Origin of the sequence: Streptomyces sp. NPDC059092 (genome assembly GCF_042756365.1) — a bacterium.
Taxonomy (GTDB): domain Bacteria; phylum Actinomycetota; class Actinomycetes; order Streptomycetales; family Streptomycetaceae; genus Streptomyces.
In genome coordinates this window covers 1-49,172 of sequence record NZ_JBHZEJ010000067.1, presented here as the reverse complement: position 1 = coordinate 49,172, position 49,172 = coordinate 1, and the positions used below count along the sequence as shown (strand labels likewise).

General features: G+C 72.6%; 44 protein-coding genes. 28 read left to right on the top strand and 16 right to left on the bottom strand.

Annotated features, from left to right (window positions below; translation table 11 throughout):
• Positions 1 to 80: 80 nt before the first annotated feature.
• Positions 81 to 1,055, bottom strand: a complete 975-nt coding sequence (locus tag ACFXPL_RS29755) for an MIP/aquaporin family protein (RefSeq protein WP_384925376.1) — start codon at positions 1,053 to 1,055, stop codon at positions 81 to 83.
• A gap of 423 nt (positions 1,056 to 1,478) precedes the next feature.
• Between ACFXPL_RS29755 and ACFXPL_RS29750 the strand changes: the two genes are divergently transcribed.
• Both ACFXPL_RS29750 and ACFXPL_RS29745 read left to right on the top strand, forming a co-directional pair.
• Positions 1,479 to 1,829 carry a GNAT family N-acetyltransferase gene (locus ACFXPL_RS29750; RefSeq protein ID WP_384925374.1) on the top strand — a complete coding sequence of 117 codons (351 nt, stop codon included), beginning with the start codon at positions 1,479 to 1,481 and terminating at the stop codon, positions 1,827 to 1,829.
• A 309-nt stretch (positions 1,830 to 2,138) separates the two neighbouring features.
• Positions 2,139 to 2,783: an aspartate/glutamate racemase family protein gene (locus ACFXPL_RS29745; protein ID WP_384925372.1), complete on the top strand. Its 645-nt coding sequence runs from the start codon at positions 2,139 to 2,141 to the stop codon at positions 2,781 to 2,783.
• A gap of 434 nt (positions 2,784 to 3,217) precedes the next feature.
• Here the strand turns inward: ACFXPL_RS29745 and gndA are convergent, their stop codons facing one another.
• Positions 3,218 to 4,660: an NADP-dependent phosphogluconate dehydrogenase gene (gene gndA / locus ACFXPL_RS29740; protein WP_384925370.1), complete on the bottom strand. Its 1,443-nt coding sequence runs from the start codon at positions 4,658 to 4,660 to the stop codon at positions 3,218 to 3,220.
• A 480-nt stretch (positions 4,661 to 5,140) separates the two neighbouring features.
• Here gndA and ACFXPL_RS29735 point away from each other — a divergent pair, with 480 nt between their 5' ends.
• The 7 genes from ACFXPL_RS29735 (at position 5,141) to ACFXPL_RS29705 (ending at position 12,756) form a co-directional block, all read left to right on the top strand.
• A complete protein-coding gene (locus ACFXPL_RS29735; protein ID WP_384925368.1) occupies positions 5,141 to 5,902 on the top strand; it encodes a DeoR/GlpR family DNA-binding transcription regulator in 762 nt (253 codons plus the stop codon).
• Between the two features lie 154 nt (positions 5,903 to 6,056).
• On the top strand, positions 6,057 to 7,418 hold the full coding sequence (locus ACFXPL_RS29730) for an ABC transporter substrate-binding protein (protein ID WP_384925366.1): 1,362 nt from the start codon (positions 6,057 to 6,059) through the stop codon (positions 7,416 to 7,418).
• On the top strand, positions 7,415 to 8,392 hold the full coding sequence (locus ACFXPL_RS29725) for a carbohydrate ABC transporter permease (RefSeq protein WP_384925364.1): 978 nt from the start codon (positions 7,415 to 7,417) through the stop codon (positions 8,390 to 8,392). The genes ACFXPL_RS29730 and ACFXPL_RS29725 overlap by 4 nt, the downstream gene beginning before the upstream one ends.
• The gene (locus ACFXPL_RS29720; protein WP_384925362.1) at positions 8,389 to 9,294 is read left to right on the top strand and encodes a carbohydrate ABC transporter permease; all 906 of its coding nucleotides are present in this window, start codon (positions 8,389 to 8,391) and stop codon (positions 9,292 to 9,294) included. Before ACFXPL_RS29725 ends, ACFXPL_RS29720 begins: the two co-directional genes overlap by 4 nt.
• Entirely contained in the window at positions 9,294 to 10,283 is a 990-nt protein-coding gene (locus ACFXPL_RS29715) for a zinc-dependent alcohol dehydrogenase family protein (protein WP_384925360.1), read from the top strand. The genes ACFXPL_RS29720 and ACFXPL_RS29715 overlap by 1 nt, the downstream gene beginning before the upstream one ends.
• Positions 10,280 to 11,209, top strand: coding sequence for a PfkB family carbohydrate kinase (locus ACFXPL_RS29710; RefSeq protein ID WP_384925358.1), 930 nt, complete (start codon positions 10,280 to 10,282; stop codon positions 11,207 to 11,209). Before ACFXPL_RS29715 ends, ACFXPL_RS29710 begins: the two co-directional genes overlap by 4 nt.
• A 248-nt stretch (positions 11,210 to 11,457) precedes the next feature.
• Positions 11,458 to 12,756 carry a transglycosylase family protein gene (locus tag ACFXPL_RS29705; protein ID WP_384925356.1) on the top strand — a complete coding sequence of 433 codons (1,299 nt, stop codon included), beginning with the start codon at positions 11,458 to 11,460 and terminating at the stop codon, positions 12,754 to 12,756.
• Here the strand turns inward: ACFXPL_RS29705 and ACFXPL_RS29700 are convergent.
• From ACFXPL_RS29700 to ACFXPL_RS29675, 6 genes are all read right to left on the bottom strand, one after another.
• Entirely contained in the window at positions 12,637 to 13,665 is a 1,029-nt protein-coding gene (locus tag ACFXPL_RS29700; protein ID WP_384925354.1) for a DMT family transporter, read from the bottom strand. The genes ACFXPL_RS29705 and ACFXPL_RS29700 overlap by 120 nt on opposite strands.
• A gap of 232 nt (positions 13,666 to 13,897) precedes the next feature.
• Entirely contained in the window at positions 13,898 to 14,908 is a 1,011-nt protein-coding gene (locus ACFXPL_RS29695; RefSeq protein ID WP_384925384.1) for an ABC transporter permease, read from the bottom strand.
• Positions 14,909 to 14,913: 5 nt separating this feature from the next.
• Positions 14,914 to 15,879, bottom strand: coding sequence for an ABC transporter permease (locus ACFXPL_RS29690; RefSeq protein WP_384925352.1), 966 nt, complete (start codon positions 15,877 to 15,879; stop codon positions 14,914 to 14,916).
• Complete coding sequence (locus ACFXPL_RS29685) at positions 15,872 to 17,401, bottom strand: sugar ABC transporter ATP-binding protein (RefSeq protein ID WP_384925382.1); 1,530 nt, start codon at positions 17,399 to 17,401, stop codon at positions 15,872 to 15,874. Before ACFXPL_RS29685 ends, ACFXPL_RS29690 begins: the two co-directional genes overlap by 8 nt.
• Before the next feature lie 40 nt (positions 17,402 to 17,441).
• The gene (locus ACFXPL_RS29680) at positions 17,442 to 18,527 is read right to left on the bottom strand and encodes an ABC transporter substrate-binding protein (RefSeq protein ID WP_384925350.1); all 1,086 of its coding nucleotides are present in this window, start codon (positions 18,525 to 18,527) and stop codon (positions 17,442 to 17,444) included.
• A 188-nt stretch (positions 18,528 to 18,715) separates the two neighbouring features.
• Positions 18,716 to 19,756, bottom strand: a complete 1,041-nt coding sequence (locus ACFXPL_RS29675; RefSeq protein WP_384925348.1) for a LacI family DNA-binding transcriptional regulator — start codon at positions 19,754 to 19,756, stop codon at positions 18,716 to 18,718.
• 124 nt (positions 19,757 to 19,880) lie between these two features.
• Between ACFXPL_RS29675 and ACFXPL_RS29670 the strand changes: the two genes are divergently transcribed.
• From ACFXPL_RS29670 to ACFXPL_RS29655, 4 genes are all read left to right on the top strand, one after another.
• Positions 19,881 to 22,466: a PA14 domain-containing protein gene (locus tag ACFXPL_RS29670; RefSeq protein ID WP_384925346.1), complete on the top strand. Its 2,586-nt coding sequence runs from the start codon at positions 19,881 to 19,883 to the stop codon at positions 22,464 to 22,466.
• A 316-nt stretch (positions 22,467 to 22,782) separates the two neighbouring features.
• Positions 22,783 to 23,496, top strand: coding sequence for a GNAT family N-acetyltransferase (locus ACFXPL_RS29665; protein WP_384925344.1), 714 nt, complete (start codon positions 22,783 to 22,785; stop codon positions 23,494 to 23,496).
• A 120-nt stretch (positions 23,497 to 23,616) separates the two neighbouring features.
• Entirely contained in the window at positions 23,617 to 25,146 is a 1,530-nt protein-coding gene (locus tag ACFXPL_RS29660; protein WP_384925342.1) for an SDR family NAD(P)-dependent oxidoreductase, read from the top strand.
• Between the two features lie 288 nt (positions 25,147 to 25,434).
• Positions 25,435 to 25,605 carry a hypothetical protein gene (locus ACFXPL_RS29655; protein WP_384925340.1) on the top strand — a complete coding sequence of 57 codons (171 nt, stop codon included), beginning with the start codon at positions 25,435 to 25,437 and terminating at the stop codon, positions 25,603 to 25,605.
• A 57-nt stretch (positions 25,606 to 25,662) separates the two neighbouring features.
• On the opposite strand, the gene ACFXPL_RS29650 is transcribed toward ACFXPL_RS29655, so the two are convergent.
• Entirely contained in the window at positions 25,663 to 26,178 is a 516-nt protein-coding gene (locus ACFXPL_RS29650) for a DUF1990 family protein (protein ID WP_384925338.1), read from the bottom strand.
• Entirely contained in the window at positions 26,175 to 27,017 is an 843-nt protein-coding gene (locus ACFXPL_RS29645) for a YndJ family protein (protein WP_384925336.1), read from the bottom strand. Before ACFXPL_RS29645 ends, ACFXPL_RS29650 begins: the two co-directional genes overlap by 4 nt.
• A 166-nt stretch (positions 27,018 to 27,183) precedes the next feature.
• Between ACFXPL_RS29645 and ACFXPL_RS29640 the strand changes: the two genes are divergently transcribed.
• The 5 genes from ACFXPL_RS29640 to ACFXPL_RS29620 all read left to right on the top strand — a co-directional run bounded on the left by ACFXPL_RS29640 (position 27,184) and on the right by ACFXPL_RS29620 (position 32,980).
• The gene (locus ACFXPL_RS29640; RefSeq protein ID WP_384925334.1) at positions 27,184 to 28,404 is read left to right on the top strand and encodes a DUF6777 domain-containing protein; all 1,221 of its coding nucleotides are present in this window, start codon (positions 27,184 to 27,186) and stop codon (positions 28,402 to 28,404) included.
• Between the two features lie 81 nt (positions 28,405 to 28,485).
• Positions 28,486 to 30,660 (top strand): SpoIIE family protein phosphatase, encoded by a 2,175-nt coding sequence (locus tag ACFXPL_RS29635; RefSeq protein WP_384925332.1) that lies wholly within the window; start codon positions 28,486 to 28,488, stop codon positions 30,658 to 30,660.
• Positions 30,661 to 30,813: 153 nt separating this feature from the next.
• Entirely contained in the window at positions 30,814 to 31,815 is a 1,002-nt protein-coding gene (locus ACFXPL_RS29630; protein ID WP_384925330.1) for an aldo/keto reductase, read from the top strand.
• On the top strand, positions 31,812 to 32,123 hold the full coding sequence (locus tag ACFXPL_RS29625) for an L-rhamnose mutarotase (protein WP_384925328.1): 312 nt from the start codon (positions 31,812 to 31,814) through the stop codon (positions 32,121 to 32,123). Before ACFXPL_RS29630 ends, ACFXPL_RS29625 begins: the two co-directional genes overlap by 4 nt.
• A gap of 5 nt (positions 32,124 to 32,128) precedes the next feature.
• Positions 32,129 to 32,980, top strand: coding sequence for an amidohydrolase family protein (locus tag ACFXPL_RS29620; protein ID WP_384925380.1), 852 nt, complete (start codon positions 32,129 to 32,131; stop codon positions 32,978 to 32,980).
• On the opposite strand, the gene ACFXPL_RS29615 is transcribed toward ACFXPL_RS29620, so the two are convergent.
• The gene (locus ACFXPL_RS29615; RefSeq protein ID WP_384925326.1) at positions 32,968 to 33,690 is read right to left on the bottom strand and encodes an alpha/beta fold hydrolase; all 723 of its coding nucleotides are present in this window, start codon (positions 33,688 to 33,690) and stop codon (positions 32,968 to 32,970) included. The genes ACFXPL_RS29620 and ACFXPL_RS29615 overlap by 13 nt on opposite strands.
• Positions 33,691 to 33,866: 176 nt before the next feature.
• On the opposite strand from ACFXPL_RS29615, the gene ACFXPL_RS29610 reads away from it, so the two are divergent.
• Positions 33,867 to 34,772 (top strand): Fpg/Nei family DNA glycosylase, encoded by a 906-nt coding sequence (locus ACFXPL_RS29610; RefSeq protein ID WP_384925324.1) that lies wholly within the window; start codon positions 33,867 to 33,869, stop codon positions 34,770 to 34,772.
• A gap of 40 nt (positions 34,773 to 34,812) precedes the next feature.
• On the opposite strand, the gene ACFXPL_RS29605 is transcribed toward ACFXPL_RS29610, so the two are convergent.
• A complete protein-coding gene (locus tag ACFXPL_RS29605; protein ID WP_384925322.1) occupies positions 34,813 to 35,478 on the bottom strand; it encodes a zf-HC2 domain-containing protein in 666 nt (221 codons plus the stop codon).
• Between the two features lie 84 nt (positions 35,479 to 35,562).
• Between ACFXPL_RS29605 and ACFXPL_RS29600 the strand changes: the two genes are divergently transcribed.
• From ACFXPL_RS29600 to ACFXPL_RS29585, 4 genes are all read left to right on the top strand, one after another.
• On the top strand, positions 35,563 to 36,312 hold the full coding sequence (locus ACFXPL_RS29600) for a LytR/AlgR family response regulator transcription factor (protein WP_384925320.1): 750 nt from the start codon (positions 35,563 to 35,565) through the stop codon (positions 36,310 to 36,312).
• 118 nt (positions 36,313 to 36,430) lie between these two features.
• Positions 36,431 to 36,796, top strand: coding sequence for a hypothetical protein (locus ACFXPL_RS29595; protein WP_384925318.1), 366 nt, complete (start codon positions 36,431 to 36,433; stop codon positions 36,794 to 36,796).
• Complete coding sequence (locus tag ACFXPL_RS29590) at positions 36,793 to 38,292, top strand: cation acetate symporter (RefSeq protein ID WP_384925316.1); 1,500 nt, start codon at positions 36,793 to 36,795, stop codon at positions 38,290 to 38,292. Before ACFXPL_RS29595 ends, ACFXPL_RS29590 begins: the two co-directional genes overlap by 4 nt.
• 48 nt (positions 38,293 to 38,340) lie before the next feature.
• On the top strand, positions 38,341 to 39,537 hold the full coding sequence (locus ACFXPL_RS29585) for a sensor histidine kinase (protein WP_384925314.1): 1,197 nt from the start codon (positions 38,341 to 38,343) through the stop codon (positions 39,535 to 39,537).
• 68 nt (positions 39,538 to 39,605) lie between these two features.
• On the opposite strand, the gene ACFXPL_RS29580 is transcribed toward ACFXPL_RS29585, so the two are convergent.
• Entirely contained in the window at positions 39,606 to 40,166 is a 561-nt protein-coding gene (locus ACFXPL_RS29580) for a hypothetical protein (RefSeq protein WP_384925312.1), read from the bottom strand.
• A gap of 113 nt (positions 40,167 to 40,279) precedes the next feature.
• Here ACFXPL_RS29580 and ACFXPL_RS29575 point away from each other — a divergent pair, with 113 nt between their 5' ends.
• The gene (locus ACFXPL_RS29575; RefSeq protein WP_384925378.1) at positions 40,280 to 40,522 is read left to right on the top strand and encodes a zf-HC2 domain-containing protein; all 243 of its coding nucleotides are present in this window, start codon (positions 40,280 to 40,282) and stop codon (positions 40,520 to 40,522) included.
• On the opposite strand, the gene ACFXPL_RS29570 is transcribed toward ACFXPL_RS29575, so the two are convergent.
• Entirely contained in the window at positions 40,441 to 41,031 is a 591-nt protein-coding gene (locus ACFXPL_RS29570) for a sigma-70 family RNA polymerase sigma factor (protein ID WP_384925310.1), read from the bottom strand. The two genes, ACFXPL_RS29575 and ACFXPL_RS29570, sit on opposite strands and share 82 nt — an antisense overlap.
• A gap of 281 nt (positions 41,032 to 41,312) precedes the next feature.
• Here ACFXPL_RS29570 and ACFXPL_RS29565 point away from each other — a divergent pair, with 281 nt between their 5' ends.
• The gene (locus ACFXPL_RS29565) at positions 41,313 to 42,488 is read left to right on the top strand and encodes a CapA family protein (protein WP_384925308.1); all 1,176 of its coding nucleotides are present in this window, start codon (positions 41,313 to 41,315) and stop codon (positions 42,486 to 42,488) included.
• A gap of 119 nt (positions 42,489 to 42,607) precedes the next feature.
• Here ACFXPL_RS29565 and ACFXPL_RS29560 read toward each other — a convergent pair whose 3' ends face one another.
• Complete coding sequence (locus ACFXPL_RS29560) at positions 42,608 to 43,066, bottom strand: universal stress protein (RefSeq protein WP_384925306.1); 459 nt, start codon at positions 43,064 to 43,066, stop codon at positions 42,608 to 42,610.
• A 61-nt stretch (positions 43,067 to 43,127) separates the two neighbouring features.
• Between ACFXPL_RS29560 and lysX the strand changes: the two genes are divergently transcribed.
• Both lysX and ACFXPL_RS29550 read left to right on the top strand, forming a co-directional pair.
• Complete coding sequence (lysX, locus tag ACFXPL_RS29555; RefSeq protein WP_384925304.1) at positions 43,128 to 46,493, top strand: bifunctional lysylphosphatidylglycerol synthetase/lysine--tRNA ligase LysX; 3,366 nt, start codon at positions 43,128 to 43,130, stop codon at positions 46,491 to 46,493.
• A 94-nt stretch (positions 46,494 to 46,587) separates the two neighbouring features.
• Positions 46,588 to 47,472, top strand: a complete 885-nt coding sequence (locus tag ACFXPL_RS29550) for a polysaccharide deacetylase family protein (protein WP_384925302.1) — start codon at positions 46,588 to 46,590, stop codon at positions 47,470 to 47,472.
• A gap of 110 nt (positions 47,473 to 47,582) precedes the next feature.
• Here the strand turns inward: ACFXPL_RS29550 and ACFXPL_RS29545 are convergent, their stop codons facing one another.
• On the bottom strand, positions 47,583 to 48,245 hold the full coding sequence (locus tag ACFXPL_RS29545) for a class F sortase (protein WP_384925300.1): 663 nt from the start codon (positions 48,243 to 48,245) through the stop codon (positions 47,583 to 47,585).
• Between the two features lie 333 nt (positions 48,246 to 48,578).
• Between ACFXPL_RS29545 and ACFXPL_RS29540 the strand changes: the two genes are divergently transcribed.
• Positions 48,579 to 49,064: a hypothetical protein gene (locus tag ACFXPL_RS29540; protein WP_384925298.1), complete on the top strand. Its 486-nt coding sequence runs from the start codon at positions 48,579 to 48,581 to the stop codon at positions 49,062 to 49,064.
• Positions 49,065 to 49,172: the final 108 nt, after the last annotated feature.

Sequence of the window (49,172 nt, the reverse complement as noted above, 5' to 3'; positions counted from 1 at the left end):
TTTTTTTTATCTCAGACTGGGGGGGGGGTGGGCCACCGTCCGTGGTGGCCCACCCCTCGTACGCGTACCGGCGCTACGCCTTACGCCGGCGGCCTGTTGCCGGGCGGCTCGTCGACGGGCGGCCCGTCGGCCGCGGGCCTGCCGGCGGAAGGCCCCGACGGTACGGGGGCGTCCTTGGCCGGGACCCGGCCCTCCTCGGTGGGGCCGCCGCGCGCCCTGATGACCGGTGCGATCAGCCGCTCGTAGAGCTGCGATCCGATGATGCCCCCGATGAGCGGGCCGACGATGGGGATCCACCAGTAGTGGCTGAACCACTGGAAGCTGCCGGGCAGTGCGATGGAGCCCCAGCCCTCGAAGAAGGTGAAGAGGCGGGGGCCGAAGTCCCTGGCGGGGTTGATCGCGTACCCGGCGTTCGTGCCGAAGGTCAGACCGATGGCGAAGACGACCAGACCGGTCAGGAACGGGCCGAGGTTGGAGCCCGGCGCCAGATTCTTCGTGTCGATGAGCGCGCAGATCAGCAGGAGGAGGACCGCGGTTCCCACGATCTGGTCGAGCAGCGGCCCCCACCAGGAATTGCCGAAATACTCGGCGGGGAACGTGGCGAAGATCGAGTAGGTGGAAAGGGATTGTTCCCGCCCGATACCCGCTTTGGTGTTGGTCGCGTCGATCGCCCACCGATAGGTGGCGTAGACGAGCGCGGCTCCGCAGAAAGCGCCCAGCAATTGGGCGCCCCAGTAGGGAAGGACCTTCCGCCAGGGAAAGGTCCGCCGGACCGCGAACGCGAGGGTTACCGCCGGGTTGATGTGCGCGCCGCTGATACCGCCGGCGACGTACACGCCGAAGACCACGGCAAGGCCCCAGCCCCACGAGATGATGAGCCAGTTGGCGGGCCCGAAAGCCGCGACCTGACGGCCCGAACCCGGCAGGCCGACCACGGCGACGGCCACCGATCCGCAGCCCAGCAGGAGCAGGACGAGCGTGCCCAGGAACTCGGCGACGAGTTCGCCGCCGATACCCTCCGGATAACCTCTGCGGCGTGGACTGCGTACGGCCATGTGCTCTCCTTTTCCCGGGCGGTTCCGCACCGCGCATCACACCTGCCTGACATTAGGTGCGGCGCCCGGCCGCCGCGTCCGGGTGGCCGGACGGGAAAGCCGTCCGTTACGTCCGACGGCGTACGGCAGACCGGTGATTCCGCGCGCCGCGCGGGGGCCGGGAATTCCGGAAAGGGAATCAGAACGGCCCTCGGAGGGCAGGGAACGCACGGACACCGGCGCGCGCTCCGCCCCGGGCCGGGGAATGCGGCGGGGTGTTCCGGGAACGCGTGGGTTTTCCTCGCGGAACCGTCGGCCGTCCGGGCGATCCCGCCGCGCATCCGGCCGGACCGGCGCCCGTAACGTACGGGGTCCGGCCCCCACCGGTGCCGAGCCGAGCCGAGACCGGGTCGGACCCGACCGACCAGCAGGGAGACAGGTTCCATGGCAGACCTGAACATCCGTGACAACCGGCCCCAGGGCCGCTTCGAGGCGTACGAGGACGGTCAGGCCGTCGGCGCCATCGCGTACGTCGCCCTGGTGGCCACCCCGGAGACGCCCGCCGTGCCCGCCGCGCTGGTCGCGGTGCACACCGTGGTGGAGGAGGGGTACGAGGGCAAGGGCATCGCGGGCACCCTGGTCCGCGAGTTCTACGCGATGGCGGCGCGCGAGGGCGCCTTCGTCGTCCCGCTCTGCCCGTACGCGGCCCGCTGGGCGCAGCGTCACCCCGAGGCGGCGCCGGAGGCACCGCCGGAGGTGGTCGAGGCCGCGAAGGCGCAGGTGAGGAGCGCGTGACGGCACAGCGCGGCGCGGCCGGACCACGGGCCTAGTACTGCAACGGTCTTTGCAGTACTAGGCCCTGTCTGGCAAATCCCGCCTGGCTCGCGACGCCCGGCACGCACACTCGCTGCGTTGTCGGAGTCGCCCGGGTACGTCCGGGCCGTCGAGGGTGCCGATCCTCCGCCTTGCGATCGCGCTCGGCATCCGAAGGGCAATTCAGTGCGCAGAGACGGAGCGAGCGGAGCGAGTGCAGTGCGCCAGACACCGCGAGCCCCGCCCTGCGGGCGGACGGCGCTATTTCAGACAGGGCCTAGCATCGTGGCCATGCTCGTCCTGCTGCACACCTCCCCGGTCCATGTCCCGGTCTTCGACGCCCTGCGGGACGCCGGCCACCCCGGTGTGCCGCTGCGTCACCTCGTGGCCGAGGAACTGCTCGCGCGGGCCAGGGCCGAGGGGCCCGAGGCCGTGGCGGCGGAGATCCGGGCCGTGCTCGCCCCGGCCGTGGCCGGGGGTGCGAGCGCGGTGCTGTGCACCTGTTCGACCATCGGGGACGTGGCGGAGAAGGCCGGGCCCGCGCTCGGGGTGCCCGTGCTGCGGGTCGACCGGCCGATGGCCGAGGCAGCGGCGGCGGCGGGCCGGGTCGTGGTGGTCGCGGCGCTGGAGTCCACGCTGGAGCCGACGGTCGCGCTGATCCGGGAAGCGGCCGCCGGGCGGCCCCTGGAGCTGCGTACGGTGCTGGTCGAAGGCGCCTGGGAGCGCTTCGAGGCGGGGGACAGGGACGGCTATCTGGACGCGGTCGCCGCCGCCGTCGACGCGGTCACGGAGGCCGGCGGGGCCGGGGTGATCGTGCTGGCCCAGGTGTCGATGGCCGAGGCGGCCGGGCGGGTCCGCGGTGCCGTTCCCGTGCTCGCGGGCCCGGCGACCGGGCTGGCCGCGGCGGTGGCGGTGATGGCGGCGGCCGGCCGCTGACCGCCGACCCGGTGGCCTCCGCCGTACGGCCTCCCGCCGGGTGATCCGTCCGGCGGGATCACGCGTGGACCCGGCGCGCGTGGGCACGCGCAGCGGGAGACATTGGGAAGGCACGACTCCCGCACTTCTGGAGGACAGGCATGACCAGTCCGTACCCCGACCCGGTTCCGCCGTCGCCCACCCCGCCGCCCGGTCCGCCCGGCCCGGGGCCGACGCCGGATCCCGTACCCCCGGGCCCGCCGTCCCCCGTGCCCACGCCGCCGGGTCCGGCGCCCATCCCGGGCCCCGACCCGGTCCCGGGCCCGCCGGACCCCGGCCCCGTACCGCAGCCCGAGCCGGAGCCGCAGCCGGGGCCGCTCGGCTGAGCCGGCGTCAGCCGGACGTCAGCCGGGCGTCGGCCGGACCGTAACCGGTCCGGCCGGCCGGGTGCCGGATCAGCCCGTCCGCACCTCGGAGCGGTCGCCGCCCCACAGGGTGTGGAACGAGCCCTCGCGGTCCGTGCGCCGGTAGGTGTGCGCCCCGAAGTAGTCGCGCTGGCCCTGGGTCAGCGCGGCGGGCAGCCGCTCGGCGCGCAGCGCGTCGTAGTACGCGAGCGCCGCGGCGAAGCCCGGGGTCGGCACGCCCTGGTGCACGGCGGAGGCGACCACCGCGCGCCAGTCCTCCTGAGCGGCGCCGATCTCCTCGGCGAACTGCTTGTCGGAGAGCAGGCTCGGCAGGTCGCGCTGCGCGTCGTACGCCTCACGGATCCGGTCGAGGAACGCGGCGCGGATGATGCACCCCGCCCGCCAGATCGCGGCGATCGAACCGAGGTCGAGGTCCCAGCCGTACTCCGCGCCGCCCGCCTGGAGCTGGTGGAAGCCCTGCGTGTACGACACGATCTTCGACGCGTACAGCGCCTGCTCGACCTGGTCCGCGAAGCGGGCCGCCTCGGCCTCGCTCAGCGGCGTCGCCGTCGGGCCCGGCAGCGTACGCGAGGCCTCCCGCAGCCCGGCGTGGCCGGAGAGCGAACGGGCGAAGACCGCCTCGGCGATACCGGAGACCGGGACGCCCAGGTCGAGGGCGATCTGCACGGTCCAGCGGCCGGTGCCCTTCTGCTCGGCCTGGTCGGTCACGACGTCCACGAACGGCGTGCCGGTCGCCTCATCCGTATGGGCCAGCACCTCGGCCGTGATCTCGATCAGATACGAGTCGAGGCGGCCGGTGTTCCACGACTTGAAGGTCTCCGCGATCTTCGCGGGGGAGTAGCCGGCGACGGAGCGCAGCAGGTGGTACGCCTCGGCGATGAGCTGCATGTCGGCGTACTCGATGCCGTTGTGCACCATCTTGACGAAGTGACCCGCGCCGTCCGGCCCGATGTGGGTGCAGCAGGGCGTGCCGTCCTTCGCCTTGCCGGAGATCTTCTCCAGCATCGGGCCGAGCGAGGCGTACGACTCGGTGGAGCCGCCGGGCATGATGCTCGGTCCGTGCAGCGCGCCCTCCTCGCCGCCGGAGATGCCGACGCCGACGAAGTGGATGCCGCGCTCGCGCAGGGCCTTCTCGCGCCGCCGGGTGTCCGCGAAGTGGGCGTTGCCGCCGTCGATGATGACGTCGCCCTCCTCCAGCAGCGGGGCGAACTCGTCGATCACGGCGTCCGTCGGGTCGCCGGCCTTCACCATGATGACCAGCCGGCGGGGCCGCTCCAGCGCCGCCACGAACTCCTCGGCCGACTCGGCGGCGACGAACGTGCCCTCGTCGCCGAACTCGTCCACCAGAGCACGGGTCTTCGACGCGGTGCGGTTGTGCAGAGCCACGGTGAAACCGTTGCGGGCGAAGTTCCGGGCGAGATTGCGGCCCATCACCGCGAGCCCCGTGACACCGATCTGGGCTGTACCACTCATGCGTGTGCTCCTGGATATCCGTCGAATTGTGCCGTGCACGGCCAGTAAAGACCCCCGTGCCCGGGCGCGCCAAGACAAACCCGCGGGCAGGGGGCCGACCGGGCCGGGCCGCCGGGGAGGGATACGTACCTCCGCGCACGGCTGTTCACCGCGCCCCTCCCGGACGCGCCCGCCGCCGGACGCGTCCCGCCGGCCGCCCGCGGCTGCCCGCTCCTGCCCGAATACGGGCTCCGTTTTCGGACACGGGCTGGACCGCACCGGGCGCCGATCGGGCACCGTGTGCCGCCATTCGGGCAGTGATCCGCGTAACACCGACCCCGTCAGAGGGTGTGACCAGCGCATACGTACTTGGTCAAACGGGCAGACTCGGACTCACTCAATGCTGTGAAGAGCCTGGTCGCAGCGGGTTCTCTGCTTGTACAAACGACGCATGAGCCCGAACGGGTGCTGAGCCGCAGCAAAGCAGGGAAGTGTGTGGTCGTGGACACCGACGAGCGTCGACGAGAAATCCTGGAGATCGCCCGGAGCGACGGGTCGGTGGAAGTCACCGCGCTGGCCGGGAGGCTTCAGGTCGCCAAGGAGACCGTACGGCGGGACCTGCACGCCCTGGAGGGACACGGGCTGGTACGGCGCACCCACGGCGGCGCCTATCCCGTGGAGAGCGCCGGATTCGAGACGACCCTGGCGGTGAGGACCACCCGGCTCGTCCCCCAGAAGTCCCGGATCGCGGCGGCGGCCGCCGATCTGCTCGGTGACGCCGAGACGGTCTTCGTCGACGAGGGGTTCACCCCCCAGCTCGTCGCCGAGGCGCTGCCCCGCGACCGGCCGCTGACCGTGGTCACCGCGTCCCTCGCCGTGGCCACCGCCCTCGCCGACGCCGAGAAGATCGCCGTACTGCTGCTCGGCGGCCGGGTGCGTGGCTCCACGATGGCCACCGTCGACCACTGGACCACCCGGATGCTCTCCGAATTCGTCATCGACCTCGCGTACGTCGGGGCGAACGGCATCTCGCGCGAGTACGGACTCACCACCCCCGACCCCGCCGTCAGCGAGGTGAAGGCACAGGCGATGCGCAGCGCCCGCCGCCGGGTCTTCACCGGGATCCACACCAAGTTCGGCGCGGTGAGCTTCTGCCGCTTCGCCGAGGTCGGTGACTTCGAGTCCATCGTCACGGACTCGGGGCTGCCCTCGGCGGAGGCCCAGCGGTACTCGCTGCTCGGGCCACAGGTCATACGCGTCTGACGCCGGATCCGTGCCCGGCTCCGCACCGCACCACCCCTCTGACCTCTTGCTTCTGACATCGCGTCACCCCCTCGCGGCACACCGGGTACCCCGGCGCACCGCCCCTCCCTCTCACCATCCCCCACTTCCCACCCGAACAATCAGGAGATTTCTCATGCACTTCCAACAACGACGTCGTGGAGTCCGCATGCGTGTGGGCGCGAGTGTGGCCTTGACGGCGCTTCTCGCGGGGTGCAGCGGCGCGGGTGGCGGCTCCTCGGCAGGAGGGGGTGACACGCTCAACGTGCTCATGGTGAACAACCCGCAGATGGTCGACCTGCAGAAGCTGACCGCGGACAACTTCACCAAGGAAACCGGCATCAAGGTGAACTTCACCGTCCTGCCGGAGAACGACGTCCGGGACAAGATCACCCAGGACTTCTCGAACCAGGCCGGCCAGTACGACGTCGCCACGATCAGCAACTTCGAGGTGCCGTTCTTCGCGAAGAACGGCTGGCTGCACGCGCTCGACGACTACACCGAGAAGGACAAGAAGTTCGACCAGGGCGACATACTCAAGCCCCTCTCCGACTCCCTCACCGCGGAGGACGGCAAGCTCTACGGCCAGCCCTTCTACGGCGAGTCGTCCTTCCTGATGTACCGCAAGGACGTCTTCGAGGCGAAGAAGCTGACGATGCCCGACAAGCCGACCTGGCAGCAGGTCGCCGATCTCGCCGCCAAGGCGGACGGCGCCGAGAAGGGCATGAAGGGCATCTGTCTGCGCGGTCTGCCCGGCTGGGGCGAGGTCATCGCCCCGCTGACGACCGTGGTCAACACCATGGGCGGCACCTGGTTCACCAAGGACTGGGAGGCGCAGCTCACCTCCCCCGAGTTCACCAAGGCCACCAAGTTCTACGTCGACCTCGTGCGCGACCACGGCGAGGCGGGCGCCCCGCAGGCCGGTTACGCCGAGTGCCTCAACAACATGACGCAGGGCAAGTCGGCCATGTGGTACGACGCCACCGCCGGCGCCGGCTCGCTGGAGGCCAAGGGCTCCCCGGTCAAGGGCAAGATCGGCTACGTGCCGGCCCCGGTCGACAAGACGGACAGCTCCGGCTGGCTCTACACCTGGGCCTGGGGCATGCAGAAGGCGTCCAGCAAGACGGAGAGCGCCTGGAAGTTCATCTCCTGGGCGTCCAGCAAGGAGTACGAGGCCCTCGCCGGTGAGAAGGCCGGCTGGTCGAACGTCCCGGCCGGCAAGCGCGCCTCGACGTACGAGAACCCGGACTACCTGAAGGAAGCCGCCGCGTTCGCCGAGGTGACCAAGAACGCCATCGCCAACGCCAACCCGACCGACCCGGGCACCCAGCCCCGTCCCACCGTCGGCATCCAGTTCGTCGACATCCCCGAGTTCACCGACCTCGGCACGAAGGTCTCGCAGGAGATCAGTGCCGCCATCGCCGGGAAGAAGTCCGTCGAGGAAGCGCTGAAGAACTCGCAGGCGCTGGCCGAAAAGGTGGGCAAGGACCAGAAGTGAGTACCTCCGTCAGCACACCCCCACGCTCCCCGGCCGGGGCGCCGCGCCCCTCCGCGTCGCATCAGGCCGGCCGGGGATCCAGGGCCCGAGCATGGGCCACCCGCGCCCCCCTGCTGCCCGCCCTGATCTTCCTGGTCGCGGTCACCCAACTGCCCTTCGTGGCCACCCTGGTGATCTCGCTCTTCGACTGGAACTCCCTCGCCCCCGACAACCGCAGCTTCGCCGGGCTCAGCAACTACGGCTCGGTGTTCACCGACGCGGCCCTGCGTGAATCGGTCATCACCACCGTGCTGCTCACGGCGACCGTCGTGATCGTCAGCGTGGTGCTCGGACTGCTGCTCGCGCTGCTGCTCGACCGTAAGTTCATCGGCCGCGGACTCGTCCGTACGCTGCTGATCACACCGTTCCTGCTGGTCCCGGTCTCGGCCGCGCTCATGTGGAAGCACGTCCTCTACAACCCCGAGTACGGGCTCCTCAACGGTGGCTGGGCCTGGTTCACCGGGCTCTTCGGGGTGGAGAACCCCACCCAGCCCGACTGGATCTCCGACATGCCGCTGCTCGCGGTCGAGGCCTCGCTGATCTGGCAGTGGACGCCGTTCATGATGCTCATCCTGCTCGCCGGACTCCAGAGCAGGCCCGCCGAGATCATGGAGGCGGCCAAGCTGGACGGCGCGACCGGGTGGCAGATGTTCGGCTACCTGACCCTGCCCCACTTGCGGCGCTACCTCGAACTGGGCATTCTGCTCGGCTCGATCTACATCGTGCAGAACTTCGACGCCGTGTTCACCCTCACCTCCGGGGGCCTCGGCACCGCGAACCTGCCGTACACCATCTACCAGACCTTCTACCAGGCTCACGAGTACGGACTGGCCTCCGCAGCCGGAGTCGTCGTCGTGATCGGAACGATCGTGATCGCGACCTTCGCCCTGCGCGTCGTCTCGTCCCTCTTCAGTGAGGAGGCGAACCGCGCGTGAGTGCTCTCTCCGTCAACAGCGGTGCGGCCACCCGGCCGCACGCCAGCACGTACGACAAGTACGCCCCCGCCGCCCGGCGGGCCAGGCGGCGCTCCGCCGGACTGGGCCTGCTGGCCTGGATCGTCGGCATCGTCTTCTGCCTGCCGGCGCTCTGGATGCTGCTCACCTCCTTCCACACGGAGGCCGACGCGGCGACCAACCCGCCGTCGCTCACCGCCGGACTCACCCTCGACAGCTACCGGGTGTTCTTCGGCGAGGGCGGCGGTGCGAGCCCCTGGCCGCCGCTGATCAACTCCCTGACCGCGTCGTTCTTCTCCACGCTCTTCGTGCTCCTGCTGGCCCTGCCCGCGGCGTACGCGCTCTCCATCAAGCGCGTGGAGAAGTGGACGGACGTCATGTTCTTCTTCCTCTCCACGAAGATGCTGCCGGTGGTCGCCGGGCTGCTGCCCATCTACCTCTTCGCGAAGAACGTCGGCATGCTGGACAACATCTGGCTGCTGGTCATCCTCTACACCTCGATGAACCTGCCGATCGCGGTGTGGATGATGCAGTCCTTCCTCGCGGACGTGCCGGTCTCCATCATCGAGGCCGCGCAGGTGGACGGGGCCCGACTGCCCACCGTCCTGCTGCGGGTGGTCGCGCCGGTCGCCGCGCCCGGTATCGCGGCGACGTCGCTGATCTGCTTCATCTTCAGCTGGAACGAGCTGCTCTTCGCCCGGGTCCTCACCGGGGTGACGGCGCAGACCGCCCCCGTGTTCCTGACGGGCTTCGTCACCAGCCAGGGGCTCTTCCTCGCCCAACTGTGCGCGGCCTCCGTCGTTGTGTCCCTGCCGGTGCTCGCCGCAGGTTTCGCCGCCCAGGACAAGCTGGTCCAGGGCCTTTCTCTTGGAGCTGTGAAGTAATGAGGGCTGCGATCGTCGAAGCCGTCGGCAAGGTCTCCGTCACGACGGTTCCCGACCCCACCCCTGGCCCTCGGGACGTGGTTGTCTCCGTTGCCGCGTGCGGACTGTGCGGCACCGATCTGCACATTCTCCAGGGCGAGTTCGCGCCCACCCTGCCGATCATCCCGGGGCACGAGTTCGCCGGTGAGATCGTCGGGATCGGCGCCGACGTCACCGAACTGGCGATCGGCGACAAGGTCGCCGTCGACCCGTCCCTGTACTGCCACGAATGCCGCTACTGCCGTACCGGACGGGGCAACCTGTGCGACCGGTGGAACGCGATCGGGGTCAGCAAGCCGGGCGGGGCCGCCGAGTTCGCCGTCGCGCCGGTCGCCAACTGCGTCAAGCTGCCCGACCACATCGACGTGAAGGACGCGGCGCTCATCGAGCCGCTCTCCTGCGCCGTACGCGGATACGACGTGCTCAGGTCGACCCTCGGCGCCGAGGTGCTGATCTACGGATCCGGCACCATGGGCCTGATGATGCTGGAGCTGGCCAAGCGCACCGGCGCCGCCTCCGTGGACATGCTCGACATCAACCCTGAGCGGCTGGCGACCGCCGGCAAGCTCGGCTGCTCGCGCTCCGGCTCCTCGGCGGACGAGTTCGACCGGCCCACCGGCTGGGACGTCGTCATCGACGCCACCGGCAACGCGGGCGCCATCCAGGACGGCCTCGGCCGGGTCGCCAAGGGCGGTACCTTCCTCCAGTTCGGCGTCGCCGACTACGCGACGACCGCCGTCATCGAGCCGTACCGGATCTACAACCAGGAGATCACGATCACCGGCTCCATGGCGGTGCTGCACAGCTACGAGCGGGCCGCCGCGCTCTTCGCCTCCGGCGTGCTCGACCCGGCGGTCTTCATCAGCGACCGGCTGCCGCTGGAGCAGTACCCGCAGGCCATCGACAAGTTCAAGGCGGGCCAGGGACGCAAGATCGTGGTCCAGCCGTGACCGAGGTCCCACCCGGCGCGGTGCTCGTGATGGGCGAGGCGCTCATCGACCTCGTCCCCGTGCCGGACGACCCGGAGACGTACCGGGCCCAGCCCGGCGGCGCGCCCGCCAACGTCGCGGCCGGGCTGGCCAGGCTCGGTACGCCGAGCTGGTTCGCCGGGGCGCTCGGCGGCGACGGCTTCGCCCGCATGATCGAAGCGCGGCTGGCCGACGCCGGTACGGAACTCGGCCTCTGCGCGCGCTCGGGGCTGCCCACGACGCTCGCGGTCGCCGACCCGGGCCCCGACGGCACCGGCTACCACTTCCACGTCGGCGAGACGGCGACCTTCCGGCTGCCGGACCACGCGGCGCGGGCGGACCGGTTCGCCGCCGTGTACGTGGGCGGTGTCGCCGCCGTCGTCGAGCCGGCGGCCGAGGCCGTCGCGGCCACCGCCCGCGCGGGCGCCGCGGGTTCGCTGCTGGTGGTGGACCCCAATGTGCGCGAGGACCGGACGATCGACCCGGACTCCGCCTTGCGGCTGCTGCGCGAACTCTGCTCACTGGCCCATGTCGTCAAGGCGAGCGACGAGGACCTGGCCCGGCTCTGGCCGGACACGGACCCCGACGAGAGCTGCCGGCGGCTGGCCGGGGAGGGGCGCCTCGTGGTGCTCACCCGCGGCGCCAAGGGTGCCACGGCGTTCGCGGGCGACGCGGAGCCGGTCTCCGTGCCCGCGGTGCCCGTCGAGGTGGTCAACACCATCGGCGCCGGTGACGCCTTCATGGCCGGCGTCATCAACTGGCTGACCGCGCACGGCGTGGACGGGCCCGGCACCGTCGCCGGGCTGCCCCGCGAAGGGGTGACGGAGATGCTGGACTTCGCGTCCAGGGTGGCCGCCTCGGTCTGCGCCCAGACCGGTACGGAGCCGACGAGACCGCCGGGCACCTGACCCCTCCCGTACGGCGGTCGCCGTACCCGGCCCACGGCGCGTGCGGGCCTCCCCGTAACCGACCGGTGGGATACCGGCGGCGAATTTCGCACAACCGGGGACGCCACGTGTTCCGGGATGGCACGCTGTGTGCCGATACGCGGCCGTGCGGTGACCGGGACGCGGCCGGTGAGGCCTTGTCACGGTCGTCGCGGAGCCTTTACGTTGGCCGCTGCGACGTGTCCTACAGCCAGTGGGGGAGCCACATCATGGCCGCAACCGGTCGGCATCGCCGATACCAGCCGAGCCGTATCAACCGTGCGTCGCTCACCGTCACGGCGGGCGGGGCGGGCATGGCGCTGCCGCTCCTCGCCGCCGCGACCGCGCACGCGGCGCCGGTCGACGTGTGGGAGAAGGTCGCTGCCTGCGAGTCGACCAGCAACTGGCAGATCAACACCGGCAACGGCTATTACGGCGGGCTCCAGTTCACCCAGTCCACCTGGGAGGCGTACGGCGGCACCCGCTACGCGCCGCGCGCCGATCTCGCCAGCAGGGACCAGCAGATCGCCGTCGCCGAGAAGGTGCTCAAGGGCCAGGGCCCCGGCGCCTGGCCCGCCTGCTCGGTGCGGGCCGGGCTGGACCGGGGCGGCGACGCACCCGAGATCACCCCGGCGAAGGCCCGCGACACCGGGACCGCGGTCCAGGCCGAGGTCCGCGCGAAGAGCGCCCCCGCGAAGGCCGGACCGAAGCGGACCGGGACGAAGCGGGCCGCCTCGCCCACCTCCGTACCGACCCAGCGCGAGGGGTACACCGTCGCCCGGGGCGACTCCCTCTCGGGGATCGCCGTCGAGGAGTCCGTCAAGGGCGGCTGGCAGCGGCTGTACGAGGAGAACCGCCGCGTCATCGGCAGCGACCCCGACCTGATCTTCCCCGGGCAGAAGCTGGTGCTCCAGGCACCCGCCAAGGGCACCGCCACCCGCCCCGAGGAGAAGGCCGCGCCCGTCCCCGCCGAGAAGCGGACCGAGGCGCCGAAGCGGACCGCCGAGCCCCAGGAGAAGGCGAAGCCGAAACAGCAGGCGAAGCCGGAGCCGAAGCAGGAACAGAAGCCCAAGCAGGAGGAGAAGCGGCAGGTCAAGGCGGAAGCCCCGGCCGCGAAGCCGAGGACGAGCGGCATGACCGCCCCGGTCTCCGCCTCCACCGGCACCCAGTACCGCCAGGCCGGCTCCTGGGCCAGCGGCTACCACACGGGCGTCGACTTTCCCGTCCCCACCGGCACCTCGGTGAAGGCCGTCGCCGCCGGCCGCGTGGTCTCGGCGGGCTGGGCCGGGGCGTACGGCTACCAGGTCGTCATCCGGCACACGGACGGCAAGTACAGCCAGTACGCGCACCTCTCCGCGCTCACCGTGCGCGAGGGCCAGAGCGTCGGCGGCGGCCAGCGGATCGCCCGGTCAGGATCCACCGGCAACAGCACGGGACCGCACCTCCACTTCGAGATGCGTACGGGGCCCGGGTACGGCTCCGACATCGACCCGCTCGCCTACCTGCGCGCGGGCGGCGTCCGCCTCTGAGCCCCGCTCCCGCGGCCGTGGCGCCCGCGGCGGCCGGGCTGCCGGGGCCGATGACCCCGAGCCGCCCTGCCGCGCCGCACGGGACGCGGCCAGCCGCTCCGTGGTGAGCAGGATCAGCCCGCCCGCGGCGACGACACCGGAGGCCAGCGCCAGCGCCGTACCCGCCGTCCCGTACCGGAACTCCTCACCGAACAGCGTCAGCCCCACGGCCGCCGCCACCACCGGGTTCACCACCGTGACCGTGGCCAGCGGTCCGGCCAGCCCCGCGCCCCGGTACGACGCCTGCGAGAGCAGCAGCCCGCCCGCCGCGAGGACCGCGATCACCGCCAGGCTCGGCACCTGAACGGTCGGCCGGTCCGAGGTCCAGTCCACCGCGACGGTCTTGGTGAAGACCGAGGCGATGCCGAACGCGACCCCGGCCGAGGCCGCCAGCAGCATGCTCCGCACGGCGGGCCGCCCCACGAGCTGCGCCACCAGGAAGAGCGCCCCCACCGCGCCGAACGTGCCGACGGCCAGCACCAGCCGCTCGCCGCCGTCCAGCGAGTGCGTGTCCGTCCCCTCGGTGAGGGCGAGCAGCCCCGCCAGCCCCACGGACGCCATGAGCGCGCCCCGCCACGCGGTGCGCCCGGCCCTGCGCCCCACGAAGAGCGCCGCCATGGGCAGCGCGAAGACGATGGTGAGCGCGCCGAGCGGCTGGACGACGCTGAGCGGCCCGTACGCCAGCGCGACGACGTGCAGCGCCGCCCCGAGCCCGTTGAGGGCCACGGCGGCCCACCACACCCCGTGGTGCAGCGGTGCGTACGGGCGGGCGGGGGTGTCCGTGGCGACGTGCTCCTGGAGGATCGCCCCGGACGCGTAGGCGACCGCGGAGACCAGCGACAGGAGAACGGACAGGGCGAGTGCACTCATGCCTTCCACGATCTCTCGCCCGGACGGTTCGCGCGTCGTCCTGGAGAGGGCGATCCGGCGTAATGCCGTAGGAGGACGCGCCGGGTCCGATGTCCACCCGTGGGCGGTGTCCCAGGTCAGCGCGATCCCCATGGGGCCGGGACGGGGAGATCCCGGAAGGGGCGAATCGGACGCGCCGCCACTGCGCGCCGACCGGTCATGGCGCAACGTGACCGGCCGGCGCGGTCGGGTCTCAGAGCATCCGGCGCCGCCGTCCCAGCCAGGTCTGGGCGATCACCACGACCGCCAGGAAGGCGCCACTGACGACCTGTTGGTAGGCGGAGTCCAGCGAGCCGATCTGGTTGATGACGTTCTGGATGACCTTCAGCAGCAGCACCCCGACGAGCGATCCGCTGATGAAGCCGAAGCCGCCCGTGAGCAGGGTGCCCCCGATGACGACGGCGGAGATCGCCTCCAGCTCCATCCCCGTACCGAGAATGGTCACCCCGGAGACCAGCCAGGCCGCGTTGAGCGCCCCGGCGAGCCCCGCGCAGAGCCCCGAGAGGGTGTAGACGGCGATCTTCGTACGGGCCACCGGGGCGCCCATCAGCGCCGCCGCGTCCTCGTTGCCGCCGACCGCGTACACGTACTGGCCGAAACGGCTGCGGCGCAGCACGACCGCGCCCAGCACGAAGAGCGCCGCCGTGATCCACACCGGCAGGCCGATCCCGAACAGGGTGTCCTGGCCGAGCCGGGCGAAGAAGGACGTCCCGTCCACCAGATAGGTGTTCGCGCCCTCGTCGGTGACCGACAGCAGCACCCCGCGCGCGAGCAGCATCGCGGCCAGCGTGACGATGAAAGGCGCCAGCCGCGCCCGGGCGATCAGCAGACCGTTGACCAGGCCGATCAGCCCGCAGACCGCGAGCGGCAGCAGCAGCGCCACCGCCGTGCCGTACCGCGAACCCCAGGCGGCGAGCACCCCGCCGAGCGCGAAGAGCGAACCCACCGAGAGATCGATCCCGCCGGTGATGATCACGAAGGTCATGCCGAGGGCGACGACGGCGAGGAACGCCGAGGAGACCGCCATGTTCGCCAGGTTGTCGCCGGTCGCGAAGGTGTCGAAGCCGACGGAGGCGGCGACGGCCACCACCACCAGGGTGAAGAGCGCGCCGTGCTGCTGGGCGAGCGCGCTCAGCCGTTCGGCCCGGCTCGCGCCGAACGTGTCCCCTTCGTCGTTCAGGGAGTTGGCCTCCCGGGTCTCCACCGTGGTCACCGCTTCCCCCGTTCCCGTGCCGCGTACACCGCGAGCACGATCACCACGGCCTGGGCGATCTGGGTCCAGGACGGCGGCAGGTCGTGTTTGATGAGCGTGGCGGTCAGCAGCTGGATGAGCACGGCGCCCGCCACGGTTCCGCCGATCCTGATCCGGCCGCCGCTCAGCGGCGTACCGCCCACCACCACGGCGGTGATGGCCGACAGCTCCATCAGGGTGCCGAGCGAGGTCGGGTCGCTCGCCTGGAGCCTGGTGGTGGCCAGCACCCCGGCGACGGCGGCCAGGACGCCCGAGCAGACGTAGACGAGGATCAGCACCCGGCGCACCGGCAGTCCCGCGAGCCGGGCCGCAGGTCTGCTGTCACCGATCGCGAGGAGCTGCCGGCCGAAGGTCGTGCGCCGTACGGTGAAGCCCACCGCGAGCGCCAGCGCGGCGGCGATCAGCACCAGGTACGGGACGCCCAGCAGATCGCCCGAGCCCAGCGCGGCCAGACCCGGGTCCCTGACGTCCTTGAGCTGGGGGAGCAGGACCAGGGCGAGACCGCGCCCGGCGACCATCAGCGCGAGCGTCGCCACGATGGGCTGCACCCCGATGAACGCGACCAGCGAACCGTTGGCGAGCCCGACGGCGGCCCCGCCCACCACCGCCACCAGCAGCGCGATCCACGGTCCGTACCCGAGGTAGAGGGAGAGCAGCGAGGTGGAGAGCGCCATCACCGCGCCCACGGAGAGGTCCACGCCCTCGCTGCCGATGGCCAGCGCCATCCCGAGCGCCACGATGATGACCGGGGCGACCTGCACGGCCTGGGTGCGGAAGTTCTCCGCGGACAGGAAGTGCGGGGTGAGCAGGACATTGGCGAGCAGCAGGGCGGCCACGCCCGCGTAGACGCCGTACTCCTGGAGGAGCGTGAGCAGCCGCGCCCGGTCCACGGGTACGCGCCGGGGCGCCGCGAGATCAGTCATGACGGGCCTCGTCCTCCTCGGGTACGCCCCCTGCCGCGATGGCGTGCAGCAGCCGGTCCTCCGTCACCTCGGAACCGGTCAACTCCGCCACCACCGCACCGTCCTTGAGCACCACGACCCGGTCGGAGCCCTCGATCAGCTCCTCCATGTCGGAGGAGATCAGCACCACCCCGAGCCCCTCGCCCGCGAGTTCGTCGATCAGCCCCTGCACCTCCGCCTTCGCGCCGACGTCGATGCCGCGCGTGGGCTCGTCCAGGAGCAGCACCTTGGGCCGCATCGCCAGCCACCGGGCGAGCAGCACCTTCTGCTGGTTGCCGCCGGACAATTCACCGACCTTCTGGTGCGGCCCCGACGCCTTGATGCGCAGCCGCTTCATGAAGGTGTCCACCAGCCGGTCGATCCTGGCGTCGTCGACCAGCCCGAAACGGGCCAGCTCCGGCAGGGCGGCCAGTGCGATGTTCTCCCGTACGGAGAGCCCTGGAACGATGCCCTCCGCCTTGCGGTCCTCGGGCAGCAGGCTGATGCCGGCCCTGATCGCGGCGGGCGTGGACCCGGTCCTCACGGGCGCCCCCGCCACCACCACGCGGCCGGAGTCGGGCGGCAGCGCGCCCGCGATGGCCTTCGCGGTCTCGCTGCGCCCCGAACCGAGCAGCCCGCCGAGCCCCACGACCTCGCCGGGCCGTACCCGGACCGACACTCCGCGCAGTACCTGACGTATCGTCAAATTCTCTGCTTCCAGGACGGGTTCCTCGGCCGTGTCGTGTCCGCCGGAGAACTTGGTGAGCCCTTCGCCGCGCACCTCGCCCATCTCACGCCCCAGCATCAGCGAGACCAGCCGCAGCCGGTCCAGTCCGGCGATCGGGCCGGTGTGGACCCGGCGGCCGTCGCGCAGCACGGTGACGGTGTCGCAGATCTCGTACAGCTCGTCCAGCCGGTGGCTGACGTAGATCACCGCGATCCCGCGCTCCCTGAGCATCCTGATCACCCCGAACAGGGTGCGGACCTCGCGCGGTTCGAGCGACGACGTGGGCTCGTCCATGACGACGACGCGCGCGTCGACCGAGACCGCCCGCGCCAGGGCGACCATCTGCTGGGCGCCGACCCCGAGCGAACGCAGCGGCCGGCGGACGTCCACCCGCAGCCCGAGACCGCGCAGCGCCTCGTCCGCGGCGCGGTGCATCCGCCCGAAGTCGATCAGCCCGAGCCGGCCGCGGGGCTCGCGCCCCAGGAAGAGGTTGCGGGCCACACTCATCAGGGGGACGAGGTTGACCTCCTGGTAGATGGTGGAGATTCCGGCGTGCTGCGCCTCCAGCGGGGTGGCGAACCGTACCGGCTCGCCCCGCAGGACGATCTCGCCCCCGTCGGGCCGGTACACGCCGGTGAGCACCTTGATGAGGGTGGACTTGCCCGCGCCGTTCTCGCCGATCAGCGCGTGGACCTCGCCGGGGCCGACGCAGAGGTCCACCCCGTCGAGCGCCCGTGCGCCGGGGAAGGACTTGGTCAGCCCGGTGACCGACAGCAGCTGCGGCCGTACGCCGTCCGCCGGTGATGGCGACGGCACGTCAGTAGGCCTTGCCCAGATCGGCCTTCGCGTTCTCGGGGGTGTACGCGGTGTCCTGGATGACGATGTCCTGGGAGACCTTCTCGCCCCGGGTGAAGGTGTCCAGGGTCTGGAAGGCCAGCGGTCCGAAGCGCGGATTGGACTCGATGACGCCGGAGATCCAGCCGTCCACGATGGACTGCACCGCGTTGCGCGTGCCGTCGACCGTCACGATCTTGACGTCGCCCGGCTTCTTGCCCGCGCTCTTGAGGGCGTTGACGGCGCCGAGGCCCATCTCGTCGTTCTCGGCGTAGATCCCGCTGATGTCCGGGTTGGACTGGATGAGCTGCTCGGTGACCTGCTGGCCCTTCTCCCGGGCGAACTCGCCGGTCTGCTCGAACACCACCTGGAGTCCGGGCGCCGCGGCCTTGAGCTGGTCCTTGAACCCCTTGGTGCGTTCGGTGGTGACGTTGTTCCCCGCGGAACCGAGCAGAATGGCGACCTTGCCCTTGCCGCCCGTCGCCTCGATCATCCGGTCGGCCGCGCGCTTGCCCTGCTCGACGAAGTCCGAGCCGATGAAGCTCACGTAGTCCTTGCAGGCCGTCGCGTTGATCTTCCGGTCGACCGTGATGATCGGGATCTTCTTCGCCGCCGCGGAACGCAGCACCGGGCCCCAGCCGTCCGAGTTGAGCGGGGCGATGACCAGCAGGTCGGCGCCCTTGGTGATCAGGTCCTGGACGTCGCTGATCTGCTTGGCGAACTGCGACTGGGCGTTGGCCGTGAGGAGTTCGATCCCCCGGTCGGCCGCCTCCGCCTTGATGGAGGCCGTCTCCGCGATCCGGAAGGGGTTGGCCTCCTTCTCGGACTGGGAGAAGCCGACGGTCGCGCCGGCGAGGTCCAGCCTCTTCCCGCCGAACTGGTCGAGGGCACAGGTCGCGTCGGTCCCCGCGCTGGGGGAGGCCACCACCTGCTCGCCGCCCTCGGCCGCCGCCTTGCTGTCACCGGAGGCGTCCTCCTCCGACTTGGCGCAGCCGGTCAGGGCGAGTGCGGCGACGAGACTCGCGGCGAGAACGGTCGTGGTGGTGGAGCGGACAGCGGAAGACTTCATGGCGGAACCCCATCTCGGCACGGCCCCGGCGCGAGGAACACCGCCCGGGAGATCTGCTCGTACGGTCTGCTGGTCTGCACGGCCTGCTGCGCTTGTTCGGAAGGTTTTTTACATCGTTGTACGGATCCTGTAAACCCTTCGCGCGAGAACGGCACCACCCGGTCCCGGGAACACTCCGTACGGGCACCTCACGCGCGGCCGAGTGTGGACTCGCGCTCCACCAGCCTGAATTCCGCGCGGAGTTCACGTGCTCGCGGCTCATCCGTGCCCTGGTCACCGGCCGGATCCCGGCCGCCGTCGAGCCGCTCCACGAGGGACTGCACCGCGAGCCGCGCGATGGTGTGTTTCGCGGGCGAGACCGTGGTCAGGGTGACCGACCCGTACCGGCCCTCCGTGACGTCGTCGAAGCCCACCACCGCCACATCCCCGGGGACCCGCAGCCCGCGCTCGGAGAGCACCCGCATCGCGCCGATGGCGATCAGGTCGTTGTACGCGAAGACCGCGTCCGGCCGTACGCCCGAGTCCAGCAGCCGGGCCATCGCCGCCGCGCCGTCCGCGTGCGCCCAGCCGCCGGTCGGCGCGACCAGCGAATCCGGCGCCGGAGTCCCGGACGCCGTCAACTCCTCGCGCCAGCCGCGCAGCCGGAGCTGCGAGGGCTCGTTGACCCGGTCGGTACGCGCCCCGAGGAACGCGATCCGCGACCGGCCCAGCGTGAGCAGATGGCGTACGGCGGTCCTGGCCGCCGCGACATTGTCGATCGCGATGTGGTCGTACGGCAGGTCGTACTCCCGCTCGCCGAGCAGCACCAGCGGCGCGTCCCGGTCACGGCCGCGCAGGTCCTCCGCCTCCAGCTCGATCGGGCTCAGGATCAGCCCGTCGATGACCCGCGCCCGGAACCCCTGGCTGACCAGGATCTCCCGCTCCCGGCTGCCCCCGGTGTGATCGAGCAGCACGGTGTACTCGTGCTCGGCGGCGGCGTCGATGACCGCGCCCGCCAGCTCGGCGAAGTACGGATTGCCCAGCTCGGGCACGGCCAGCGCGAGGATGCCCGTACGGCCCTTGCGGAGGTGGCGGGCCGTCAGGTTCGGTACGTACCCCAGCTCGTCGATGGCCCGCTGCACCCGGGACCGCATCGAGGGAGTGACGTGCTGGTAGTTGTTGACCACGTTCGACACGGTCTTGATGGAGACGCCCGCGCGCTCCGCGACATCCTTGAGGCTGACGCTCACCGATATCTGCTCCCTGACTCTGGACAGCGCCTCGAATGGCGTGCTGTCATGCCAACTGCCGTTCCTTCCAACGTTGTACAGACTGACGCAACGAGCCGCCACCCTCTCTTCGCAAGGAGGATTCGTGCGCATCCGAAGAAAACTGGCCCTCCTGCTCGCCGCCGTCCTCGGCGTCGCCGGACTCACCGCGGCCCCCGCCGCCTCGGCCGCGGACGACCCGGCCGAGGCACATGGACTCAAGGGCGAGTACTACACCCAGTCCGCCCCCGGAGCCTTCGATTTCCATGAGCTGAAGGCCACCGTGTTCGACCCCGTCATCGACTTCGCCAATCTGGAGTCGCGCCTGTCCGCCACCACCGGACAGGCCGACGACGTCTCCGTACGCTGGACCGGGAAGGTCGTCCCGGCCACCTCCGGGGCCCACACCTTCTCGATGACCGGCGACAACGGCTTCCGGCTCTGGGTCGACGGACGCCTCGCCATCGACCACTGGGTCGACGACTGGGACAAGGAACAGACCGCCCAGCCCCTCGACCTGACGAAGGGGCAGGCCTACGACATCAAGGTGGAGTACTTCGAGCACTTCGGCGGCTCGAACCTCCGCCTCCGGTGGACCGAGCCCGGCGGTACCAAGAAACCCGTGCCCGCCACCGCCTTCCGGCTGCCCGACGGCTTCTCGTACAACGGAGCCCTCGCCACCACCGTCCTGCCCGACGGCCGCACCCTGCGCCTGGACTTCGGGCAGAAGCTCACCGCCCCGCCCGCCGGTCTGGGCAGCCACCTCAGCGCGGTCATCGGCGGCGCGCAGTGGCCGCTCGGTGCCGTCAAGAAGGACCCGAAGGACGCCAGGCGGCTGCTCGTCACCCTCAAGGAACCGGTCGTCGGCAGGGGCGGCAACGCCGACCTCCGCTACGACGGGACCGGCGGCCTCACCGCCCAGGGCGGCGCCCCCGTCGACCCCTTCTGGAGCAGCGGACCCAACACCTCCGAGTACCAGCTCACCACCCCGTGGGCCAAGGAGGTCGGGCCCCGCAACGCCCTTCCCGAGTACCCCAGGCCGCAGTTGACCCGCGACGCCTGGCGGAACCTCAACGGTCAGTGGCAGTTCGCCGCCGCGACGAAGGGCGAGAAGCCGCCGGTCGGCAAGAACCTCCGCGAGAAGATCCTCGTCCCCTACCCCGTGGAGTCGGAACTCTCCGGCGTCGAACGGCACGAGGACCGCATGTGGTACCGCCGCACCTTCACGGTCCCCTCCACCTGGCAGGTGGGCGAGGGCAAGCGGCTCAACCTCAACTTCGACGCAGTCGACTGGCAGGCCGAGGTCTACGTCAACGGCGTCAAGGTCACCGAGCACAAGGGCGGTTACGACCGCTTCACCGCCGATGTCACCGACGCGCTGAAGCCCGGCCGCACCCAGGAACTGATCGTCGGCGTCTACGACCCCACCGACTCCAAGGACGGCGAGAACCCGCCGATCGGCAAGCAGCGCCTGGACCCCAGCGGCATCTGGTACACCCCGTCCTCCGGGATCTGGCAGACGGTGTGGATGGAGCCGGTCGCCGCCGACCACATCGGCTCCCTCAAGCTCACCCCCGACGTCGCGGGTGAGAAGCTCGCCGTCGAGGTGCGCGGCATCCGGGACGGTGTGCCGGTCACGGCCACCGCGTACGACGGCCGGCGCAAGATCGGTACGGTCACCGGCCGCAGCGGCGCCACCCTCACCGTGCCGGTCCGCGACCCCCACCTGTGGTCGCCGGACGACCCCCACCTCTACCGGCTCGAAGTGACGGCGGGCAAGGACCGCGTCGGCAGCTACTTCGGGATGCGCTCACTCACGGTCGAGAAGGTCGACGGCACCCCCAGGACCGTCCTCAACGGCACGCCCACCTTCCTGATGGCCACCCTCGACCAGGGTTTCTGGCCGGACGGGCTGCACACCGCGCCGACCGACGAGGCCCTCGCGTACGACCTGAAGGCGCACAAGAAGCTCGGCTACAACTCCGTGCGCAAACACATCAAGGTCGAACCCGACCGGTGGTTCTACTGGGCGGACCGGCTCGGGCTGCTGGTCTGGCAGGACATGCCCGCGATGAACACGATCAACCCGAACGCGGCGTCCCGTACCCAGTACGAACACGAGATGAAGCGGATGATCGACCAGCACAGCAGCAGCCCCTCGGTGATCATGTGGGTCACCTTCAACGAGGGCTGGGGCCAGTACGACCAGGCGCGCGTCGCCGACCAGGCCAAGTCCTGGGACCCGACCCGGCTGATCAACAACATGAGCGGGGTGAACTGCTGCGGCGCGGTCGACGGCCGCAACGGGGACATCGCCGACGCCCATGGCTACCCGAGCGCCCAACTGCCGGCGCCCGACGGCAAACGGGCCCTGGTCAGCGGGGAGTACGGCGGCCTCGGCCTCGCCGTTCCCGGCCACGCCTGGCCGGTGCAGCACACGTACGTCGGGGTGGACCAGGCCGCGTACACCGACGCGTACCTGGCCGAACTCGACAAGGTGCGCGCGCTCGCCTGCCAGGGCAGCAACGGCGCCGTCTACACCCAGATCGCCGATGTGGAGGGCGAGCTGAACGGCCTGCTCACCTACGACCGGAAGGTGCTGAAGCCCGACGCCAAGCGGCTCAAGGCGGCCCACGAGGCGCTGATCCGCGACGCCGAGAACCCGGCAGCCATGGAGTGCGGCACCTCCTGACGGCCGTCCGACGGCCCTGACGATCCGCGCGACGGCCCCGGCCCCGCCCCCGCTCGGGGACGGGCCGGGGCCGCCCGCGCTCAGGGACGGGCCCGCCCGTGCCGGACACTCCGCGCGACCGGGGCCGGACCGCCGGCGCCGGAAGCGACCGGGGCCGTCGGTGCCGGGACGGATCGGGGACGGGCCGGGGCCAGGACGGACCGGGGCCACGCGAGGCGTGCCGGGCCGTCGGAATAGCCTGCGATCCGTCCGCCTTACACGGGGAGGTTGCCCCAGGGGCGGCCGATCCCACCGGACAGATGGAGGAGCCCCGTCCATGCCCCACGCCCCTGTGCCGCACCCGCTCGACAACCCCGCGCGCGCCGCCCTCACCGGACCGCACGCGCACTTCGCCGAGCGGTACGGCACGCTGCTGCGTTACCCGGCCGACGTGGCGCCCTGGCTGGCGCTGCCCGACGACCCGGACGAGACCGACTGGGACGATGTCGCCGCGCTCGCCGGGCCCGGCGGCGCCCTCGCGCTCGCCGGATTCGCCGGGGCGCCGCCGGCCGGCTGGGAGATCACCTTCCAGGCCGACGGTGTCCAGATGGTCGACGCCGGGCTCGCGGCGAAGCCGGACGAGGAGGCCGTACTCCTCGGCCCCGCCGACGTGCCGGAGATCCTCGACCTGGTCGAGCGCACCCGGCCGGGCCCCTTCTTCACCCGTACCGTCGAACTCGGCACCTACCTGGGCATCCGTCGCGGCGGCGCGCTCGTCGCGATGGCGGGGGAGCGGATGCGCCCGCCGGGCTGGACCGAGATCAGCGCCGTCTGCACCGCCCCGGAGTTCCGTGGCCAGGGGCTCGCCGCCCGGCTGATCCTCGCCGTCGCCGACGCCGTAAGGACCCGCGGTGACACGCCGTTCCTGCACGCCGCCGCCGACAACACCAACGCCATCCGGCTCTACGAGTCGCTCGGCTTCCGGCTGCGCCGCCCCACGCGGTTCCTGGGCGTCCGGGTCCCGGTCGGGGCAGTCGTCACGACCGGATAAGATGATGGGATTTTGTTGGCTCCCATTCCGTCGGCACCCTCCTGACCCGCGGTGACGATCTCGGCAGCCGGCACCACCCCCAGTGATCAGTCAGCAGTGTTTCGACGAATGGCAGCAACGATGACGGTGACAGAGGACAGCCCGGCGTACGGCGGCAGCCAGGCGAGCCCGCCCGGCCCGGCCAGGGGCGGCATCCCTGAGCCCCGGGACGGGAGCCCGGAGCCCGGTCCCGGCATCGACCCCGAGCGGATGGCCGTCTGCCTGAGCGTGCTCGACGAACTCGACAAGCTGGACGTCGACCACCCCGACGCGATCGCCGTCCGGCGCGCCACCGCCGGGATCTACCGTACGGTGAAGCAGCGCCGCCGCCAGGATCGCAGAGCGGCCAAGACCGCCCACGACAAGGCCGTCACGGAGGCCACCGCCACCGGCTCCGCCGAGCGCATCGACGACGAGACCCAGGGCCTGCTGCCGTCCTCCTCGGCCGCCGGCGAGATCGCGGGCATCCTCCAGCGTCCCCGCTCCTGCTACATCTGCAAGTCCCGCTACACCGAGGTCGACGCCTTCTACCACCAGCTCTGCCAGCCGTGCGCGGCGGAGAACCGGGCCCGCCGTGACGCCCGTACGGATCTGACCGGACGCCGCGCGCTGCTCACCGGCGGCCGGGCCAAGATCGGCATGTACATCGCGCTGCGGCTGCTGCGCGACGGCGCCCACACCACCATCACCACCCGGTTCCCCGCCGACGCGATCCGCCGCTTCAAGGCCATGCCGGACAGCGACGACTGGATCCACCGGCTGAAGATCGTCGGCATCGACCTGCGGGACCCGGGGCAGGTGGTCGCCCTCGCCGACTCCGTCGCCGCCGAGGGCCCGCTGGACATCCTGATCAACAACGCCGCGCAGACGGTACGCCGCTCCCCGCAGGCGTACGGCGAACTGCTCGCCGCCGAGTCCGCGCCGCTGCCCGCGGGCGAGCTGCCCGCCTCGCAGGTCATCGGCGCGTTCGGCAGCGGTTCCCAGGCCGTGCTGTCCGCGGGCGGCGCCGAGGCCCTGAGCGCGTCCGACATCACCGGGCTCGCGCTGGTCGGCGGCTCCGCCACGCTCGCCAGGATCGAGGCGGGCACGGCGATCGACGCGGGCGGCCTCGTACCCGATCTGCACGACACCAACAGCTGGGTGCAGACGGTCTCCGAGGTGGACGCGGTCGAACTGCTCGAAGTGCAACTGTGCAACTCCACCGCGCCGTTCATCCTCATCAGCAGGCTGCGCCCGGCGATGGCCCGGGCCGCCGCCGCCCGCGCGTACGTCGTCAACGTCTCCGCGATGGAAGGGGTGTTCAGCCGTGGCTACAAGGGCGCGGGACACCCGCACACGAACATGGCCAAGGCCGCGCTGAACATGCTCACCCGCACCAGCGCGCAGGAGATGTTCGAGTCCGACTCCATCCTGATGACGGCCGTCGACACCGGCTGGATCACCGACGAGCGCCCGCATCCGGACAAGATGCGCCTCGCCGACGAGGGCTTCCACGCCCCGCTCGACCTCATCGACGGCGCCGCGCGGGTGTACGACCCGATCGTGCGGGGCGAGGGCGGCGAGGACCTGTACGGCTGCTTCCTCAAGGACTACGCGCCCGCCAATTGGTAGCCCCGGGACGGACATTCCGTCACAGGGCTCCCGCTACCGCGTCATCGGGCCCCCGGCCGACCGGAACTGGTCCGGTTGGCCGGAAGTTCACCCGAAAGCCGGCCCTATAGAGCGGACTGGCGCTCATCTGGTTACTCTGATGCGCACGGACGGCCAAGCAGGGGACACACCATCCCCACGGCCGTGCTGGGACAGGCCCCCTACCACGGCCGCGGTCCCGTCCGACAAAACGGCGCCACCGCGACGGAACCACCTGTCCCAGAGTTACCCGACACAGAGGAGTGCGCGGTGACACCAGATGTGACGCAGCACGAGCAACGTCCGACGGAGCCCGTCGAGCGTGGGCGCGGGCCCGAGAAGATCGGCAACCTGGAGGTGTGGGCCCGATCGGCCCCCATCAGGCTCGCGGGCTACGAGGACGACCTCGCCGAGCCGCACATCCTGCCCGGGGTCGACTGACCGGCCCGCCGCACGGTCCCGTACCCCCGCGCGCGCCGGGGTACGGGACCGTACGCGCTATGCGCCGCGCGCGATCCGGGCCAGGGTCCGGCCCAGCCGCCGGGCGTACGCGCGCTGGAGCACCGGCACCAGCGGGCCCCCGAGCCGGGTGTACCAGCGGCCCGGGCGGCTGAAGGCCGTGACGGTGAACCGGACGGAGCCGTCCTCGCGCAGTTCGACCACGAAGGACTCCTCGCCGCGCTCCGGATGCCCGGCCAGGGTGCCGTACGCGAAGCCCGTACGGTCCCTCTCGTACGCCGTCCACACCACCTGGCACCCCACGGTCGCCCGCAGTGGCCCCACGCCGAGCGAGATCCGTACCCCGGTGCCCGGCTCCGCCCGGGGCGTGGTGGCCACGACCCCGGCGCCCGACCGCCGGTGCAGGGCGAAGGTGGTGACGGCCGCTCCCGCGGCCTCGAAGGCCGGGCGGCCCCGGCCGATCGTGGTCCGGTGGCGGAGGTGGCGGTAGCCGTCCGGCAGGGGTCCGAGCCGGGTGGCGCCCACTTCGCGGTAGGTGAAGGTGCCGGTCTTCATACGGCGGTCTCCTTGAGTCGTCGCCAGGACAGGATCGAACAGAGGGCGAACCCGAGGGCGTTGCCGAGGCCGTGCGTGGCCGCCATCCAGGTGAGGGTGGGACGGGGAAGCCCGGTGGCCTCGCCGAGCGCCCAGCTCAGCGCGAGGACCATGGTCGCCGCCAGCACACCGGAGGAGGCGGCGAGCAGGGCGCGCGTGTACCGGTCCCGCGCGCCGGGTCTGATGTCGCGCCAGGTCAGCACCGCGACCGTCCACATGCCCGCGGTCAGGACGACCGCCCCGGCCAGCTCGGTCGCCTCGCCGGTGAAGTAGCCGATCAGGACCGTCAGGGTGCCGAGGGGGACGCTCAGCGCGGCGAACCGGCCCGCGGGGCCGGGCACCGTACGGCAGACCAGGCCGGCGGTGAGCGCCGCGGCGAAGCCGGCGAAGTGGAAGTGCGCGACCGTCAGCCGCAGGACCGTCAGGTCGAAGCCGAGCAGATGGTGTCCCCACCGCTCCGCGACCAGACAGACCCCGGCGATCGAGGGGGTCACGAGCGCGGTGAGCGCCGCCACCTCGGCCGGGGCCGGGGTCAGGGTCCGGCTTCTGACGGCGCGGAGCAGGGCGAGCGGGACCAGGGCCAGGGTGGCCAGGGCGTAGCAGACGGCGAGCGTGGTGGCCGGCGCTCCGCGCGGCAGCCAGAGGGAGAGCGCGCCCAGCAGGCCCGGCAGGGGCCACAGGCGGCGTAGCGCCCGCAGTCCAGAGGTGGCGGGCCCCTCCGGGGTCTCCAGCAGCCGCAGCCCCAGCGGCACGATCGCCAGCATGCCGACCGTCACGATCAGGCTGACCAGCACGGACATCCCACGCCACCCCCGAAGTTGAACGCGTTCATTTTCTTCGTCGAGCGTAGGCCGTTTATTGAACGTGTTCAAGTCCCGGGCGCGTCGGGTGCGTCCGGCTTGCGAGGGGTCGGTGGACCCGGCAGATATAGGGGGACATGCACGGAGGAAGAGGCGGGAGATTCTGGTGCGCTCACCCATCGGTCGACGGAATGCCGCGCTCGTCGCGCTGTCCGCGGGCGTTCTGATCACGGCGGGCTGCGGGTGGGGCGGCGGTAGTGGTGGCGGCGGCGGTGATGGCGGGCAGAGTGCGCCGAGCGGCAAGGACCTGCACTTCCAGGCCGTCGCGGCCCCCGGCCCCGACCCGTTCACCTCCTCCACCGCCGCGGCTCAACCCGTCCCCGTGGTCCCGCGCGCCGCCGCGGCCCCGGCGGAGCGCGGCGCGCGCGGGGCCGCGGGGCCGGAGGCCCCGCAGGGGCGGGAGGGGGCGCGCGGCGCGACCGCGGGCACCCGGACGCCGCGCGCCCTGCCCGGCTCCACCCCCGGCCTCTACGGCGGCTCCCCGTCGGCCAGTTGCGACGTGGAGCGGCAGGTCGCCCTGCTCGCCGGGGACCCGGCGAAGGCCCGCGCCTTCGCCCGGGGTGCGGCGCTCGGCCAGGCGCCCGTCCCCGACTTCCTGCGCGGGCTGACCCCCGTGGTCGTACGGGCGGACGTCCGGGTCACGGCCCACGGCTACCGTGACGGAGCCGCCTCCGCCTTCCAGTCCGTCCTCCAGGCGGGCACCGCCGTCATGGTGGACGCGTACGGCATGCCCAGGGTGCGCTGCGCGGGCGGCAGCCCGCTCGGCGCACCGGTCGCCGCCCAGGGCTCCGTCCGCTACCGGGGCAAGCCCTGGCGGGGCTACGACGCCAACCGGGTCGTCGTCGTCCACCGCGCCCCGCGCCCCCTCGACGCGCTGGTCATCGTGGACCTGGTCGACCACGCCTGGATCGAGCGGCGGATCGGCACCGACGGCGGTGAGGACCGGACCCCCGGGACGCCGCCGCCGTACGCCCCGGACGCCGACATCACCGACCCCGAGGCGGTGAAGGCGCCGGGAGCGGTCACGTCCGGCACCGTCACCGGCCGCGCGGAGTCCGCGCCCCCCGGCGGCGGTGCCTCGCCGTCGGGCGCCCCGGACCGCCAGGGGCGGCCCGCCGTACCGGACGAGCCGCAGGTCCCCGCGGACGAGGTGGAGCTGATGCCGGAGGCCGACCCCGGTGGTGGCCCCGGCGGGGTGCCGCCCGGTGGTGACGACCTCGCCCCGCCCGCGGACGAACCGCTCCCGCCGGAGCCCGACGTGCCGCCGGAGCCCGGTGCGCCGGTCCTGCCCGACGAGCCGGCGGGCACGGACGCGTTCCCGGGCTGAGCGTGCCGGCCGGGCCGGCCGTGCGGTCCCGGGGCGCCGGGATCACTCGAAGAATCCGACAAATGATGACAGAGTGTCCACATGGTTGAACGGGTAGCGGGTCCCCTGTCGCTCCCCGACGACTGGCCCGCCCACGCCGACATCAGCCTGTCCCTCAACCGGATGGGCACCTTCGACTGGGACCTCGACAGCGGCCGGCTGCATCTCGACGCCCCGGCCCTCGACGTCTTCGACCTCTGCCCCGACGAGTACGACGGCCGCCCCGGGGGACTGGAGACCCGGGTCCCGCCCACCGAGTCCATCCATCTCGACGAACTGGTCTCCCAGGCGCTCCGGGACGGCAGTGAGGGGTACGGCTCGTACTTCCGCGTCCGGCGGCGGGACGGCAGCCTGCGCTGGACCCACGTCCAGGGCGTCATCCGCCGCGACACCGCGGGCCGGGCCCACCGCGTGATCGGTCTCGTCCGCGACGCGGCCCAGGAGCTGGCCGACTCCGCCGCGCGCCATGAACTGGGCACCCTGCGGCGGGTGGGTGCGGGCGTCGTCGAGTCCACCACCGCCGCGCTCGCCCACGCCAGGACCGTCCAGGACGTCATCGACGTCCTCAAGCAGTCCCACGGGCTGGCCCACCTCGGCGCCAGCAGTCTGGTCATGGGTCTGGTGGACGCGGGCCGCATCCATCTGGTCGCCGAGGGGCCCGAGGGCTCCTACGTACCGGGCACCCGGATCACCCGTACCGACGAGGCGTACCCGATGAGCGAGGTGGTGCGCACGCTCCTGCCCCGCTTCATCGAATCCGCCCAGGAGTTCGCGGACGGCTACCCCATGCTCTGGCCCTCCATCGAGGACCTCGGCATCAACGCCGCCGCCTATCTGCCGCTGATCGCGCAGGCGCGGCCCATCGGGGCGCTCGGGCTGCTCTACCGCGACCGGATCGGCTTCAGCGCCGAGGACCGCAATCTGCTCGTCGCGCTCGGCAGCAGCATCGCGCAGAGCCTCCAGCGCGCCGTGCTCTTCGAGCAGGAGCACGACCTCGCGGAGGGGCTGCAGCAGGCGATGCTGCCGCGCAGGATCCCGGCCGTGCCGGGCGCCGAGATCGCCGTACGCTACCGCTCCGCGCGGCTCGGCCGGGACATCGGCGGCGACTGGTACGACGTGATCCCGCTGCCCGGCGGCCGGGTCGGGGCGGTCATCGGGGACGTCCAGGGCCATGACACCCACGCCGCCGCCGTGATGGGACAGCTCAGGATCGTGCTGCGCGCGTACGCCGCCGAGGGGCACGAGCCCGCCACCGTGATGGCCCGCGCCTCGGTCTTCCTCCACGAACTGGACACCGACCGCTTCGCGACCTGCACCTACGCGGAGGCCGACCTGACGACCGGGGTCATCCAGCTCGTCCGGGCCGGCCATGTCGATCCGCTGCTCAGGGACACCGACGGGAGCTGCCGCCGGCTGCCGCTGCCCGGCGGGATGCCGCTCGGGCTCTCCGCCGCCTTCGGCGGGCTCGACTACCCCGTCGAGACCGTCGAGCTGGACCCGGGGCAGACCCTGCTGCTCTACACCGACGGCCTCGTGGAGCAGCCGGGCGCCGACCTCGACGACGGGATGCAGCTGCTGGCCACGCTGGTACGGGACGGGCCGCGCGATCTCCAGCACCTCGCCGACCGGCTCTGCGAGGTGGTGGACGCGCGCGGCGGCGAGGACGACGTCGCCGTCCTGCTGCTGCGCCGTGGCGGTACGCGCGCCCCGCGCTCCGGCGGCCGGCTCCACCAGCGGGTCGCGCGGGACGACGCCGAGGGGCTGGCCACCGCGCGTCACATGATCAGGGCGGCGGTCACCGCCTGGGGCGCCCGGGAGCGCTCCGACGCGATCGAACTGGCCGCCGACGAGCTGATCACCAACGCCCTGGTGCACACCGACGGCGGCGCGACCGTGGTGGTCCGGGTGCTGCCGCGGACGGAGCGGTGGGAGCCGGGACGCCCGGGGGAGGGGCTGCCGGGAACCGGGCCGCCGGGGGCCGTGCCGTCGGAGCCGGAGCCGTTGCTGGAGCGGCCAGGGACGGGCCGGCGGCTGCGGGTGGAGGTCGAGGACGGGTCGAGCGCCCTGCCGCACCGCCGCGATGCCGGGGAGTCCGGTCTCTCCGGGCGCGGACTCGTGCTCGTGGACGAACTGGCGGACGACTGGGGCGTGGAGTCGCGCGGCAGCGGCAAGTGCGTATGGTGCGAATTCGCCGTCCCTGACCGGCCGGGGCACTGAACGGATTCCCCGACCACAGCCGATAGATCGGACAGGTCGGCGCGGAAAATTCCCCAAAGGCTGCCTCAAGGGTGTTGACGTCCTCAGTCATCCGATGAATATTCGTCGTGATCGACGACCGACGGACGTCGGCACACGGGAGGCGGCAGCGGTATGCGGCACACCACGCTCGGGACCGGCACGGTCCCGGTGACCGGCCTGTCCTTCGGGGCGGCCGGGATCGGCAATCTCTACACCCCGGTCGGCCCCGGGCAGGCGCGCGACGCCGTCGACGCCGCCTGGGACGCGGGCATCCGGTACTTCGACACCGCGCCCCACTACGGCCTCGGCCTCTCCGAACGGCGACTCGGCGAGGCGCTGCGAGAGCGGCCACGGAACGCGTACACGCTCTCCACCAAGGTCGGCCGGATCCTCGAACCGGTCGCGGGCGCCGACACCACCGCGCTCGGAGACCTCCCCGACGACCTCGCCCACGGCTTCGCCGTACCGGCCACGCACCGCAGGGTGTGGGACTTCAGCGCCGACGGCGTACGCCGCTCCGTCGAGGAGAGCCTGACCCGGCTCGGCCTCGACCGGATCGACATCGTCTATCTCCACGACCCCGACGATCACGCCGAGGAGGCCTTCACCCAGGCGTACCCGGCGCTGGAGCGGCTGCGCGCCGAGGGCACCGTCGGCGCCATCGGCGCCGGGATGAACCAGACCGCGATGCTCACCCGTTTCCTGCGCGAGACCGACGCCGATGTCGTCCTGTGCGCGGGCCGCTTCACCCTGCTCGACGGGTCGGCGCTCACCGAACTGCTTCCCGAGGCCACGGCGCGCGGCAGGAGCGTCGTGGTCGGCGGGGTCTTCAACTCCGGGCTGCTCGCCGACCCGCGCCCCGGCGCGACGTACGACTACACCGCCGCGCCGCCCGCCCTGCTCGACCGGGCCCTGCGCATGGACGCCGTCACCCGGCGGTACGGCGTCCCGCTGCGCGCCGCCGCCCTCCACTACCCCCTGCGCCATCCGGCCGTCGCGAGCGTCCTGGTCGGCACCAGATCCGCCGCCGAGGTACGGGACACCGCCGCGCTCGCCGGCCTGACCCTCCCCGACGACCTCTGGGCCGAACTGCGCGCCGAGGGACTGCTCACCGAGAACGGAGACCCCGCATGAGAGTCGCCCTGCACACCAAGGTCCGCGCCGACCGTGTCGAGGCGTACGAGGAGGCCCACCGCGAGGTGCCCGCCGAACTCACCGCCGCGATCCGCGCCGCGGGCGCCACCTCCTGGACGATCTGGCGCAGCGGCACCGACCTCTTCCACCTGCTGGAGTGCGCGGACTACGCGGCCCTGCTCGCCGCCCTGGACCGGCTCCCGGTCAACATCGCCTGGCAGGCACGGATGGCCGATCTCCTCGACGTCGTCCACGACTACTCCGAAGGCGGCGCGGACGCCGGACTGCCCGTGGTGTGGCAGCTGTGACCGCGATGACCCCCGCCCCCGTCGTCGACGCCCACCACCATGTCTGGGACCTGTCCGTACGCCCCCAGGAGTGGATCACCGGCAGCCGGATGGACCCCATCCGCCGGAACTTCACCCTGGAGGAACTGACCGTCGAGACGCGGGCCGCCGGGGTGGGCGCCACCGTCCTCGTCCAGACCGTCGCCGTCGCCGCGGAGACCCCCGAGTTCCTGGCCCTCGCCGACGGCAGCGATCTCGTGGCGGGCGTCGTCGGCTGGACCGATCTCACCGCGCCCGGCGTCGCCGACACCCTCGCCGCGCTGCGCGCCCGCCCCGGCGGCCACACGCTGGTCTCCGTACGCCATCCGGTGGAGGGCGAGGCCGACCCGGAGTGGCTGCTCCGACCCGACGTGCTGCGCGGGCTGGCCGCCGTCGCGGACGCGGGGCTCGCGTACGACCTGCTGGTGCGCCCCCACCAGCTTCCCGCCGCGATCCGGGCCGCCCGGTCGCTGCCGGGGCTCACCTTCGTCCTCGACCATCTCGCCAAACCGCCCGTCGCCGAGGGCCGTACCGCCCCCTGGGCCGAGCTCCTGCGGGAGCTGGCCGCCCTGCCCAACACCGTCGCCAAACTCTCCGGGCTGGTCACCGAGGCGGACTGGGACTCCTGGCGGGCCGAAGACCTGCGCCCGTACGCGGACATCGCGCTCGACGCCTTCGGGCCCGAGCGGCTGATGTTCGGCTCCGACTGGCCGGTGTGCCGGCTGGCCGCACCGTACGGCGACGTCCTCGACGCGGCGCGCACGGTCACCGACGGGCTCTCCGCGGCCGAGCGCGACGCCGTCTTCGGGGGCACCGCGCGCCGCGTCTACACCCTCTGAACCGGGTCCGTCTCCTCCCCGGCGGCGGCCCGCGCGAAGGCGTCCCGCACCTCGTCGGGGAACCGGTCGAGACCGAGCAGCCCGGTGACCGAACCGGTCGCCAACGCGTGCCAGGTGCCTGCCCGGCGCAGCATCGGGTGGTCGCCCCCGGCGAGGAGCACGGCACACGCCTCCGCGCCCGCCTCCCTGGCACGGGCGGCCAGTGCCACGCTCTCCCGGGGATCCGTCGTCCGGTCACGGTCGCCGTGCAGCAGGACGATCCGGCGGCCGGCGAGATGGTCCACCGGCTCACCCGGCGGGCACCACGGGGCGAGCCCCACCACGCCGATGACCTGCTCGCGCGCGGCGGCGGCCAGCACCGCGCGCCCGCCCATCGAGTGGCCCACGAGCACCACGGGCACCGGTCCGACCAGCTGCTCCAGCTCGTCCAGCGCCCGCCGGGCGTCCCGGGCCGCGTCGGCGCGGGTCCCGTTCCACCCCCGGTGGCGGTAGCGGACCCGGCCCACCACCACGTCGTACCCCTCGGTGGCGCGGAGCACCGCGCGGGTGAACGGCCGCATCCGGATCCCCGGCGGATTGAGCCGGCTGGGCGGACGCTCGCTCTCCGAGCGTCCGCCGTGCAGCATCAGGACGACGGCGCGGGGGCGCGCGGCCGTCCTGTCGAGGACGAGCGCGGGCCGGACGGCGGCTCGCCGGTCGCTTTCTGGCACGTGGGCCTTCCTTCCTGCGGGTGCTGGGAGCCCCGGTGGCGGGCGCCCCTTCCCGGACGATTCGGAGCCGCGGCGGCCCCGGACGCCTCCCGGCCCCCCGGTGTGCCGTGGATCACCCGTACCAACGGAGCGAACCCCGCCGGGCGTTCCCCGGGGCCCTGCGGCACGCTGGAACCATGCCGGAAGTACCCGAGGTCGAAGCGCTGCGCACGTTTCTCGACGGCCACCTGGTCGGCAAGGAAATCGTCCGTGTCCTGCCGCTGACGGTCAATGTCCTCAAGACCTACGATCCGCCGCTCTCGGCGCTCGAAGGCACCACGGTCACCGCCGTCGCCCGCCACGGCAAGTATCTCGACATCGTCACCGCGGGCACGGGCGGTACAACCGCGGGCACGGGCGGTACGGGGGACGACGTGCTGCACCTCGCGGTCCATCTGGCCCGCGCGGGCTGGCTGCGCTGGAAGGACGCGTTCTCCGGCGCGCCGCCGCGCCCCGGAAAGGGGCCGCTCGCCTGGCGGACCGTGCTGGCCGAGGGCGACGGCTTCGACCTGACCGAGGCGGGCACCACCAAGCGCCTCGCCGTCCACCTCGTCCGCGATGTGGCGGACGTCCCCGGCATCGCCCGGCTCGGCCCCGATCCGCTCGCCGCCTCCTTCGACCGCGCCGCGTTCGGCCGGCTGCTCGCCGGTGAACGGCGCCGGATCAAGGGCGCCCTGTGCGACCAGCGGCTCCTCGCGGGCATCGGCAACGCCTACAGCGACGAGATCCTGCACGCCGCGCGGATGTCGCCGTTCAAGCCGGTGAAGAACCTCTCCGAGGACGAGGTCACCGAGCTGTACGAGGCGCTGCGCACCACCCTCGGCGACGCCGTCGAGCGCTCGCGCGGGGTGGCGGCGGGAGGGCTCAAGGCGGAGAAGAGGACCGGGCTGCGGGTGCACGGCCGTACCGGCGAGGCATGTCCCGTCTGCGGGGACACCATCAGGGAGGTCTCCTTCAGCGACTCCTCGCTCCAGTACTGCCCCACCTGCCAGACGGGCGGCAGACCGCTCGCCGACCGCAGGATGTCCCGGCTGCTCAAATAGGCGGGGCGGGGGACGTACCGAGGCGGTACGTACGCCGCCGTCAGCCGCCGCCGATCCGTACCACCACACGGCCGTCCCCGGCCCGTACCTCGAAGTGGTCGATCTCGCCGGGACGCATCGACGCACCGCCGCGGGTGATCAGCCGCTCGCCGTCCTCCGTACGGGACGCCCAGCTCGTCACCGTCTCCCTGGAGCCGTCCACGCCCACGGCGATCAGCGCGCAGACCCCGGTGACGGCGGGCCGCACCAGCTCCAGATCGACGTTCGTGCCCCAGTCGGTCTCCGTCGTCGTCACCATCGCCGCCGTCCCCTTCGTATGGTCCGACGCCGTCCACTGGGCGCTCGCCGCGGGGCCCGCGACCGTCGTCCGCGTCACCCCGAGGACGGTGAGCGGACCGCCCATCACCAGCGCCGCCGCCACGGCCGCCAGCGCGAGCCGGCGCCTGCGGCCGCGCCGCCGCCCCTCCGCCGTGCGGCCGAGCAGCCGCGACAGCATCTCCGGGCCCGCGACGACGACCGGCGCCATTCCGGCCGGGGTCTGCCGCGCGTAGAGGTCGAGCTGTGTCTTCACCCCGCCGAAGTCACCCAGCGACAGGGTGCACCGCGGGCACTCCATGAGGTGATCCTCGAAGCGAAAGGCGTCCGCGGCGTTGAGCACGCCCAGGGCGTAGGCGCCGACATCGCGATGGAGGTCCAAGGTCCGCATGGTCTCTGGTACGCGGCGGAGCGCCGAATCACTCAAAGAACCGCGGTCGACCACTTACACTCCGGCGTCCTACACTCCGGCGTCATGCTGCGCGTACTGGCTGTGGACGACGAAGAACCGGCCCTGGAGGAGCTCCTCTACCTGCTCAGAGCCGATCCGCGGATCCGCCGCGCCGAGGGCGCCACCAGCGCGACCGAGGCGCTGCGCGGGATCGGCGCGGCGCTCGACGCCGGGCCCGACGACGCGGCCGCCGTCGATGTCGTCTTCCTCGACATCCACATGGCCGGACTGAGCGGACTCGACGTCGCCCGGCTGCTCGCGGGGTTCGCCGAGCCCCCGCTGATCGTCTTCGTCACGGCCCACGAGGGCTTCGCCGTCCAGGCGTTCGACCTGAAGGCCGTCGACTACGTCCTCAAGCCCGTCCGCAGGGAGCGGCTGGCGGAGGCCGTACGCCGGGTCGCCGAGCTGGTGGGGGAACGCGCCCCGATCGCCGCCCCGGCCGCCGACCAGATAGCCGTCGAACTGGGCGGGGTGATCCGCTTCGTCGCCGTCGACGACATCGCCTACGCCGAGGCGCAGGGAGACTACGCCCGGCTGCACACCGGCACCGGCAGCCATCTCGTGCGGATCCCCCTGACCACGCTGGAGGAGCGCTGGCGGGCGCGCGGGTTCGTACGGATCCACCGCCGCCACCTCGTCGCGCTGGCCAGGATCGACGAGATGCGGCTGGACGCGGGCGCGATGAGCGTGCGCGTCGGCGACGCGGAGCTGGCCGTCAGCCGCCGGCACGCCCGCGCGCTGAGGGATCTGCTGATGCGGCAGACCGGTCGCTGACCAGGGCCTTCCCCTTGGATCACCGGGCTGCGTACACTCCGGGCGCGAGCCGTCGCCGAACCGGGGGGCGGCACGGAGGGCGCGGCGGTACGAGAAGTACGGCGGGGGAGGAGACACCATGGTCGGGGAGCCCGCGGCGCCGCGCCGCGAGATCGTCACCGGGGAGCCCCGGCGCGTACGGCCCCTGCCGCGCTACCGCGCCCAGGCGGAGATCGCCGAGCAGACCGCGCTCGGCGACGCGTACGTCCGCTCCCTGATGCGCAGTCAGCTACGGGCCGCGCTCACCGCGTTCGCGGTCCTCGCCCTCGTCGCGGGCACCCTGCCCCTCGCCTTCGCCACACTGCGCGACGCCACCGCCGTCTGGGTCGTGCTGGGCTTCGCCGCCTACCCGCTGCTCACGCTGCTCGCCTGGTGGTACGTACGGCGCGCCGAGCGCAACGAGCGCGACTTCGCCCGGCTGGTGAAGGGCCGGCCCGTTCCGTGAGCCAGAGCCACCCGGCGGTGGCGATCGCCCTCGTCGTCCTCGCCACCGTCCTCGTCGGCGGATTCGGGCTGCGGATCTCCCGTACCACCTCCGACTTCTACGTCGCCTCCCGCACCGTCGGACCGGCCCTCAACGCCGCCGCGATCAGCGGTGAGTACCTCTCCGCCGCCTCCTTCCTCGGGGTCGCCGGGCTGGTGCTGCTGCACGGCCCCGACATGCTCTGGTACCCCGTCGGCTACACCGCCGGTTATCTCGTGCTGCTCGTCTTCGTCGCCGCGCCGCTGCGCCGCTCGGGCGCGTACACCCTGCCCGACTTCGCGGAGGGGCGGCTGGAGTCACGGGCGGTGCGACGTCTGGTGAGCGTCTTCGTGGTCGGCGCGGGCTGGCTCTACCTCGTCCCGCAACTCCAGGGCGCCGGGCTGACGTTGAAGATCCTCACCGGAGCGCCCGACTGGTTCGGCGGGGTGCTCGTCTCCCTCGTCGTGGTGGTGGCCGTCGCGGCGGGCGGGATGCGCAGCATCACCTTCGTGCAGGCGTTCCAGTACTGGCTCAAGCTCACCGCGCTGCTCGTGCCCGCGATCTTCCTGCTGCTGGCCTGGCAGGGCGACGGCCGGCCGCCGGTGGACCTCGATCTGACCGGCGCCGTCGCCGGACGCGCGGACCATCCCCTGTACGCGACGTACGGGCTGATCGTGGCGACCTTCCTCGGCACGATGGGGCTGCCCCATGTCGTCGTCCGCTTCTACACCAGCCCCAACGGGCGGGCCGCCCGCCGCACCACCGTGTTCGTCCTGGCGCTGATCGGCGCGTTCTACCTGCTGCCGCCCGTCTACGGCGCGCTGGGCCGGCTGTACGTGCCCGAACTCCCGCACGGCGCGTACGCCGACGCCGCCGTCCTGCTGCTGCCGGAGCGTGCGATCGGCGGGCTCGGCGGGGATCTGCTGGGCGCGCTCGTCGCGGGCGGGGCGTTCGCCGCGTTCCTGTCGACCGCCTCGGGGCTGACGACGGCCGTCGCGGGGGTACTCACCCAGGACGTGCTCCCCTCGCGCGGCGTACGGGACTTCCGGCTGGCGACCCCGCTCGCCATGGCCGTCCCCCTCGGCGGCTCCCTGCTGGTCAGCGGGATCCCCGTGGCGGACTCCGTCGGGATGGCCTTCGCGGTCTCCGCGTCGTCGTTCTGCCCCCTGCTGGTGCTCGGGATCTGGTGGCGGCGGCTCACCCCGCCCGGCGCGATCGCGGGGCTGCTGCTCGGCGGTGGTCTCGCGTTCGCGGCGACGGTGATCACGGTGAGCGGAACGGTACGGTCCGGCTGGCCGCACGCGCTGCTGGCCTGGCCCGCCGTGTGGTCCGTACCGGTCGGCTTCCTCGCGATGATCCTGGTGTCCCTGGCCACCCGGAGCCGGATACCGCCCGGTACCAACGCCGCCATGACACGCTTCCACCTCCCGGAGGCCCTGATGCCGGGTGGCCGGGACAGCACAGGAGGTACGCGATGAGCGGAGCTGGGGGAGGCGCGCCATGAGCGGAGCCGCTGGGGGTGCCCGATGAGCGGAGCCGCCCTCGCCGTGCTGATCGTGCTCGGTCCGCTGCTCCTCGCGGGCGGCTTCGTCCTCGGCCGCCGCACCGCGCGCCCCGAGCGGACCAGCGACGTCGGTACCCCCGTCGAGCACGCCACCTTCGAGACCCTGCACACCGCGTCGCTCGCCGCGCCCCCGCTGCGGGCGGGTCTCACCGAGGAGAGCGCCCGCAAGGCCGCCCACCGGCTGCGCTCCCTGCTCGGCACGGACGCGCTCTGCCTCACCGACCGGGAGCGGGTCCTCGCCTGGGACGGGCGCGGCGGCCACCACGCCGAGCGGGCGATGGAGCGGGCCGGGGAACTGCTCGCCAGCGGGCGCGGCACGGCCTTCAGCGACGGCTGCGACGATCTCGACTGCCCACTGCGCTGGGGCGTGGCCGCCCCGCTGACCGTCGACAACCGTGTGCTCGGCACCCTGATCGCCTACGCGCCGCGCGAGTCCGCGGTCCTGGCCCGCGCGGTCGGCGAGGTGGCCCGCTGGGTCTCCGTCCAGCTCGAACTCGCCGAGCTGGACCGTTCCAGGACCCGGCTGATCGAGGCGGAGATCAAGGCGCTGCGGGCGCAGATCTCCCCGCACTTCATCTTCAACTCGCTCGCCGCGATCGCCTCGTTCGTGCGTACCGACCCGGAGCGGGCCCGTGAACTCCTGCTGGAGTTCGCGGACTTCACCCGCTACTCGTTCCGCAGGCGCGGCGAGTTCACCACCCTCGCCGACGAACTCCACTCCATCGACCAGTATCTGGCCCTCGTCCGGGCCCGGTTCGGTGAACGGCTCTCGGTCACCCTGCAGATCGCCCCCGAAGTACTGCCCGTGGCCCTGCCGTTCCTCTGTCTCCAGCCGCTCGTCGAGAACGCCGTCAAGCACGGCCTCGAAGGAGCGGCGGCGGCCACGACGAGCCGTATCACCATCAGCGCGCTCGACGCGGGCGCCGAGGCGGAGGTGGTGATCGAGGACGACGGCGTCGGCATGGAGCCGGACCGGCTGCGCCGGATCCTGCGCGGCGAGGGCGACGCGTCCACCGGCATCGGGCTGCTCAACGTGGACGAGCGGCTGCGCCAGGTCTACGGCGACGCGTACGGCCTGGTCATCGAGACCGGGATCGGCGCGGGCACGAAGATCACGGTACGGGTGCCCAAGTACCGCGCGGGGGTGCACGGCACCTGAGCGGCGGTCGCTCCGCCCCCGGGCCCACGGGGGCCGGGGGCACCGGCGCGGCGGCCGGGGCGCGGGGGTCAGAAGAGATGGATCGCGAGATGGCCCAGCGGCAGCCCGAGCTGCCAGGCCGGGGTCCACACCCGGGGCCCCGCCTCCTCTCCCGGGAACTCTCCCGTGAACTCCACGGCCGGCTGCCCCGTGGAACCTCCCGAGCGGAGCGTGGTCCCGTGCGGGGGCGCCACCGCGTCGAGGTCGGGCGCCAGCAGCTCCGTCTCCTCCAGCCAGCGCCAGGCGTTCCCGGCCAGCGCCAGATCGGGGTCGCGGACCTCCGAGGCCGACTCGAAGTCGGCCGCCTCCAGCAGGTCCAGGCGTCCGCACACCCAGTCCCGCCAGGACGTCCCGTACGCCGTCAGTGAACGCCACTCCTCCATCCTGGCCACGACACGCGGTCCGCCCACCGAGCCGTCCGAGAGGAAAATCGTCAGGGCGAGCGCGTCCCGGCCCGCCCGGTACTCCAGCGTCGTCGGCGGCATCAGATCCCCGGTGCGCAGCAGCTCGTCGGCGATGTACTCGGCGTACATCCAAGCCATGGGCACCAGAAGGCCGCCGCCGGCCCCTTCGGTACATTCCGGACGCATTGCTTTTCCGCCTTCCTTTCCTCCCCCGAAGCGTGCTTAAGGGAGCATTGAACCGGCGGAGACCGCCCCGCGTGGCCAGAAGAGCAGGATCCGGCGGCGGACGGGAGCGGATTGTGACGGGTGAGGCCGAGAGTGACGCGCCCGGCGATGGAGCGGACGATTCCGGTCCGCATGTGCGGTCGCTTCTCGGCGCCTATGTGCTGGAAGCGCTGGAGCCGGCGGAGGACCGGCGGGTCGCGGACCACCTCGCGGGGTGCGACGCGTGCGGCGCCGCCTATCTGGAGGTGGCCGACGCGCCGTCACTGCTCGCGCTGCTGGCGGAGGACGACCTGCTGGCGGAGGACGGTCCGCGGTAGCCGGGCAGCTCGCGGGAGAGCGCCCGCAGGGCGTAGTACGAGCGGGACTTGACCGTGCCGGGCGGGATGCCCAGCGCCGACGCCGCCTCGTTCACGCTCAGTCCGCGGAAGTAGATCTGGGCCAGCACCGCGCGGTGCTCGCGGCTCAGCGTCCGGACCGCCTGGCGTACGTCGAGCGCCGCGACCGTGCTCTCCGTACGGTCCTCGGGGTCGGCGGCGGCGGCGAGGACCCCGTCGCCGACCTCCGGGGGGCGCGCCAGGCGTGATCTGCGCGCGTCGATCGCCAGCCTGCGGGCGACGGTGAAGAGCCAGGGCCGCATGGACTCGAAGGGGCCCTCGAACGCCTCGGGGTGGAGCCAGGCCCGTACCAGGGTCTCCTGGAGCAGATCCTCGGCGCGCTGGCGGTCGCCGTAGGTCAGCCCCAGCAGGAAGTTCAGCAGGGCGGGCCCGTGGTCGCGCTGAAGCTCCGTCAGCGCCCGCTCGTCGGTCGTCTCCGTGGCCGTGGTCATCGTGAACGCCCTTTCCCGTCGGGGTCGCTGTCCTGCGGTGTTCGCTGCCGCCTGCCGTATCCGAACGCATGGCGGCGCCGAGGGACAGGGAGCGCACCGAGGTCTGCGACGAGCGGTCGCTCACTGCGGCGAGTGGTGCGGTGAACGGTCGGACGGTGGTGTTCGGCCCCTTTCGGGCGTCCTGTCGGCTTGGCTCCTTGACATGTATTTATATGACTATATGGATTCATTGCGTTGGTATTCCGCCTTCTCGCCCCTTCACGGAAACCGGAGTCCGCCCGATGACCCAGCGCATGCGACAGGGAGCCGTGGCCGCCGCCGTTCTGCTCCTCGGCACCACGGCGGCCTGCACCGGCCCCGCACAGCCGCCCGCCCTCCACGGACCGCCGGGACACGGCTCCGCCCCGCAGCGCGGCTTCACCCTCGTCGCCTCGGGCGACGTCCTGCCCCACGACTCCGTCATCGCCTGGGGCAACGAGGCGGCCGACGACGGTGACGGCTACGACTTCCGGCCCATGCTCGCCGGGGTGAAACCGGTCGTGTCCCGGGCCGATCTGGCGATCTGTCACATGGAGACCGCGTACGGCGAGGAGGAGGGGCCGTTCTCCGGCTACCCGGCCTTCGTCTCCCCGCCCCAGCTCGCCGCCGGGCTGCGCGCGACCGGCTACGACTCCTGCTCCACCGCCTCGAACCACACACTGGACGACGGCGCCGACGGCGTACGCCGCACCCTCGACGCCTTCGACAAGGCCGGGCTGAAGCACGCGGGGTCGGCGCGCTCCGCCGCCGAGGCCCGCCGCCCCGCCCTGCTGACCGCGAACGGCGCCCGCGTCGCCCAGCTCGCGTACACCTACGGCACCAACGACCAGCCGCTTCCCGACGGGCAGCCCTGGGCCGTCAACCTCGTCGACGAGCGCCGGATCGTCGCCGACGCGCGCGCCGCCCGCGCGGCCGGCGCCGATGTCGTCGTGGTCAGCCTGCACTGGGGTACCGAATGGCAGACCGCCCCGGACGACGACCAGCTCGGCCTCGGGCGGAAGCTCACCGCGTCCCGCACCGGCGGCCGTCCCGACATCGACCTGATCCTCGGCACCCACGCCCATGTCCCGCAGGCGTACGAGAAGGTCAACGGGACATGGATCATCTACGGGATGGGCGACCAGGTCGCCGGCACGATGGCCGACGACGAGGGCGACCAGGACCCGCGCGGCAACCAGGGCTCGATCGGCCGCTTCACCTTCGCGCCGCCCGCCGCGCCGGGGCAGCGCTGGCGCGTCGAGAAGGCCGAGTTCGTCCCGGAGCTCATGGACCTCACGTCCGGCCGCGTCGTCAGCCTGCCGCGCGCCCTGCGCGACGAGCCGGACCGCGACGACTACGAGGAGGCCAGGTCGTCCATCACCTCGGCGGTGCTGAGCCGCGGCGCCGCCGCCGACGGACTGACCGAGGGCGACGGCTGACGGTACGGCGCACGCGGACGGCGGCGGGCTCCGGGCGCAAGCCCCCCCCCACGAGCCCCGGAGCAAGCCCCCTACGGGCCCCGGGTGCGACACGCCCCGAGGTCCCCGGGTGCGAGCCCCTACGGAACGACGGTCACCGGCCAGCGGCCCGCCTTGACCAGCCGTACCGCCACCGAGCCGACGAACCGGTGCCCCGCCGACTCCGACGCGCCGACCACCACCGCGTCCGCCGTCAGCTCCTCGGCCGCGGTGACCAGGCCGTTGTACGGGTCCCCGTGGAAGGTGTGGAACTCCCAGCGGACGTCCCAGGTGTCCTTGACCCGCTCCAGCGACCCGCGGATCTCGGCCACCAGCCCCTCGGCGATCTCCCCGGTGGCCTCGGCGACCGGGGCCCCCAGGGCGGCGCCCGCCGTCATCACCGGCTGTACGTAGACGATCGCCAGCAGCGCGTTCTGCCGCCGGGCGAGACCGCTCGCGTACGCGGCGGCACGGAACGAGGACTGGGAACCGTCCATACCGACGACGATCACCTTCGGGCCATCGGTCCCGCGTTCGAATCGGGTTGGCTGCTGAGTCACGGCACGCAGGTTATCCGCTCCCGACGGGCGGCCCGACGCCGGTCTGCCTAGAGTGCTGATCATGAGCGCCGGCGGACGAGGACGGGAGCGGGGACAGGGCAGGGGACCGGAGCACGGACGGGACCGGGTGCCGGAGCGGGGAAAGATCACGGGGACCGCACCCGACGGCCTCCTCGGCCGGGTGCCGGGCGCCCTCGCGATGTTCTTCGTCGGGCTCGGCGTGTACTGCGCCGCCATCGCGCTCATCGCCCCGCTGCGCCGGTTGCTCGCCCCCGTCACGCGCTTCCTCGACACCGTGGTCGTCCCCCTCAGCGCCAACCTCGCGTACGCCGTCTTCCTGCTGCTCCTGGCCGCGGCCATCGGCGCCAGGAAGAAGGTCGCCTGGTGGCTGGTGATCGTCTATCTGGGGCTGCTCGCCCTCAGCGATCTCCTGCTGCTGATGGCCCTCGCCGAGGGACAGTGGCTGCCCAACCTCCTGCTGTGCGCCGTCGCCGTCTCCGTACTCCTCCTGGCGCGCCGCCACTTCTACGCCGAGACACGCCACGGCGCGGTCCGCAGAGCGCTGCTCGTCCTGGTCCTCGGGCTGGCCGCCGGGGTGCTGGCCGGCTGGGGACTGGTCGCCGCCTTCCCCGGCACCCTCGTGGGCGGCCAGCGGCTGCTGTGGGCCGCCAACCGGGTGCTCGGCGGGCTGGTCTCCAGCGGCGCCTTCGACGGCACGCCGCCCCACCCCCTCTTCTTCCTCCTCGGCCTGTTCGGCGCCGTGGCCCTGCTGGCCGCCGCCGGCACCCTCTTCCGCTCGCAGCGCGTCGAATCCGCCCTGCACGGCGACGAGGAGCCCCGGATCCGCGCCCTGCTCGGGGCGTACGGAGCCCAGGACTCGCTGGGCTACTTCGCCACCCGCCGCGACAAGGCCGTCGTCTTCGCACCGGGCGGCAGGGCCGCCGTCACCTACCGCGTCGAAACCGGTGTCGCGCTCGCCAGCGGCGACCCGGTGGGCGACCGCGCCGCCTGGGCCCCCGCGATCGACGCGTGGCTCGGCCTCGCCAGACGCTACGCCTGGGCCCCGGCCGTGATGGGCGCCTCCGAGGACGGCGCCACCGCCTACGCGCGCGCCGGGCTCGGCGCGATCCAGCTCGGCGACGAGGCGATCCTCCTGCCGGACCGGTTCGACCTCGCGGGGCCGGGGATGCGGGTCATCCGGCAGGCCGTCGGCCGGGTCCGCAGGACCGGCGCCACCGCGACGATCCGGCGGCACTCCGCGCTCACCGGGCCGGAGAGGGCCCAGCTCGTCGAGCGAGCCGACGCCTGGCGCGACACCGACACAGAACGCGGCTTCTCCATGGCGCTCGACCGGCTCGGCGACCCGGCCGACGGTGACTGCCTGCTCGTCGAGGCGCGGGACGCCCGGGGCATCCTGATCGCCCTGCTCTCCTTCGTCCCCTGGGGCCGCGACGGCGTCTCCCTCGACCTGATGCGCCGCGACCGCGAAGCCCCCAACGGCGTCATGGAGTTCATGGTCGCCGAACTGTGCGACCACGCGCGCGAACTCGGCGTCCGCCGGATCTCGCTCAACTTCGCCGTCTTCCGCGCCGCCTTCGAGGAAGGCGCCCGGATCGGCGCGGGCCCCGTACTGCGGCTCTGGCGGAGACTGCTGCTCTTCTTCTCCCGGTGGTGGCAGCTCGAAGCCCTGTACCGCTCCAACGTCAAGTACCGGCCGCAGTGGTTCCCCCGCTTCCTCTGCTACGGCGACGCGGGCTCCCTCGCCCGGATCGCCCTCGCCTCCGGCATCGCGGAGGGCTTCGTCTCCGTCCCCGGCCTCGGCACCGCCCGGGGCCGGTGGCGCCGCCGTCCCCGCGGCGTCGCGGGACCGGCCGCCACCGCGGGACTGCCCGCCATCGAGGCGCTGCGGCTGCCAGGGCCCGACGCCGCCACGCGGGAGCGACGGACGCCCGAGCAGATACGGATCCGCCGCCGCAAGCTGGAGCGGCTGCGCGCGGAAGGCACCGACCCGTACCCCGTCGGGGTGGCGCCGCCCACCGCCACCCTGGCGGAGATCCGGGCCGCGCACCCCGCGCCGGCCGCGGGATCCCGTACCGGCGAACGGACCACCGTCGCCGGCCGGGTGATGGCGCTGCGCGACTTCGGCGGGGTCGTCTTCGCCGTCCTGCGCGACTGGTCGGGCGACCTCCAGCTCGCCCTGACCCGGGACACGGCCGGCGCCGGGTCGCTGCGCCGCTTCACCGCCGACATCGACCTGGGGGACCATCTCACCGCCACCGGCGAGATCGGCGCCAGCGACCGGGGCGAGCTCTCGGTCTTCGTCACCGACTGGCGGCTCACCGGAGCCTGTCTGCGCCCACTGCCCGACAAACGGCGCGGCCTCACCGACCCCGAGGCGCGGGTGCGGCACCGCGCGCTCGACCTGATCGTCAGACCCGACGCCCGTGCGGTCGTACGCGTACGCTCCGCCGTCGTCCAGGGGCTGCGCCAGGGGCTGCTCGAACGCGGCTACCTGGAGGTGGAGACGCCGATGCTGCAGCGGGTGCACGGCGGCGCCAACGCCCGGCCGTTCACCACCCACATCAACGCCTACGACCTCGACCTCACCCTGCGCATCGCGCCGGAGCTGTACCTCAAACGGCTCTGCGTCGGTGGCCTGGAGAAGGTCTTCGAACTCGGCCGCATCTTCCGCAACGAGGGTGTCTCGTACAAGCACAACCCCGAGTTCACCATGGTCGAGGCCTACCAGGCGTACGCCGACTACGACGTGATGCTCGACCTGACCCGCGAGCTGATCCAGGGCGCGGCGACCGCCGCCCACGGCGCGCCGGTCGCCCGTGGGACGGGCCCCGACGGCCGCCCCACCGAGGTGGACCTCTCGGGGCGCTGGCCGGTCAGGACGGTGTACGGGGCCCTCTCCGAGGCGCTCGGGGAGGAGATCGGCGCCGGCACCGGCGAGGCGGCGCTGCGCCGGCTCTGCGACCGCTCGGGCGTGCCGCACACCCAGGACGACACGCGAGGCGAGGTCGTGCTGGAGATGTACGAGCGGCTGGTGGAGGCGGAGACCCGGGAGCCCGTCTTCTACAAGGACTTCCCGACCGATGTCTCCCCGCTCGCCCGCCCCCACCGGGCCGATCCGCGGCTCGCCGAGCGGTGGGACCTCGTCGCGTACGGCATCGAACTGGGCACCGCCTACTCCGAGCTGACCGACCCGACGGAGCAGCGGCGGCGGCTCACCGCGCAGTCCCTGCGCGCCGCCGGCGGCGATCCGGAGGCGATGGAGCTGGACGAGGACTTCCTGGAGGCGCTGGAGTACGCGATGCCGCCCACCGGCGGTCTGGGCCTCGGTGTCGACCGGCTCGTCATGTTCCTCACCGGGCTGACCATCCGTGAGACACTGCCGTTCCCGCTGGTGCGCAAGGTCTGAAGCGTGCTCCGTTCCCTCATCCCATCGGGTGTTTTACCCGGGATAACCAGTGTTGATGAACGGCGTGGAGCATCCGCCGTACGAACCATTGGTCATGAAAAAGGATCAGATGATTCTGGGGCGCCGTGGGGCGCTGCGGATCGCCGCCTGTCTCGGCGTCGCGGTCACCGCCCGGCTGCTGAGCACCGGAGAGGCCGGGACACCCGGCCGCCCCGCCGGGCCGCCGCCCGCGGCCGGGCCGGGCGCGCCGGTCCCGGTGCGGGACGCGCCCGTGACAGGCGCCGCGGGGCCGCCGGCCGGCCTGGGGGCGCGCCCCTCCGCGTACCGGCTCCAGCCCCTGACCGAAGGGGCGCAGAACGGCCTCGGCAGACCCCTGCCCCCTGTTCGCCGCAAGCCCTTCCTGGAACTGCCCGAACTGGGCCACACCATGGTGCTCACCTTCGACGACGGACCGGACCCCGCGTACACCCCCGGGATCCTGCGCACTCTGCGCGACCACGATGTCCGCGCGATGTTCTTCGTCTGCGGAGAGATGGCCGACGTCCACCGCGACCTGCTGCGGGAGATCGCCGACGACGGCCATGTCATCGGTAACCACTCCTGGTCGCATCCGCAGATGACCAAGCTCACCCGCTCCGGCATCCGTGGTGAGCTGGAGCGGACCCGCGAGGTGATCGAGGAGACCGTCGGAGCCGCGCCGCTCTGGTACCGCGCGCCGTACGGCGCCTGGAACCGGCACTCCTTCGAACTCGGCGCGGAGATGGGCATGGAACCGCTCGCCTGGACGGTCGACTCCCTCGACTGGACCACGCCCGGCACCGGCACGATCGTCCGCAGGGTGCTGGACGGCGCGGGCCCGGGCGTCGTCATCCTCTCGCACGACGCGGGCGGCAACCGTTCGCAGAGCGTGACGGCGCTGCGCCGGTATCTGCCCCGGCTGCTGGACGAGGGCTACCGCGTCGCGGTGCCGCACCGCTGAACCGCGACGCGGCGGGGGACGGGGGTGTACGGGTACAGAGGGGTACGTGGGTAACGGGGGGTACGTGGGTACGGGGCCGGCTCCCGTGGCGGGGGCCGGCCCCGTACCGTTCAGCGGGTGGAGACCATGCGGGCGAAGACGACGACGTTGCCGTCGTACCCCCTTGTCCTGGAGTAACCGCCGCCGCAGGTGATCACCCGCAGCTCGGCGTGGCCGGTGTCGCCGTAGACCCGGGAGCCGGGGAAGTCGTTCTTCGAGAAGACCTCGACCCCGTAGACCTCGAACACGGCGGTGCTGCCGTCGTACCGGTCGACCTCGACGTGCCGGCCCTTGGCCACCGCGCCCAGACCGTAGAAGACGGTGGGACCCGCCTGGTTGTCGACATGGCCGACGACCACGGCCGTACCGCGCTGCCCCGGTGACACCCCGTTCTGGTACCAGCCGGCCAGATTGGGGTCCTGCGGGGGCGGCGCGGCGATCCATCCGTCCGGGTCGAGCCCCACGTCCATCACCGGTGCGTCCACCTTGATCGCCGGAATGCGGATCCGGGACATCGGGGCGTACGGCAGCGGCTTGATGTCCGGCAGCGCGGAGGTGGCCAGCGCGGCCGGGTCGGGTCTGCTGGCCGGCGCCGCCGCGGACGCCGGTTGCGGAGGTCCCAGCGGTACGTCCAACCCGTTGCGCATCAGGGCGATCCCCGTGAGCATGACGAGAGCCAGTACGCCCCAGGGCGAGCGCTTCCTCGACTCCGGGGCATGGTGGTCCTGGCCCATATTTCTCCCTTCGTGGGCAGCCTGCAGGCACGGTAAGGGCGCGGGGCCCGACCGGCGATCAGTGGCGGGCGAACGGGTGGTACGGGCGTCCGTGATGCCCCAACCGGGTCACCGGGACGCCCCAACCGAGTAATCCGCCCGACAAAATTTCTGACGGTCCGTGACCTGCGGCTCCGCCCGGCCGGGGCCCTTTCCTACGGCGTGTCGGCGTACTCGCGCGTACCGGGTCGAAATGCGCGCTTCCGGTTGCCCGGTGAGGGTTCGTCATGGAAGGCGTTCTCGTCGAATTTCCCGGAGCGCCGCTTTGGGGCGCCTTCCGCTGGAGGTTCAACGATGCGTGCTTCACGCGCTCTCGCGGTGACCGCGACCGCCTGCGCGGCCGTGGCGCTCTCCGCTCCGCTGGCCGGCGCCACCAATGGCCCCCGCGATGTCTCCGTCAACCCGTTCGAGGTCCACCGGGGCGGCACACTCCACATCCGGGTGGAGGGCTGCGGCCACGGAGGCACGGTCACCTCCAACGCCTTCTCCCGGGTCGAACTGTCCGTCAACTCGTCGGGGCACTCCTCGGCCCGCGCCAGGATCCACGACTTCACCACGCCCGGCCACTACAACCTGGCGGTCCGGTGCAGTGACGACCCCCGCACCGTCACGCACCAGTTCCGGGTGCTGGAGGGGCGGGGCGCGCTCGGCGGGCTCGGCGGGTCCGTGGGCCCCAGTTCCACGGAGATGGCGGTCGGCGGCGGTCTGGTCGCCTCGGCGGCCGTCGGCGGGTCGTTCTTCCTCACCCGTCGGCGGCGCCTGAACGCCGTGGGCTTCTGACCGGACGGGTTCCGGCGGGCCGCCCTGGCCCGGCGGGCCCGGACGGGTCAGGAAGGGCGCGGACGCCGGACGCCGGACGCCGGACGCCCGTCGCCCCGAGCCGGAACG

Bases quoted from the DNA above. Each gene is read 5' to 3' on its own strand.
- ACFXPL_RS29565 (WP_384925308.1), top strand. From the start codon at position 41,313: ATGACCCAGCGCATGCGACAGGGAGCCGTGGCCGCCGCCGTTCTGCTC.
- ACFXPL_RS29700 (WP_384925354.1), bottom strand. From the start codon at position 13,665: ATGAGTGCACTCGCCCTGTCCGTTCTCCTGTCGCTGGTCTCCGCGGTC.
- ACFXPL_RS29635 (WP_384925332.1), top strand. From the start codon at position 28,486: ATGGTTGAACGGGTAGCGGGTCCCCTGTCGCTCCCCGACGACTGGCCC.
- ACFXPL_RS29665 (WP_384925344.1), top strand. From the start codon at position 22,783: ATGCCCCACGCCCCTGTGCCGCACCCGCTCGACAACCCCGCGCGCGCC.
- ACFXPL_RS29650 (WP_384925338.1), bottom strand. From the start codon at position 26,178: ATGAAGACCGGCACCTTCACCTACCGCGAAGTGGGCGCCACCCGGCTC.
- ACFXPL_RS29540 (WP_384925298.1), top strand. From the start codon at position 48,579: ATGCGTGCTTCACGCGCTCTCGCGGTGACCGCGACCGCCTGCGCGGCC.
- ACFXPL_RS29660 (WP_384925342.1), top strand. From the start codon at position 23,617: ATGACGGTGACAGAGGACAGCCCGGCGTACGGCGGCAGCCAGGCGAGC.
- ACFXPL_RS29755 (WP_384925376.1), bottom strand. From the start codon at position 1,055: ATGGCCGTACGCAGTCCACGCCGCAGAGGTTATCCGGAGGGTATCGGC.
- ACFXPL_RS29580 (WP_384925312.1), bottom strand. From the start codon at position 40,166: ATGCGTCCGGAATGTACCGAAGGGGCCGGCGGCGGCCTTCTGGTGCCC.
- ACFXPL_RS29705 (WP_384925356.1), top strand. From the start codon at position 11,458: ATGGCCGCAACCGGTCGGCATCGCCGATACCAGCCGAGCCGTATCAAC.
- ACFXPL_RS29750 (WP_384925374.1), top strand. From the start codon at position 1,479: ATGGCAGACCTGAACATCCGTGACAACCGGCCCCAGGGCCGCTTCGAG.
- gndA (WP_384925370.1), bottom strand. From the start codon at position 4,660: ATGAGTGGTACAGCCCAGATCGGTGTCACGGGGCTCGCGGTGATGGGC.
- ACFXPL_RS29605 (WP_384925322.1), bottom strand. From the start codon at position 35,478: ATGCGGACCTTGGACCTCCATCGCGATGTCGGCGCCTACGCCCTGGGC.
- ACFXPL_RS29715 (WP_384925360.1), top strand. From the start codon at position 9,294: ATGAGGGCTGCGATCGTCGAAGCCGTCGGCAAGGTCTCCGTCACGACG.
- ACFXPL_RS29730 (WP_384925366.1), top strand. From the start codon at position 6,057: ATGCACTTCCAACAACGACGTCGTGGAGTCCGCATGCGTGTGGGCGCG.
- ACFXPL_RS29570 (WP_384925310.1), bottom strand. From the start codon at position 41,031: ATGACCACGGCCACGGAGACGACCGACGAGCGGGCGCTGACGGAGCTT.
- ACFXPL_RS29680 (WP_384925350.1), bottom strand. From the start codon at position 18,527: ATGAAGTCTTCCGCTGTCCGCTCCACCACCACGACCGTTCTCGCCGCG.
- ACFXPL_RS29595 (WP_384925318.1), top strand. From the start codon at position 36,431: ATGGTCGGGGAGCCCGCGGCGCCGCGCCGCGAGATCGTCACCGGGGAG.
- ACFXPL_RS29600 (WP_384925320.1), top strand. From the start codon at position 35,563: ATGCTGCGCGTACTGGCTGTGGACGACGAAGAACCGGCCCTGGAGGAG.
- ACFXPL_RS29630 (WP_384925330.1), top strand. From the start codon at position 30,814: ATGCGGCACACCACGCTCGGGACCGGCACGGTCCCGGTGACCGGCCTG.
- ACFXPL_RS29545 (WP_384925300.1), bottom strand. From the start codon at position 48,245: ATGGGCCAGGACCACCATGCCCCGGAGTCGAGGAAGCGCTCGCCCTGG.
- ACFXPL_RS29550 (WP_384925302.1), top strand. From the start codon at position 46,588: ATGAAAAAGGATCAGATGATTCTGGGGCGCCGTGGGGCGCTGCGGATC.
- ACFXPL_RS29645 (WP_384925336.1), bottom strand. From the start codon at position 27,017: ATGTCCGTGCTGGTCAGCCTGATCGTGACGGTCGGCATGCTGGCGATC.
- lysX (WP_384925304.1), top strand. From the start codon at position 43,128: ATGAGCGCCGGCGGACGAGGACGGGAGCGGGGACAGGGCAGGGGACCG.
- ACFXPL_RS29625 (WP_384925328.1), top strand. From the start codon at position 31,812: ATGAGAGTCGCCCTGCACACCAAGGTCCGCGCCGACCGTGTCGAGGCG.
- ACFXPL_RS29610 (WP_384925324.1), top strand. From the start codon at position 33,867: ATGCCGGAAGTACCCGAGGTCGAAGCGCTGCGCACGTTTCTCGACGGC.
- ACFXPL_RS29745 (WP_384925372.1), top strand. From the start codon at position 2,139: ATGCTCGTCCTGCTGCACACCTCCCCGGTCCATGTCCCGGTCTTCGAC.
- ACFXPL_RS29620 (WP_384925380.1), top strand. From the start codon at position 32,129: ATGACCCCCGCCCCCGTCGTCGACGCCCACCACCATGTCTGGGACCTG.
- ACFXPL_RS29585 (WP_384925314.1), top strand. From the start codon at position 38,341: ATGAGCGGAGCCGCCCTCGCCGTGCTGATCGTGCTCGGTCCGCTGCTC.
- ACFXPL_RS29690 (WP_384925352.1), bottom strand. From the start codon at position 15,879: ATGACTGATCTCGCGGCGCCCCGGCGCGTACCCGTGGACCGGGCGCGG.